Annotated in this window: 52 protein-coding genes and 2 pseudogenes (1 of these 54 cut by a window edge); 25 read left to right on the top strand and 29 right to left on the bottom strand. The window is 62.9% G+C overall.

The genetic code is table 11. The features are described from left to right. Positions 1-125: 125 nt before the first annotated feature. The 10 genes from PspCFBP13509_RS28140 to PspCFBP13509_RS28185 form a co-directional block, all read right to left on the bottom strand. Positions 126-1,925, bottom strand: a complete 1,800-nt coding sequence (locus PspCFBP13509_RS28140) for a glycoside hydrolase family 28 protein (protein ID WP_137212986.1) — start codon at positions 1,923-1,925, stop codon at positions 126-128. Positions 1,926-1,966: 41 nt separating this feature from the next. Beyond that, a complete protein-coding gene (locus tag PspCFBP13509_RS28145; RefSeq protein ID WP_137212987.1) occupies positions 1,967-2,335 on the bottom strand; it encodes a 5-carboxymethyl-2-hydroxymuconate Delta-isomerase in 369 nt (122 codons plus the stop codon). Between the two features lie 62 nt (positions 2,336-2,397). Beyond that, the gene (gene kdgD, locus PspCFBP13509_RS28150) at positions 2,398-3,309 is read right to left on the bottom strand and encodes a 5-dehydro-4-deoxyglucarate dehydratase (RefSeq protein WP_065923974.1); all 912 of its coding nucleotides are present in this window, start codon (positions 3,307-3,309) and stop codon (positions 2,398-2,400) included. 198 nt (positions 3,310-3,507) lie between these two features. Further along, positions 3,508-4,284: an ABC transporter ATP-binding protein gene (locus PspCFBP13509_RS28155; RefSeq protein ID WP_065923973.1), complete on the bottom strand. Its 777-nt coding sequence runs from the start codon at positions 4,282-4,284 to the stop codon at positions 3,508-3,510. Positions 4,285-4,295: 11 nt separating this feature from the next. After that, a complete protein-coding gene (locus PspCFBP13509_RS28160; RefSeq protein ID WP_065923972.1) occupies positions 4,296-5,135 on the bottom strand; it encodes an ABC transporter ATP-binding protein in 840 nt (279 codons plus the stop codon). Positions 5,136-5,149: 14 nt separating this feature from the next. After that, the gene (locus tag PspCFBP13509_RS28165; RefSeq protein WP_027603510.1) at positions 5,150-6,067 is read right to left on the bottom strand and encodes an ABC transporter permease; all 918 of its coding nucleotides are present in this window, start codon (positions 6,065-6,067) and stop codon (positions 5,150-5,152) included. A gap of 42 nt (positions 6,068-6,109) precedes the next feature. Then, positions 6,110-7,720: an ABC transporter substrate-binding protein gene (locus PspCFBP13509_RS28170; RefSeq protein ID WP_137212988.1), complete on the bottom strand. Its 1,611-nt coding sequence runs from the start codon at positions 7,718-7,720 to the stop codon at positions 6,110-6,112. Between the two features lie 45 nt (positions 7,721-7,765). Continuing rightward, positions 7,766-8,803 (bottom strand): ABC transporter permease, encoded by a 1,038-nt coding sequence (locus tag PspCFBP13509_RS28175; RefSeq protein ID WP_065923970.1) that lies wholly within the window; start codon positions 8,801-8,803, stop codon positions 7,766-7,768. Between the two features lie 20 nt (positions 8,804-8,823). After that, positions 8,824-10,434 (bottom strand): ABC transporter substrate-binding protein, encoded by a 1,611-nt coding sequence (locus PspCFBP13509_RS28180; RefSeq protein ID WP_065947986.1) that lies wholly within the window; start codon positions 10,432-10,434, stop codon positions 8,824-8,826. Between the two features lie 85 nt (positions 10,435-10,519). Further along, a complete protein-coding gene (locus PspCFBP13509_RS28185) occupies positions 10,520-11,674 on the bottom strand; it encodes a mandelate racemase family protein (protein WP_065923968.1) in 1,155 nt (384 codons plus the stop codon). Positions 11,675-12,033: 359 nt separating this feature from the next. On the opposite strand from PspCFBP13509_RS28185, the gene PspCFBP13509_RS28190 reads away from it, so the two are divergent. Together PspCFBP13509_RS28190 and PspCFBP13509_RS28195 are read left to right on the top strand one after the other, a co-directional pair. Next, the gene (locus PspCFBP13509_RS28190) at positions 12,034-12,759 is read left to right on the top strand and encodes an oligogalacturonate-specific porin KdgM family protein (RefSeq protein ID WP_065923967.1); all 726 of its coding nucleotides are present in this window, start codon (positions 12,034-12,036) and stop codon (positions 12,757-12,759) included. Between the two features lie 81 nt (positions 12,760-12,840). Further along, a complete protein-coding gene (locus PspCFBP13509_RS28195; RefSeq protein ID WP_065948008.1) occupies positions 12,841-13,674 on the top strand; it encodes an NAD-dependent epimerase/dehydratase family protein in 834 nt (277 codons plus the stop codon). Here the strand turns inward: PspCFBP13509_RS28195 and PspCFBP13509_RS28200 are convergent. Next, a complete protein-coding gene (locus PspCFBP13509_RS28200; RefSeq protein ID WP_065923966.1) occupies positions 13,614-14,393 on the bottom strand; it encodes a FadR/GntR family transcriptional regulator in 780 nt (259 codons plus the stop codon). The genes PspCFBP13509_RS28195 and PspCFBP13509_RS28200 overlap by 61 nt on opposite strands. Positions 14,394-14,613: 220 nt before the next feature. Between PspCFBP13509_RS28200 and PspCFBP13509_RS28205 the strand changes: the two genes are divergently transcribed. Continuing rightward, entirely contained in the window at positions 14,614-15,477 is an 864-nt protein-coding gene (locus PspCFBP13509_RS28205) for a sensor domain-containing diguanylate cyclase (RefSeq protein ID WP_137213006.1), read from the top strand. Between the two features lie 62 nt (positions 15,478-15,539). Here the strand turns inward: PspCFBP13509_RS28205 and PspCFBP13509_RS28210 are convergent, their stop codons facing one another. The 6 genes from PspCFBP13509_RS28210 to hpaA form a co-directional block, all read right to left on the bottom strand. After that, on the bottom strand, positions 15,540-16,988 hold the full coding sequence (locus tag PspCFBP13509_RS28210) for an amidase (RefSeq protein ID WP_137212989.1): 1,449 nt from the start codon (positions 16,986-16,988) through the stop codon (positions 15,540-15,542). Between the two features lie 16 nt (positions 16,989-17,004). Continuing rightward, a complete protein-coding gene (locus PspCFBP13509_RS28215) occupies positions 17,005-18,237 on the bottom strand; it encodes an MFS transporter (RefSeq protein ID WP_137212990.1) in 1,233 nt (410 codons plus the stop codon). Positions 18,238-18,247: 10 nt separating this feature from the next. Next, a complete protein-coding gene (locus tag PspCFBP13509_RS28220; protein ID WP_065923963.1) occupies positions 18,248-19,180 on the bottom strand; it encodes a SphA family protein in 933 nt (310 codons plus the stop codon). Between the two features lie 68 nt (positions 19,181-19,248). Further along, positions 19,249-20,229, bottom strand: coding sequence for a helix-turn-helix domain-containing protein (locus tag PspCFBP13509_RS28225; RefSeq protein ID WP_065923962.1), 981 nt, complete (start codon positions 20,227-20,229; stop codon positions 19,249-19,251). Positions 20,230-20,397: 168 nt separating this feature from the next. After that, the gene (gene hpaR, locus PspCFBP13509_RS28230) at positions 20,398-20,820 is read right to left on the bottom strand and encodes a homoprotocatechuate degradation operon regulator HpaR (protein WP_092488322.1); all 423 of its coding nucleotides are present in this window, start codon (positions 20,818-20,820) and stop codon (positions 20,398-20,400) included. A gap of 173 nt (positions 20,821-20,993) precedes the next feature. Then, the gene (gene hpaA, locus PspCFBP13509_RS28235) at positions 20,994-21,899 is read right to left on the bottom strand and encodes a 4-hydroxyphenylacetate catabolism regulatory protein HpaA (protein WP_027603496.1); all 906 of its coding nucleotides are present in this window, start codon (positions 21,897-21,899) and stop codon (positions 20,994-20,996) included. A 161-nt stretch (positions 21,900-22,060) separates the two neighbouring features. Between hpaA and PspCFBP13509_RS28240 the strand changes: the two genes are divergently transcribed. The 8 genes from PspCFBP13509_RS28240 (at position 22,061) to hpaI (ending at position 29,449) form a co-directional block, all read left to right on the top strand. Beyond that, positions 22,061-22,729 (top strand): fumarylacetoacetate hydrolase family protein, encoded by a 669-nt coding sequence (locus PspCFBP13509_RS28240; protein WP_065923961.1) that lies wholly within the window; start codon positions 22,061-22,063, stop codon positions 22,727-22,729. Beyond that, a complete protein-coding gene (locus tag PspCFBP13509_RS28245) occupies positions 22,726-23,496 on the top strand; it encodes a fumarylacetoacetate hydrolase family protein (RefSeq protein WP_065947990.1) in 771 nt (256 codons plus the stop codon). The genes PspCFBP13509_RS28240 and PspCFBP13509_RS28245 overlap by 4 nt, the downstream gene beginning before the upstream one ends. A 5-nt stretch (positions 23,497-23,501) precedes the next feature. Then, a complete protein-coding gene (gene hpaE / locus PspCFBP13509_RS28250; protein ID WP_065947991.1) occupies positions 23,502-24,962 on the top strand; it encodes a 5-carboxymethyl-2-hydroxymuconate semialdehyde dehydrogenase in 1,461 nt (486 codons plus the stop codon). Positions 24,963-25,110: 148 nt separating this feature from the next. Beyond that, entirely contained in the window at positions 25,111-25,968 is an 858-nt protein-coding gene (hpaD, locus tag PspCFBP13509_RS28260; protein ID WP_074845900.1) for a 3,4-dihydroxyphenylacetate 2,3-dioxygenase, read from the top strand. A 99-nt stretch (positions 25,969-26,067) separates the two neighbouring features. Further along, positions 26,068-26,460: a 5-carboxymethyl-2-hydroxymuconate Delta-isomerase gene (locus tag PspCFBP13509_RS28265; RefSeq protein WP_065923958.1), complete on the top strand. Its 393-nt coding sequence runs from the start codon at positions 26,068-26,070 to the stop codon at positions 26,458-26,460. Between the two features lie 51 nt (positions 26,461-26,511). After that, entirely contained in the window at positions 26,512-27,816 is a 1,305-nt protein-coding gene (locus PspCFBP13509_RS28270) for an MFS transporter (RefSeq protein ID WP_137212992.1), read from the top strand. A 12-nt stretch (positions 27,817-27,828) separates the two neighbouring features. Then, positions 27,829-28,632 carry a 2-oxo-hept-4-ene-1,7-dioate hydratase gene (gene hpaH, locus PspCFBP13509_RS28275; RefSeq protein WP_065923956.1) on the top strand — a complete coding sequence of 268 codons (804 nt, stop codon included), beginning with the start codon at positions 27,829-27,831 and terminating at the stop codon, positions 28,630-28,632. Positions 28,633-28,645: 13 nt separating this feature from the next. Beyond that, the gene (gene hpaI, locus PspCFBP13509_RS28280) at positions 28,646-29,449 is read left to right on the top strand and encodes a 4-hydroxy-2-oxoheptanedioate aldolase (RefSeq protein ID WP_137212993.1); all 804 of its coding nucleotides are present in this window, start codon (positions 28,646-28,648) and stop codon (positions 29,447-29,449) included. Positions 29,450-29,872: 423 nt separating this feature from the next. On the opposite strand, the gene hpaR (PspCFBP13509_RS28285) is transcribed toward hpaI, so the two are convergent. Further along, a complete protein-coding gene (hpaR, locus tag PspCFBP13509_RS28285; RefSeq protein ID WP_027603487.1) occupies positions 29,873-30,295 on the bottom strand; it encodes a homoprotocatechuate degradation operon regulator HpaR in 423 nt (140 codons plus the stop codon). A gap of 239 nt (positions 30,296-30,534) precedes the next feature. Between hpaR (PspCFBP13509_RS28285) and PspCFBP13509_RS28290 the strand changes: the two genes are divergently transcribed. From PspCFBP13509_RS28290 to PspCFBP13509_RS28315, 6 genes are all read left to right on the top strand, one after another. Continuing rightward, positions 30,535-31,833, top strand: a complete 1,299-nt coding sequence (locus PspCFBP13509_RS28290) for an NAD(P)/FAD-dependent oxidoreductase (protein ID WP_131698848.1) — start codon at positions 30,535-30,537, stop codon at positions 31,831-31,833. A gap of 31 nt (positions 31,834-31,864) precedes the next feature. Then, on the top strand, positions 31,865-32,230 hold the full coding sequence (locus PspCFBP13509_RS28295; RefSeq protein ID WP_065923953.1) for a cupin domain-containing protein: 366 nt from the start codon (positions 31,865-31,867) through the stop codon (positions 32,228-32,230). A 57-nt stretch (positions 32,231-32,287) separates the two neighbouring features. Continuing rightward, a complete protein-coding gene (locus PspCFBP13509_RS28300; protein ID WP_065923952.1) occupies positions 32,288-32,947 on the top strand; it encodes a response regulator transcription factor in 660 nt (219 codons plus the stop codon). Between the two features lie 85 nt (positions 32,948-33,032). Further along, positions 33,033-33,854, top strand: a complete 822-nt coding sequence (locus PspCFBP13509_RS28305; protein WP_065923951.1) for a molybdenum cofactor biosynthesis F family protein — start codon at positions 33,033-33,035, stop codon at positions 33,852-33,854. Then, positions 33,847-34,647 (top strand): SDR family NAD(P)-dependent oxidoreductase, encoded by an 801-nt coding sequence (locus PspCFBP13509_RS28310; RefSeq protein ID WP_137212994.1) that lies wholly within the window; start codon positions 33,847-33,849, stop codon positions 34,645-34,647. The genes PspCFBP13509_RS28305 and PspCFBP13509_RS28310 overlap by 8 nt, the downstream gene beginning before the upstream one ends. Continuing rightward, positions 34,640-35,410: an SDR family oxidoreductase gene (locus tag PspCFBP13509_RS28315; protein WP_065947997.1), complete on the top strand. Its 771-nt coding sequence runs from the start codon at positions 34,640-34,642 to the stop codon at positions 35,408-35,410. Before PspCFBP13509_RS28310 ends, PspCFBP13509_RS28315 begins: the two co-directional genes overlap by 8 nt. Positions 35,411-35,433: 23 nt before the next feature. Here the strand turns inward: PspCFBP13509_RS28315 and PspCFBP13509_RS28320 are convergent, their stop codons facing one another. From PspCFBP13509_RS28320 to PspCFBP13509_RS28335, 4 genes are all read right to left on the bottom strand, one after another. After that, positions 35,434-36,063 (bottom strand): TetR/AcrR family transcriptional regulator, encoded by a 630-nt coding sequence (locus PspCFBP13509_RS28320; protein WP_065923948.1) that lies wholly within the window; start codon positions 36,061-36,063, stop codon positions 35,434-35,436. 15 nt (positions 36,064-36,078) lie between these two features. Further along, positions 36,079-37,041 (bottom strand): transcriptional regulator FeaR, encoded by a 963-nt coding sequence (gene feaR, locus PspCFBP13509_RS28325; protein WP_137212995.1) that lies wholly within the window; start codon positions 37,039-37,041, stop codon positions 36,079-36,081. A 117-nt stretch (positions 37,042-37,158) separates the two neighbouring features. Further along, complete coding sequence (locus PspCFBP13509_RS28330) at positions 37,159-37,779, bottom strand: DUF3156 family protein (protein ID WP_065923947.1); 621 nt, start codon at positions 37,777-37,779, stop codon at positions 37,159-37,161. Beyond that, the gene (locus PspCFBP13509_RS28335) at positions 37,724-39,223 is read right to left on the bottom strand and encodes an APC family permease (RefSeq protein ID WP_092359660.1); all 1,500 of its coding nucleotides are present in this window, start codon (positions 39,221-39,223) and stop codon (positions 37,724-37,726) included. The genes PspCFBP13509_RS28330 and PspCFBP13509_RS28335 overlap by 56 nt, the downstream gene beginning before the upstream one ends. A 291-nt stretch (positions 39,224-39,514) precedes the next feature. On the opposite strand from PspCFBP13509_RS28335, the gene PspCFBP13509_RS28340 reads away from it, so the two are divergent. After that, entirely contained in the window at positions 39,515-40,843 is a 1,329-nt protein-coding gene (locus tag PspCFBP13509_RS28340; RefSeq protein WP_065948000.1) for a hypothetical protein, read from the top strand. A 45-nt stretch (positions 40,844-40,888) separates the two neighbouring features. Here PspCFBP13509_RS28340 and PspCFBP13509_RS32310 read toward each other — a convergent pair. Then, a pseudogene (locus PspCFBP13509_RS32310) lies at positions 40,889-41,200 on the bottom strand (methyl-accepting chemotaxis protein); the annotation flags it as partial. Further along, positions 41,186-41,965: pseudogene (locus PspCFBP13509_RS32005) on the bottom strand (PAS domain-containing protein); the annotation flags it as partial. The pseudogenes PspCFBP13509_RS32310 and PspCFBP13509_RS32005, both read right to left, overlap by 15 nt. 147 nt (positions 41,966-42,112) lie before the next feature. Between PspCFBP13509_RS32005 and PspCFBP13509_RS28350 the strand changes: the two are divergent. The 4 genes from PspCFBP13509_RS28350 to PspCFBP13509_RS28365 all read left to right on the top strand — a co-directional run bounded on the left by PspCFBP13509_RS28350 (position 42,113) and on the right by PspCFBP13509_RS28365 (position 46,431). Further along, positions 42,113-43,090, top strand: a complete 978-nt coding sequence (locus PspCFBP13509_RS28350) for a helix-turn-helix transcriptional regulator (RefSeq protein ID WP_065923943.1) — start codon at positions 42,113-42,115, stop codon at positions 43,088-43,090. 132 nt (positions 43,091-43,222) lie between these two features. Next, positions 43,223-44,104 carry a transporter gene (locus tag PspCFBP13509_RS28355; RefSeq protein ID WP_137212996.1) on the top strand — a complete coding sequence of 294 codons (882 nt, stop codon included), beginning with the start codon at positions 43,223-43,225 and terminating at the stop codon, positions 44,102-44,104. A gap of 22 nt (positions 44,105-44,126) precedes the next feature. Beyond that, on the top strand, positions 44,127-45,290 hold the full coding sequence (locus PspCFBP13509_RS28360; protein ID WP_137212997.1) for an MFS transporter: 1,164 nt from the start codon (positions 44,127-44,129) through the stop codon (positions 45,288-45,290). A 34-nt stretch (positions 45,291-45,324) separates the two neighbouring features. After that, positions 45,325-46,431 carry a class II histone deacetylase gene (locus PspCFBP13509_RS28365; RefSeq protein ID WP_065948002.1) on the top strand — a complete coding sequence of 369 codons (1,107 nt, stop codon included), beginning with the start codon at positions 45,325-45,327 and terminating at the stop codon, positions 46,429-46,431. A 50-nt stretch (positions 46,432-46,481) separates the two neighbouring features. On the opposite strand, the gene PspCFBP13509_RS28370 is transcribed toward PspCFBP13509_RS28365, so the two are convergent. Then, on the bottom strand, positions 46,482-47,414 hold the full coding sequence (locus PspCFBP13509_RS28370) for a p-hydroxyphenylacetate 3-hydroxylase reductase component (protein WP_065923940.1): 933 nt from the start codon (positions 47,412-47,414) through the stop codon (positions 46,482-46,484). Between the two features lie 56 nt (positions 47,415-47,470). Next, entirely contained in the window at positions 47,471-48,640 is a 1,170-nt protein-coding gene (locus PspCFBP13509_RS28375; protein ID WP_137212998.1) for a p-hydroxyphenylacetate 3-hydroxylase oxygenase component, read from the bottom strand. Positions 48,641-48,903: 263 nt separating this feature from the next. Between PspCFBP13509_RS28375 and PspCFBP13509_RS28380 the strand changes: the two genes are divergently transcribed. The 3 genes from PspCFBP13509_RS28380 to PspCFBP13509_RS28390 all read left to right on the top strand — a co-directional run bounded on the left by PspCFBP13509_RS28380 (position 48,904) and on the right by PspCFBP13509_RS28390 (position 52,570). Beyond that, a complete protein-coding gene (locus tag PspCFBP13509_RS28380; RefSeq protein ID WP_137212999.1) occupies positions 48,904-50,391 on the top strand; it encodes an aldehyde dehydrogenase family protein in 1,488 nt (495 codons plus the stop codon). A gap of 137 nt (positions 50,392-50,528) precedes the next feature. Next, positions 50,529-51,590, top strand: coding sequence for an aromatic ring-hydroxylating oxygenase subunit alpha (locus tag PspCFBP13509_RS28385; protein WP_065948005.1), 1,062 nt, complete (start codon positions 50,529-50,531; stop codon positions 51,588-51,590). Between the two features lie 29 nt (positions 51,591-51,619). Next, positions 51,620-52,570, top strand: a complete 951-nt coding sequence (locus PspCFBP13509_RS28390; RefSeq protein ID WP_065923937.1) for a PDR/VanB family oxidoreductase — start codon at positions 51,620-51,622, stop codon at positions 52,568-52,570. Positions 52,571-52,576: 6 nt separating this feature from the next. Here PspCFBP13509_RS28390 and PspCFBP13509_RS28395 read toward each other — a convergent pair whose 3' ends face one another. From PspCFBP13509_RS28395 to PspCFBP13509_RS28405, 3 genes are all read right to left on the bottom strand, one after another. Beyond that, positions 52,577-53,290, bottom strand: coding sequence for a GntR family transcriptional regulator (locus tag PspCFBP13509_RS28395; protein WP_065939635.1), 714 nt, complete (start codon positions 53,288-53,290; stop codon positions 52,577-52,579). A 67-nt stretch (positions 53,291-53,357) separates the two neighbouring features. Then, positions 53,358-55,100, bottom strand: a complete 1,743-nt coding sequence (locus PspCFBP13509_RS28400) for an acyl-CoA dehydrogenase (RefSeq protein ID WP_137213000.1) — start codon at positions 55,098-55,100, stop codon at positions 53,358-53,360. 29 nt (positions 55,101-55,129) lie between these two features. After that, positions 55,130-55,978: the 3' portion of a thiolase family protein gene (locus PspCFBP13509_RS28405; protein WP_065923934.1), read on the bottom strand. Its footprint extends 393 nt past the window's final position; 849 of the gene's 1,242 nt are visible here — the last part of the coding sequence; its start codon lies off the right edge, out of view; the stop codon is at positions 55,130-55,132.

A 55,978-nucleotide genomic window follows, 5' to 3' on the forward strand; every position in this document is an offset into this window, starting at 1 on the left:
AGCAGCCCCAATAAGAACGCTGCAGTGTGCCAGACAGTTCCGGGGCTGTGTTTTGGGGCTGCTGCGCAGCCCAGCGCGGGGCAAGCCCGCTCACTACGAGGGTCCATTCGCCATAACGTTTGCGCTTACGGCGTCGGCTCCACCTCCTTGAACACGAGCCCTTGGCTATCGCTGACCTGCCATAGGTTGGCAGCGCCGGTCTGGCTGAAGACCACGCGGTCGAAGCGTGAGTCTTTCAGTCCATCGATACGCGCCTTGGCCGCGCCGCGAAAGCGCACGCGCTCGAACACCAGGCCCTGATGGTAGGCGTTGTGCGCTGCATCACCCTTGACCTCGATCGCCGCCCCCTGCGCATTCTCGACGCTCACGTCGCTCACCCGGATGTCCTTGAACTGCCCCGCGATGGTTGAGCGCTGATAGTCGAGCTTGGCGTTAGGGTCGTTGTAGTCGAGGGTAAAAATGAACGCCTGCTTGACGGTGTTGCGGATCGCCGAGTCGCGGAATGTGACGTTGCGCGCGCCGCCGCCCATGAAGTTGGTGCTCTTCATGCGCAACCCGGCATCGGTGCCGTCCGACACGTTGTCTTCGGCCAGGATGTTCTGGATCCAGGCGCCGGTGTGGCTGCCGGCGACCACCATGCCGTGGCCCTTGCGGAAGTAGTTGTTGAAGATCCACGCGTCTTCCTGCGGCGGCTGGTGCACGGCATCGGCACCGGTGCCGGCCGCAAAATTCACGCAGTCATCGCCGGTGTCGAAGAAGTTGTTGAACACCATCGCGCCCTTGCTGTTGGCGAACTCGATGCCGTCGCCGTTGTTGGCGTCGTAGGTCGTGTGGGTGGTGTTGGCCAGCACCACGTTTTCGGTCTCCAGGTTCATGATGCCGTGGAACGCCGGGTTCACCACGGTGAAGCCGCCGTAGAAGACGTTCTTCACATTGCGCAGGGTAATCAGCGAGGAACGCATCTGCCCGTAGGCATCCTTGACGTTCATGCCGCGTGCCACGGCCTGTTCCACCTGCGCCTTGGCGAGGATGCCGTCCTGGGCATAGCGGGTATTGTCACTGGGCAGGTAGAACGGCAGTGCCTGGCCACGCTCGTCGACGACATCGGCGTTGCGCTTCCAGCCATTGCCATCGAGGGTGCCCTTGCCGACGATGCGGATGTTTTCGAATGACTGATGCTGGCGTGGATCGCGGGGCAACGCGTTGATCAGCGAAGCCGGGCGCACGGTGGTGGAATACGGGTACTGGATATAGCCGGCCAGCGGGTAATCTTCGGCGCGCTCGGAGCCGAGCAGGGTCGCGCCTTCGGCGATCTCCAGGGTCATGTTGCTCTTGAGGTAGAGCGCGCCGCTTTTGTAGGTGCCTTCAGGCAGCAAGACTGTGCAACCGACGGTGCAGGCATCGATGGCGTTCTGGATCGCCTGGGTATCGAGGTGACTGCCGTCGCCTTTGGCGCCGTATTTTTTCACGTCAAATACCGCCGCAACCGGGGTGGTGCGTTGCAGCACCAGGGCGCTGTCGGCGGATTCCTTGCCGCTGCCGTCCACCGAACGCACGGTGAAACGGTACGCAGTGTCGGGCTTCAAGCCTTGGGCAGTGAAGCTGTGAATGCCGATGCGATGGTGGAAGTTGGCGGTGTCTTGCCGATAAAACTGGTCGATGTAGGGTTTGGCCGGTGACACCTGGTCATTATTGGCATTGGCGCTGCCCAGCAGCGTGCCATTGGCGTAGACCCGGTAATCCTTGATGCCGGCATGCTCGGCAGGTTTTTCCCACACCAGGATGATTTGCCGGTCATCAAAGGCCAGCGTCGGTACCTGCAGTTTTGACGGGGCTTGCAGCGCCCATGACAGCGGGCTGCATCCAAGCGCCACGAGGGCCAGCGCGCAACGCACCGGGTTTTTTTTCGAGGGTTGATACGGCATGTTGTTCTCCTTGTTTTTGCCGGTATTCACACCGAGGGGCGCTACCTCTGCCGCCCGGATTCTTCGAGGTATTGGCTGCGATTGACGAAGGTTTCGCGGGGCATTTCGCGCACGTCCATGGACAGCGCCTCGACCTGCGGCAGCAGTTCAATCAGGGCGCCCAGCGTCGCCGAAGCCAGGCTGCGCTGTTGTTCGGCAGTGCGCCCGGCGAACAGGTACAGGGCGACGTGCACGAAGTCATCTTGAGTGCTGCCACAGCGGTAATGGGTGAAGCCGTTGAGCCGCACCTTGATGTCGCCGGGCTTGAATACGCCGAAGCTGTCGAGGGCATCGTGTACGGTGGCCAGCAGGGTGTGTTCGCCGATGCGCTGGGCCAAGGCCGCCGGGCAATCGATGATGCAGTGGGGCATGGTCAAACCTCAGGTTGATGAAAGGACAGCGGCGCCACACAGGGCGCCGCAGACTGACAGTCTTACTGGGCGCCCAGCGCCTTGATCAGCACGTCCAACTGCTCCACTTCTTCAGGCAGCAAGTCGGTCAACGGCGCGCGCACGGGGCCGGCGTCGTGGCCGACCAGGCGTGCACCGGCCTTGACGATGCTCACGCCATAACCTTCACAGCGGTTGCGGATCGCCAGGTACGGCAGGAAGAAATCATCGATCAAGCGGCCCACGGTGGCGTGGTCGTCGGCGGCCACGGCGCGGTAGAAATCCATCGCGGTTTTCGGGATGAAGTTGAACACCGCCGAGGAATACACCGGCACGCCCAGGGCCTTGTAGGCCGCGGCATAGACTTCGGCGGTCGGCAGCCCGCCGAGGTAGGTCAGGCGATCGCCGAGGCGACGACGGATCGACACCATGGATTCGACTTCACCGATGCCATCCTTGAAGCCGATCAGGTTCGGGCAGCGCTCGGCCAACTGCTCGAGGCTGTCGGCATTGAGACGGCACAGGTTGCGGTTGTACACCACCACGCCGAAATCCACCGAATTGCACACCTGCTCAACGTGGGCCACCAGGCCTTTCTGGCTGGCTTCGGTGAGGTAGTGAGGCATCAGCAGAATACCGGCGGCACCGAGGCGCTCGGCCTCCTGGGCGTAGGCGATGGCCTGACGAGTCGGGCCCCCTGCCCCGGCGAGGATGGGCACCTGGCCCCTGCAGGTGTCCACCGCAGTCTTGATGATCTGCGTGTATTCCTTGGCTTCCAGGGAGAAGAATTCCCCGGTGCCCCCGGCCGCGAACAACGCGCTGGCGCCGTAGGGTGCCAGCCATTCCAGGCGGCGGGCATAGGTGTCGGCACGGAAGTCACCGGCCGCGTCAAAGTCGGTAACCGGGAACGAGAGCAAGCCGGAAGACAGGACTGTTTTTAGTTCTTGTGGCGTCATGTTCGCAAACCTCAAATCAAAAAATAAAGGGATACCTCGAGAGGTACGTCATCGTACAACTACAAATGATTGTTAGCTAGCCCTGAGTGCCTTAGTTCAGGGCCTTTATATTTTTTTCAATAAAAACAGCATATTAATCGCATTTCATAGGAATTGGCGCATTACCAATCAAGATTGGTCATACGATGACTATAGAAATCAGCCGACCCGCCGTCGCTCAGACTCCTGGCTGAAGTCACGGCTGGCCTGCACCAGCATGCGCGTGTAGTCGTGCACGGCCTGGTCCTGGCTCAAGGCCTGGCAGTCGAGCAACTCGACGATCCGGCCGTGCTGCATCACCGCCACCCGGTCGCACAAGTGAGTGACCACACCCAGGTCGTGGGTGACCAGCAGATAGGTGAGTTTCTCGCGCTGGCGCAGGTCCGCCAGCAAGTTGAGGATCTCGGCCTGGACCGACACATCCAGGGCCGAGGTCGGTTCATCCAGCAACAACACGCGGGGTTCAAGGATCAATGCGCGCGCAATCGCCACCCGTTGGCGCTGCCCACCGGACAGCTGATGCGGATAGCGAAAGCGGAAGCTGTCGTTCAGGCCGACCTTGAGCAGGATCTCGTGGATCCGATCGTCCTTGTCCCCTACCCCATGGATAATCAGCGGCTCGCGCAGGGCGGTGTCGATGGTGTGCCTGGGGTGCAGGGAGCCGTAGGGGTCCTGGAAGACCATCTGCACTTTGCGAAAGTGCTCCTTGGGAATCTTGTGCTGCAACGGCGCGCCGGCGATGCTCAGCTCCCCGTGCCAATGCCGGTATTGCCCGGCCAGGCAGCGCAGCACGGTGGTCTTGCCCGAACCGGACTCCCCCACCAGGCCGAACGATTCGCCGTCGGCGACACTCAGGCTCACATCGTGCAGCACCTGGTTGATGGCAGCGCCGGTGCCGAAACTCAGGTTCAAGGCGTGCGCTTGGATCATGGGCATGGTCAGGTTCCTTATTGAGTCAGCCAGAGTGGATCGCGCTTGAGCACCGGCAGGTGCACGCGACGGTTATCCATGCTCGGCAGCGCGGCCAGCAGGCCACGGGTGTAGGGATGCTCGGCGTATTGCAGGTCGCAGGCAGCCAGGGATTCGACCACGCGCCCGGCGTACATCACCAACACGCGGTCACAGTAGTTGCGCACCAGGTTGAGGTCGTGACTGACAAAAATCAGCCCCATCTGCTGCTGGTCCACCAGTTCTTCCAGCACGTTGAGCACTTGCTGGCGCACCGAGACATCCAGGGCCGAGGTGGGCTCGTCGGCAATGATCACTTCCGGGCGAGTGATGACCATCATCGCGATCATGATGCGCTGGCCCATACCGCCGGACACCTCGTGGGGGTACAGGTTGTAGACCCGCTTCGGATCGCGGATATGCACCTGCTCGAGCATCTGCATGACCCGTTCGCGCGCATCACTGCGACTGGCCTTGTGGTGGGCCAGGTAGGCTTCGGCAATCTGGTCGCCCACCTTGACCACCGGGTTCAGCGAGTACTTGGGGTCTTGCATGATCATCGAGATGCGCTGGCCGCGAATCTTCTGCATCGCCTTTTCACTGGCCGAGAGCAGGTCGACCTCGCCAAACGCCATGGCCTTGGCGGTGATTCTGGCGCTGGGCGGATGCAGCTTGAGCAAGCTGCGCCCGACGGTAGACTTGCCTGAGCCGGACTCACCGACAATCGCCAGTTTCTCCCGCCCCAAGGTAAAGGACACATCGCGCACGGCGTGGGTTTCTTTCTGGCCACTGACGAAGCGCACATTCAGCCCTTCGACATTCAGCTTGATGGCAGACATAAGGTGTTCTCCGATTATTCGCTGCGCGGATCAAGGATGTCCCGCAGGCCATCGCCCAACAGGTTGAAGGCCAGGCTGACCAACATGATCGCCGCCCCGGGAACCGCCACCAGCCACCAGCACTCGAGCATGTAGCGGCGCCCGGTGGAAATCATCGCGCCCCACTCCGGCAGCGGCGCCTGGGCACCCAGGCCGAGAAAGCCCAAAGCGGCGGCGGTGAGGATGATCCCGGCCATGTTCATGGTCAGGCGGATGATCACCGAGGACAGGCACATCGGCACGATATGGCGCAGGATAATCCGCGCCGGCGACGCGCCTTGCAGTTCCACGGCGACGACAAAGTCGGCGTTGCGCAGGGACAGGGTTTCAGCCCGCGCGAGCCGCGCAATCGGTGGCCATGAGGTCAAGGCAATCGCCACCACCGCATGCTCCAGGCCAGGGCCCAGGGCGGCGATAAAGGCCAGTGCCAGGACCAGGCTGGGGAAGGAAATAAAGATATCGGTCAGGCGCATGAACACGGTGTCGACCGCTCCGCCGAAGTAGCCCGAGACGGTGCCGATAAACAGCCCGATGGGACCGACGATCACGGTTACCAGGGCAATGATGTACAGCGTGATCCGCGAGCCATAGACCAGCCGACTGAAAATATCCCGACCGTATTCGTCGGTGCCGAACCAGTGCGCCGAGCCCGGCGCCTGCAAGGCTGTGGCGAGGTTTTGCGCGACCGGGTCATGGGTGGCGATCCATGGCGCAAAGGCCGCGACCACCACCAAGAGCAGCGCAACCAGCAGGCCCGCCAGGGTCATGGGGTTGCGCAACAGGTGACGCAGCACCCGCAGGCCGCTCTTGCAGAAGGCATCGAAGCTGGAGCCCGGCGAGCGATCCACCGGCCGCTTCGCCGCCGTGTCGATGGAAGACAGATTGGCATTCATAAGCATCTTCTCTGTGTGAATTCTGAAGGGCCGCAGCCCCACTCAACGCTGCTTGTAGACACCCAGGTAACGGGTGGCCTCGGCATCGTCACCACTGAAACCCTTGACGTCGGCAGCGCTGACCACGGTGTCGGTCATCTGCGAGATCATCAGGATCGGCCCCACCTGCTGGTCATAGAGCGTCTGCGCCTGGTGATACAGGCTGACCCGCTGTGCCGAATCGCGCGTCACGCCCGCCTGGTCGATCAGGCTGTTGAGCTGCGGATTGAAGAATGAAGCGCGCCAGCCCTGGAAGTTCGGCAAGCCGGCGTCATCGCTGTTGTTGGGGTTGTAGGCGAAGGTGCGCAGGCTGAAATACGGGTGCGGATAACGCTCGGCGCCGCGGGCCACGATGATCTCGAAATTGCGCGCGCGCATGGCGCCGTAGACCTGGTTGCCGGTGCCGGTGACGATGCTGGCCTTGATCCCGCCTTCGGCCAGGGTCGCCTGCAGGCGCGCGGCGATGTCGATAAACGGCGGCTCCGACAGCGTGCGAATGGTGGTGTTGAAACCGTCGGGGTAACCCGCCTCGGCGAGCAGCTTTTTCGCCTTGACCACATCCATGTGATAGCCCGGATCCGGCAAGCGCGCTTCCAGCCCCAACTGCATCGGCTGCTGATTGAGCTTGCCGTAATACGGCATCACCTGTTCATCCAGACCCTTGTAGTCGATCAGGTTGCGCACCGCTTCACGCACCTTAGGCTTGGCAAACTCGGGTTGCTTCATGCTCATCGCCACGTAGTACATGGTGCCGCGCGGCAATGATTGCACCTGAATCTTGTCCGAGCCGTCGATGGCGCGAATGTCCGGTGCCGCCATGCCGTAGGCCAGGTCGAGGTCGCCGCGCTCGAGCATCAGGCGCAAGGATTGGGATTCGGTCATGTGCCGCACCACCACGCGCTTGAGCTTGGCCGCGCCGCCCCAGTAGCCGTCGAAACGGGTCAGCAGCAGCGAATCGTTGGCGCTCCATTTGGTCAGCACGAAGGGGCCACTGCCGGCCTCGTTGGTCACCAGCCAGCCGGCGCCGAGGTCGCCGTTTTTCTCATGGGCCAGGGCGGTCTTGCGGTCCACTACCACAGCGCTCGGCGAGATCGCCAGGGAGTCCACCAGCAGCAGCGGGTCCATGGTCTGCGGCAGGTCGATGACCAGGGTGTGGGCGTCCGTGGCGCGGATCAGCGATTGGATATTCTCGACGCTGTAGCCATAGGCCTTCCAGGTGGTGGCCAGGCCGAAATTGAGCTTCATCACCCGGTACAGCGACCACGCCACGTCCTCGGCGGTCAGCGGGTTGCCCGAATGGAATTTCACATCCTGGCGCAGATGAAAGGTCACCTGCTTGCCGTCTTCGCTGATGTCCCAGCGTTCGGCCAATTGCGGCAGGTGTTTTTCCGGGTTGCCCTGGTCACGCTTGATCAGCGTGTCGTAGAGGTTGGCGTTGACGCCGGAGGCATCCAGGCCAGGCGCATTGGCCGGGTCGATGGAGAACAGGTTGACCATGCTCATGCCGACGATCAATTGATCGACGGGGGTCTTGGCGCTGGCCGTTGTCATCGGCCCAAGGGCGAGCATCGCCGTCAACAGGCCAAGGTGCAGTGTTGAAAATACCGTCTTCATGCAAAATTCCTTCTTTTTATAGTTTTATCGGTACGGCGCAGTGCGTTAACGGGTACGGGGGTCGAACACCTTGTACAAGGCGTCGCTGATCAGGTTGAGCGCGACGAAAATCAAGCCGATCACCAACACGCAGCCCATCACCGCGTTCATGTCGCCGAGCATCAGGCTGCTGGTCAGGTACTGGCCGAACCCCGGCCAGGCAAACACGGTTTCGATCAGCACCGCGCCCTCCAGCAACGAGCCGTAGGCCAACGCAACCACCGTCAGCAACTGCACGAGGATGTTGCGAAACGCATGCCCCCACACCACCTGGCGCCGGGAAAGGCCCTTGACCCGCGCGGTGATGATGTACTCCTGGGACAGCTGCTCGAGCATGAAGCTGCGGGTCATGCGGCTGATATACGCCACCGAGTTCAGACCCAGGATCAGCGCCGGCAACACGATGTGGCGCAGAGCGCTGGCGAAGGCCTCCCAGTCACGTGCCAGGGTCGAGTCGATCAGCAGCAGGCCGGTGACCTCGGGCACCATGCCGTCATAGGCCAGGTCGATGCGCCCCGCTCCACCGGCCCAGCCGAGCCAGGCGTAGAACACCAGCAGCCCCATCATGCCCAGCCAGAAAATCGGCGTGGAGTAGCCGAACAAGGTGATCACCCGCGCCACGTGATCGCCGAGGCGCCCCTGGTTGCTGGCGGCACAGACGCCCAGGGGCAAACCGATCAGCACGCCGAACAGGATCGCCAGGGTGGCCAGCTCAATCGTCGCGGGGAAGACGCGCAGGATGTCGTCGAGTACCGGGTGGCCGGTCAACAGCGCATTGCCGAAGTCACCGTGGAGCAGGTCGTTGAGGTAAAGACCGAATTGGGTCCAGATCGGCTTGTCCAGGCCCATCGACCGGTACACCTGATCGTAGGTTGAACTGTCGGCATCCGGCCCGACGACCGCCAGCACGGGGTCGAGCGGCATGACCCGGCCGATGATGAACGTCAGGGCCAGCAGGCCGAGCAAGGTCACCAGCACCGTACCGGCACGCCGGGCTGTGTTGGACGCGCGAGCGCCCATGACAGAGGCAGTCATAACAAACATAGTGAGCTCCTGATAATCGGTCAGCGCTTCTTGTAGACGTCTTTGTAGCGCGTGGTCGCGGCGGTATGGCCCTGGAAGTCGGCCACGTCTTCGTACACCACCACGGTGTCGGTCATTTGCGAGACCGGCAAAATGGCCCCGACCTGCCGGTCGACCTGCTCCTGGATGTCGCGGTACTGGGCCAGTTGCTTGCCTGTGTCAGGCTCGACTTCCGCGCGCTCGATCAGCTGGTTCAGCTCAGGGCTGTAGAAGGATGTGCGCCAGCCCTGGAAGTTGGTGAGCTTGGCCTCATCGCGGTTATCCGGGTTGTACACCAGCGTACGCAGGCTGGAGTGCGGATGCCGTTCCGCCCCGCCACCGCCGCGGCCGACGATGATGTCGAAGCTGCGCTCACGCATCGCGCCGTAGATCTGGTTGCCCGTGCCGGTGATGATGCTGGCGTCGATACCGGCCTGGGCCAGGGTCGACTGCAGGTTGGAGGCAATGTTGATAAACGGCGGTTCGGCGAGCACGCGAATGGTGGTCTTGAAACCGTTCGGGTAACCGGCCTCGGCCAGCCAGGCCTTGGCCTGTTCGACGTTGAGCGTGTAACCCGGATCCGGCAGGCGCGCGGCCAGGCCCAGCGGCAGCGGCCGTTGGTTGATCACGCCGTAATGGGGCATGACGGTCTGGTTGATGCCCTGGTAATCGATCAGCGCACGCACGGCCTTGCGCACGCGCGCATCGGCAAACATCGGTTGCTTCACGCTCAGGGCGACGTAGTACAGGGTGCCGCGCTGCAAGGTCTGGGTGCGGACCTTGGCGCTTTTCTGCAGGGCTTCGATGTCCGGCGCAGACATGCCTTTGGCGATGTCCAGGTCGCCGCGCTCGATCATCAGGCGCAACGACTGCGACTCGGTCATGTTGCGCATGACGATGCGCTTGAGCTTGGCCGGGCCGCCCCAGTACCCGTCGAAACGGCTCATCAGGATCACGTCGTTGGCGCGCCAGTCATTGAGCACGAACGCACCGCTGCCGGCGGCGTGAGTCACCAGCCAGGCGGCGCCCATGTCGTTGTTCTTCTGGTGTTCGAGGACTTTTTTGCGATCGAGGACAAACGCACTCGGCGAGGTCGCCAGGGTGTTGAGCACCAGCAGCGGGTCGGTGGGACGCGGCAGCTCGATCACGAAGGTCGTGGCATCCGTGGCACGCATGTAGCGCTCGACGTTCTCGGCGGTAAAGCCGTAGGCCTTCCAGGTGGAAGCCAGCGCCAGGTTGAGCTTGAGCACGCGCTGCAACGACCAGGCAACGTCTTCGGCACTCAGGTCATTGCCGGACTGGAATTTCACGCCGGTGCGCAGGTTGAAGGTCAGGGTCTTGCGGTCGTCACTGACCTGCCAGCGCTCGGCCAGCGCCGGCACCAGGCGATCCGGCTGGGCAACGTCCTGCACCAGCAACATGTCATAGAGGTTGGCGTTGATCTCCGACACATCCAGGCCGGTGGCCGCCGCCGGGTCGAGGGACAGCAGGTTGATCATGCTCATGCCGACGATCAATTGATCGGCCGGGGTTTTTGCGAAACTTGCAGGTACAGCGGTGACAGCCAGCGCGGCGACGAACACCCGCGCCCACAGCGAAGGGAAAATGCTCATAACAAGAGTGCCTTTTTTATATTTATTCTTGTATTGGTAGGTGCTCTTGATCAGCCCGACTCATGCCGGACTGACCGTGTGCACGTCAGAAGCTTTTAAGCGTATTGGTCTCGATGAAGTTGAAATCGATGTCTTCACCCAAGCCCGGCAAGTCGGACAGGTGCACAAAACCGTCGCTGTCCATCGGGTCTACCAGACGCTTGAGGTAGGCCGGCACTTCGTCGTAATCCAGGTACGGGTGCAACAGGCCACGCTCATACCAGGTGCAGTTCTTGATCGCGCCGACGACAGCCAGGTTGGCCGCACCGTTGCCATGAATCTCGCAATCCATGCCGAAGGATTCAGCCAGGTGCGCAACCTTCAGGCACGGCGCAATGCCGCCGACGCCCGCCACACCGGCGCGCAAGATATCGCACACATCGTGCTTGACCCAACTGGCGCGGCTCAGGTGTTTGCCGGACAGGGTTTCCGGACCCAGCACCGGAATGTCCAACTGCCCCGCCAGCCAGGCATAGGACTCGGCGGACTCTTCCATCATCGGCTCTTCGAACCAGGCGAAGTCGAGCTTCTCCAGCTCACGCCCGATGTACAGCGCTTCGGTGCGGCTGTACCAGTGATAACCATCGAGCATCAGGGCGATGTCCGGGCCGACCGCTTCGCGTACCGCCGCACAAGCCTGCACGTCGATGCGCGGGCTCGGGGCGAAGGACACCGGCGGCATCCAGGTGTGCAGCTTGATGGCCTTGTAGCCGCGCTGCACCAGGGTCTCGGCAAAACGCCCGTAGTCTTCCGGGGTCGCCAGGCCACCGGGCAGTTCGTCGCCACACATGGTGGAGCCGTAGGCCGGCACCTTGTCGCGGAAACCGCCAATCAACTTGTGCACCGGCACACCCAGTTTGCGCCCGGCCCAATCCCACAGGGCCTGCTCCACCAGCGCCAGGGCGCGGTCGGTCAACTGGCTGGCACTGCCGCGCTGCCAGTGCGCGAGGTCGTGCCAGATTTTTTCGCGATCGAAAGCGTTCTGCCCCACCAGCACTTTGCGCACGAAACCATCCAGTACATACGGGCGGATCAGCTCCGGGGCGCCGAAGGCATAACCCTCCTGGCCGTCTTCGGTCTGGATGCGCAGCAAAGCCATCTGCGCCTGGGTGACATCACCCGGGTGCGCATGGCCGGCGCTGTCCACTGCGCGGCGGGTCGGGTAGGAAAATACCTGGACGTTGACTGCTGTGATTCTCATGGACGTCGTAAGCCTTCTTATTGGATTTGTGACGGAAGTGTCGTCTGTTGCGACCGATCATAGGTCATCGTACAACACTTGAAAAGACCCAATAACCCGCCCCTCACCTGCATACATTTTCAGTAAATCTCGACAAAACCCTTATTTTTAAAGACAACCAAGGAATAACCCGGATTGCTGTAAAGCCCTATTCAGTGGGCACATATATTTCAAGATGTTTCAAAACCACCGATAACCCATAGACGAGTCATCTTGTCGTACGATAACGTATATCGGCACCTTAGATGAGAGCCATCCGCAACAATCCACTGCCGTAGCAACCGTCAAACGACCCTAACAAAAACAAAAAAGAAGACCGTATGAACACCACCCTACGCACGCTCGTTACTGCCCTGACCCTCGGCCTGCCGCTGTATGTCAGCGCTGACTCTGCCAGCATCAACTACCGCCACCAGTTCACCGAGGAGGACAGCGCCCACGCTGACCGAATCAAGCTCAACTACCGCCTGGACAGTGGCCTGGGATTTGAAGCGGAAATGAAATACCGCACCGCCGGCGACCGTGAAGACGTCGCCTACGACAACATGGTCAACAACGGGCACGAGTTCACCGTGAGCTACAACTACAAACTCAGCGCGCAATCGACGTTGACCCCGGCGTTCCAGATGGACAGCTCGAAAGACTCGACCACCTACAAGTTCGGCCTCAAGTACAACTACAAGATCAACGACGCCTTCTACGCCGCCACGCGCTATCGCCTGGATGCCAAGAAGCTGGACCGCGACCAGGTCAACGAGGACTTGCCCGACCACATCAAGGATGACCAGACCACCCATCGTTTCGAGGGCTGGCTCGGCTACACGCCGGCCAGTAAGTGGGCGTATGAATATCAGTTCATCTACTTCAAGACTGACTACATCCGCTACGACAACAAGAAGAGCGATTACGAACAGAACCTGATCGTCAAATACAAGCTCACCAAGGAATGGGCCCCGTTCATGGAGATTGGTGATGTGAAGGTCAACGCCACGTCCGAAGACCGCCAGGCGCGGTGGCGCCTGGGCATCCAGTACAACTTCATGTAAAGCCCCCACGACTTGCCTGGCGAGTGCGCATCGCTCGACAGGCAAGCCACCTGCATTCAGCGTTCAATGGAAGACCTGACCATGACCACACCACCCAAACCCTTCACGCGCATCTTGCTCACCGGCGCCGCCGGCGGCCTGGGGCAAATCCTGCGGAACACCTTGCACGCCCATGCCGACATCGTCCGCGCCTCGGACATCAGCCCCATGGCCCCCAGCCGTGGTGAGCACGACGAGGTGATCACCTGCAACCTGGCCGACAAGGCCGCCGTTGCGGCGTTGGTCACCGGCGTCGACGCCATCGTTCACCTGGGCGGGATTTCCGTGGAGCGGCCGTTCGAGGAGATTCTCGACGCCAATATTCGCGGCACATTCCACATTTATGAGGCGGCGCGACAACAGGGGGTCAAGCGGATTGTGTTTGCCAGTTCCAACCACGTCACCGGTTTCTATCCCCAGGACGTTGAACTGGACGTGCACTCACCGCGCCGTCCGGATGGCTACTACGCCCTCTCCAAGGCCTACGGCGAAGACCTGGCGGCGTTCTACTTTCACCGCTATGGGATTGAAACCGTGAGCCTGCGCATCGGCTCGTCGTTCCCCGAGCCGCGCAACCGGCGGATGCTGTCGACCTGGCTGAGCTACACCGACCTGGACCGTCTGGTGGCGCGCGCCCTGCTGGCCAAGGAGGTTGGGCACAGTGTGGTGTATGGCGTCTCGGACAATCGCGATCGCTGGTGGAGTACTCGGCACACGGAACACCTGGGCTTTGCACCCAAGGACAGCTCGGAAGCGTTTCGCGCCAAGGTCGAGCAGCAACCGCCGGCGGCGGCTGATGAACCGGGCAGCGGGCTTCAGGGCGGCGCGTTCACTGCGGCAGGGCCGTTCGACAACTCGGCGGCGGCGGCTTCATAGGCCCGGCGCATACGCTCGCGACTGTTGGACAGATGCAGGCGCATCGCCGCCCGAGCCGCATCGGCGTCACGGCGCAGGATGGCTTTGTAGATGTCCTCATGCTCACGACTCAGGCGCTCCAGGAAGGGCTCCTTGTTGTCGTTGGCCAAGCGTTTTGAGTGCAGGCGTGTACGCGGCAGGATGTTGACCCCCAGGTGCAACATGATGTCGGTGAAGTAGCGATTGCCCGTGGCCAACGCGATCTGCTGGTGAAACTGAAAGTCTGCCGACACCGCGTAGTCGGCACTCACCGCCCGCGAGTTCAGCGCATCCAGCGAGTCGCGCATCACCTGCAATTGCTCGTCGGTCCGCCCCACGCACGCGAGGCCGGCGGCCTCCACCTCCAGACTGATGCGCAACTCCAGCACAGCCAGCACATCCTGCAGGGTCACGATGCTGTCCGGGTCGATGCGAAACCCGCTGGGGCTCGGGATATCCTTCACAAAGGTACCGACGCCGTGCCGGGTTTCCACCAGGCCCGAGGCCTGCAGGCGCGAAATGGCCTCGCGCACCACCGTGCGGCTCACCCCATGTTCGGCCATCACTTCGGATTCGGTGGGCAGCTTGGTGGCACGCGGCAGCTCACCGGAACAGATGCGCCGGGAAAGCTCGGTGACCAGTTCTTCGGCCAGGCTGCGGTGCCGGCGGCGAACGGTGGGCTGGACGTTCGGGTTGTCCATCAAGAACGGGTATCTCGGTTGGCGGAGGAACGCGCATCATAGCGCATTCGGTTGTACGACAACCCTCCCTGTGGCTCGCAGCGCCGCCCCCTACGCGAAAAGCCTCTGCCAGGCCGCTCTCAGCGACTGCCGAGCGGACTAAAAATGTGCAGGATTGCTCGACGCCCCTGCTCATGATCGGGCTATGATCGGCCCATATGAACCGGACGCCCGATACCCCATGCCCGTTGACCTGCAAGCGCTGTACCCCAAACTGATCCACCTGATGCTGGATACGGTATTTGTCGTCGACGGCGACAGCCAGATTGTCTTCGTCAGCGATGCCTGCGAGGCCCTGCTCGGCTACCGAGCCGACGAACTGGTCGGCACCCTGATCACTCACTACATGCACCCCGAAGACCTGGCGCGCACTCGAGCCTCGATTGTGCGGGTCATGAATGGCCACTCCCATGTCGACTTCCGCAACCGCTATCTACGCAAGGATGGCAGTGTCGTGCACATCCTGTGGGCGGCCTTCTGGTCCAAAGAGGTAGGCGCGCGAATCGGTGTCGCACGGGACGTGACGGCGCTCACCCAGGCCGAAGAAGAACTGCGCTTCCTTGCCCATCATGATCCGCTGACGGGCCTGACCAACCGCTCACTGTTCAATGATCGGCTGGACCAGGCCCTGCACAGTGCGCAGTCCCACAACCGCGGCCTGGCGTTGCTGTTCCTGGACATCAATGATTTCAAGGGCATCAACGATGTGCATGGCCACGCCATGGGCGATCGCGTGCTGTGTGCGATTGCCCGACGCCTGGAACGCTGCGTACTCGACAGCGACCTGGTGGCGAGGATGGGCGGTGATGAGTTCACGGTGCTGTTGACGGACATCCCGTCGCGGGAGGCTATTTCTGCCAGGGTGGTGCAGATACTCGCGGTCATGGCCGAGCCGCTGGGGCCCGAGTTTGGTGGGGTGAAGATGCCGTCCTGCAGCATCGGCGTGGCGGTTTATCCCCAGGACGGAGAGGATGCCGACACCCTGCTCAGCCATGCGGACGGTGATATGTATCGAATAAAAAGGCAGCGATTCGCGGCTGAATGACCAGAAGGCGGTTTGCATCAGGCAGGTCGGCCCACCCGCCCGATGCAGAAGCCCTCAGAGGCTCACAACCGACAGGCATTGACCGGCGGAACCCGGCCGCGCCAGGGCTGGGCCCGCTCCAACTGCCCCGCAAGGGCCAGCAGGGTACTTTCTTCGCCAAAGCGAGCGGCGAAGTGGGCGCCCATCGGCAGGCCGGCAGCGCTCCAGTGCAACGGCACCGACATTGCCGGTTGCCCGCTGGCATTGAACAGCGCCGTGAACGGTGAGTAGCTGTGGAACCGTTCGATCAATTCCTCCAGGCTCAAGCGGTCGTCTTGCAGGTCCAGCTCCCCGATCGGCACCGGCTCGCGGGCCAGGGTCGGCGTGAGGATCAGGTCGTAATCCTGCATGAACACCGCCAACTGCCGACCCAAGGCATGAATCCACTCCACGGCCCCCGCGTACTGCGCACCACTGACATCGCCCTTGCTGCGCAAAATGATGCGGGTGCGGGCTTCCAGCTCCTCGGGCTGCACGGCGGAACCGCGCATCTGCCCCAACACATCGACATAATGGCGCGTGCTTGCACCGATGATGGTGAAGACCTGATCGAGAAACGCCGGCAGCGCCACCGGCAAGCTGACCGGTTCAACGCGGTGGCCCAGGGATTCGCACAACCTGGCGGCCTGGCGCACGGCTTGCACACTTTCGCCGGAGGTCGGCCAAGGCCCGAGCTGCTCGACCAGGGCGATCCGCAGCGGCCGAGGGTCCTGCTGCAGCGCGCTGACATAGGGCTGTGCCTGCAGCGGCGCGGCATAGGGTGCGCCCAGGTCGATCCCGGCCGTGGCATCCAGCAGCGCGGCGCTGTCACGCACCGACAAGGTAATCGCATGGGGGGTGCCCATGCCGGCCCAGCCCTCGCCGACCATCGGCCCGGACGGCAACAGCCCACGGCTGGGCTTGAGGCCGAACACCCCACAGCAGGACGCCGGCACACGCAAGGAACCGCCGCCATCGTTGCCATGGGCAAACGGTACGACGCGCGCCGCCACCAAGGCTGCCGCACCGCCACTGGAGCCGCCGGCACTGTGGGCGATGTTCCAGGGGTTGCGCGTGGCGCCAAAGCGGTTGGACTCGGTGGAATAGGAGGTGCCGAACTCGGGTGAGGTGCTGGTACCGACAATCACACACCCGGCCCGGCGGATACGGCTTACGTGTTCGGCTTCAAAGTCAGCGCGAGCGCCTCCCAACGCCTGCGAGCCATTGGTCATCGCCGCGCCGTTGACCGGCGAAAACAGATCCTTGATCAGAGTCGGTACCCCGGCAAACACACCGGGGCCGGGGCGCGACGCGCGTACCGACTGGCGGGCCGAATCGTAAAGCCGCTCGGCCACCGCATTCAGCTGCGGTTCGACCCGTTCGATACGCTCGATCACCGCTTCCAGCAGCTCGCCGGGCTGCACCTCACCGCGCCTGACCCATTCGGCCAAACCGGTGGCGTCCTCGCTGTCCAGCAGGTTGTGGATGTCCATGTTCGTCTCCTATTGATTATGAATGACTTGATCCGAATGCCTGGGTCAGCGCTTTGCGCCGTGCTTGCAGGCCTGCCAGTGCCCAGGCCAGGGCCGAGGCAAAACTGGCGCAGGCCAGCCACAGGATTGAACGACGTACGTCACCCGAGTAAACGCTGAGCACGGCCACCACCAGCGGGCTGACAAATTGACCGAAATACAGAAACGCCGTGAACCCACCCAAGCCGCGCCCGCGGGTTTTCGCGCTCAGGGCATTCATCACCGGCGCCATCGCGTTGGGCACCAGCAGCCCGGCGCCCAGGCCATGGATCAGCACGGCCACCAACACCATGGTGTAGCTCGGTGCGCGCATCAGCAGCCACAACCCCAGGCCCAGCAGGCTCAGCAACAGCGCATTGCAACCGGGGATACCGATGCGTCGGCGCAGCAGCGGCCAGGCTAACGAACCGCCCAGGGTCGCCAGCAGACTGCCCCCCGCCGACAGCCCGATCATCGTGCTTGAAGTGATGCCGAGGCTGACGAGTAAAACCGGCGCCTGGATCGGCACGATAAAACTCAGCACCATCCCACTGAGGATCAGCAGATAACCGAGCACCAACGGCAGCACGGCCACCCTGCCCTGTTCAGCCACCTCGACGGGCTGGCGAGCGGCCGCGGGTTCCCACAGCACCTTGATCATCATCGGCATCAACAGCAGTGGCAGCAGGTACAGCAGGAATGGCAGGCGCCAGGAGTGTTCGCCCAACGCGCCGCCCACGACATAGAACAGCGAGCCGACCAAACCGATGGTGACCACTTGCCGATTGATGTAGCGCAGCCGTTCCTCGCCGTGCCAATAGTCGGCAATCAGCGTGGCGCAACAGGTCATCACCGCCGCCTCCGCCGCGCCGAACAGCAGGCGTACACCGACGATGGCGGGCAAGTTATCCAGCAGCGCCGGGATGGCCCCGAGCACGGCATACAACAGCGTGGCGATCACCAGCAACGCCTTGCGCCCGACCCGGTCGGCCAACCAGCCGGCCAGGGGGGCGCACAGCGCAATCGCGAGTGCCGGCCCGGTGACCGCCAAGGGCACCAGCAGGTCGGCGCGCGGTTCCAGCGCACCGAACTCGGCGCCCAGCTTGGGCAGGATCGGCGCCACCATGGCCGCGCCCATGATGGTCAGGCTGCTGCCCAGCATCAGCACCAGCCCTTCACGGCGCCCGGTGGCTTGCCGTGGCGATGGGGAATCGGAATGTGATGAGTTCATGGCCAGCCCCTTAGAAACTTTGAGAAATGCGCAGTGCCACGGTGTAACCCTCGGCACGGTTGCGGGCATCGGTTTCCTTGTAGGCGTGCAGCCAAATGGGCGGCAGGCCGGGCTTGAAGTAACTCACGGCCGGCCCGACCGCCAGCACCCGCGCCCGGTTGCCCGATTGCAGCCCTGGCGCGTCGTCATCGCTGAACTGACGGTAGTAGTAACCACCCAGGCCCAGGGTCCACGGCCCTACATGCTGGCCCACGGCAAATTCGTGGCGGTATTCGACACCGTTCTTGTAGTCGGTCGCGGGGTTGCGGGTATTGACGTCAACCTCAAAGCTGGAAGAAACCTCGAAACCACTGTCGGTGATGTAGGTGGCGTTGACGATCGGCGAGAACGTCCAGTGATTGAGCCCTGGGGAGATCAAACGATTCTTGTCGTAGTCACCGGTGGGCGCCTGGATCTGCAGTTGCGTGTTGATAAACAGGTTCGGCGACAGATTCCATTGCAGGATCACCGGCAGAAACTGCATGTCGGCCATTCGAAACGGATCGGCTTCCAGGCTCAGCGGACCCACCGGTGTGGGCACCTTGACGGAAGCGTCCATCTTGAAAAAAGGTACCACCACGCCGAAACCATAGTTGGCGCCCAGCACCGTGTGATCGGTCATGCGCATGTAGGCGACGCCGATGGACAGCACATCCAGTGAGAAGTGGTTGTCGACGGAGCGACCGTTACGGTCCTTCTGCACATTGGCCGAGTAAAACGCCGTGCGCAGCCCCACGGTCCCGAACGGCGTGGCCGGCGGCATCATCCCCGCGCCGAAATCGTACACGCCGACGGCGGTGGTCGGCGCACCGTTCTCGGTGGCCTGGACACTGGCGCAGCAACCCAGCAGCCCCAGGGTGAACAGCGTCATGCGTGTGGCGCTTGCATTATTGTGGTGAATCATCGAATGCCCCTCCCATCAAGTGGTGTGGGCCATCCTAGTAACGCGCAGAGTGCGGCGGTTATCCGTTTTCAGCAGAGTTGCGTGCGACGCAGGGTCTGGGAAGGGCTTTCGCCGAACATGGTGCGGTAATCGCTTGCAAACCGGCTCAAATGCCAGAAGCCCCAGCGCGCCGCCACTTCCTGTACGCCGTGGGCTTGGGTGCTGGTTCGCAGTTCGCGGCGCACCGCATTGAGGCGCAGTGCCCGCAGATAGGCCACCGGGTTGATGCCCAGGGTCTCCTGAAAACAGTACTGGAGTTTGCGCCGACTGGCGCCGATGTGGTTGCACAGGTCGAGGATCGACAGCGGCTCGTCCAGGTGACTCAATGCATATTCGCGGGCGCGATCGACCATCCTTTTGCGCGCCGTGGGGTTGAGGGGTGGCGCCTGGTCCGGGGCGATCAACTCCAGCATATGCAGCATCACCGCATCGCGGATGCCGCGGCGGATCGAGTCATGCCCGAGCACGGCATCACAGCCCGCCAGCTCATCGAACAACGCCGCGAGGTCACGTTGCACGGATGAATCACCCAAGCGGTAACACCTGGGAAGATCGGTAATTCGAAATTGAATGCCCTGGCACTCCAGCACATGTTCCAGGGCGTGCTCTTCGATGGCCACGCCGAGCAGGTCCAAGTGCTGTGGAGTGTGCAGCTCGGGCAGGTTTTCACCGTGGGCCACCAACAGGCTGGGCTCGTGGATCGGATGCCCCGAGCAATACACCGGGCCGTCGGCACTCAAGGGAATGCTGAAGGTGATCGCACCTTTCCAGGCCACACCACTCTTGACCATGGCCTGATTAGAGCGGTCGCGCACCAGTTGCATCCAGTCCGAGCGGAACTCCAGCAACTCACCGGCAAAGGAGCCGGGTGACAACTGATCGTAGCGAACCTGCCAGCCGCCCATATTGCGAGCGTGCTCATCGATGTCGCTGGTCAGGAAACGCTGGAGGGGTAACGCCGGTGGAAGCACCACCGAGGCCGCAGGCATCAGTACATTATTATTGTTCATTGACCCAACCTTTTTCAGTTGCAAGGCTTACAGGTCGTATCGCACGCAAGTTCCATTCCGAACCCGGGGCAGCTCGTGCATGTGTGCCGAAAATGGATAGTGAGGATGTGCGCCCGCGATGCCCTCTACGGGCAAAGATGTTCACCTATTAATGAAATATTGGCGCGTTCAAGGCTTGATGTTTTTCAGCTCATTGAGCAAGCCCAGCAACTGCTCCATCTTCTCGGCGCCAAACTGCTCTTCGATCTTCTGGTAGTTGCTTTCCATGCCTTCGCTCATGGAGACGAAACACTGCTGGCCGCGCTCGGTGAGGCCCACGAACACCCGGCGCTGATCCTGGCTGGACTTCTGCCGGCGCACCAGGCCGTCGCGCTCCAGGCGGGTCAACACTCCGGTCATGCTCGGTTTCAGGATGCAGGCCTGCTGGGCGAGCTGGTGGCTTTCGAGTTCGCCCTGCTGGCGCAGGATCCGAATGACCCGCCACTGTTGCTCGGTCAGTGCATGCTTGTTCAGCGCCGGGCGGAAGAACGCCATTGCGGCTTCACGGGCTTGCAGCAGGGTCAGGGTCAGCGAAGGTCTGGGGTTGGCCATATCGGCACCAATTGGATGGGCGAGTCGGCAGCTTAGTGTCGCCGGCCAACTGCTGCAAGCGGCCTGGGGGCTGTGAAAAGTACAATCGGTTCGGCGTAAAAGCCATTCTGTTGCACCGCAGCGATGCTCATGATGATCCGCACAAGATCAACAAGACCTACCTTATGCCTGGCTCAACGCAACCCCGATTGGCGCTGGCGGTACTCCCCCGGAGTGAGCTGGGCGTAACGCTGGAAAAAACGACTGAAATAGGCCGGGTCCTTGAACCCCAGCTGATAGCAGATCTCGTTGGCCGAGCTGCCGGTAAACAGCAGCAGGCGCTTGGCTTCCTGCATCAGGCGCTCCAGGATCAGGCGCTTGGACGGCAAGTCGGCAATGCGTCGGCACACATCATTGAGCCGTGCTTCTGTCACCCCAATGCCCTGGGCATACCGCGACAACGGCCAGTGTTGCTGGTAGTGCGCTTCGATCAGCTCGTTGAAGCGGTGGAAGATTTTCAAGTCTTCGTGGCGGGCGGGCGTGGCTTTCAACGAGTTCGAACACAGCCGCAACAGGCTGATCATGATCAACCGCGTCAGGCTATCCAGGGCTGCGCTGCGCCCGGAACGCTGGGCTTTTACCTCTTCGCGCAGTTCCTCGAACAGATAATCCAGGCGGCGGATATCGCCCGCGTATTGCGGCGCCAACTGCGTCAGGGCGACACACGCGGCCGGCAATTGCACACCGGCCGGCGCCAGGCTGGCGTCGGCTTCGATCAGTTGCCACACCAATTGCTGACGCACCGTCAGCACATGCCCGTCACTGTCGGCCTCGGTCACAAACGAGTGCGGCACCGTGGGTGGCGTGAGGAAGAACATCGGCCCGGACTCGACGTATTGCTGGTCGTCCAGGTACACGCGCACGGTGCCGCTTTTTACGTAGTGAACCTGGAAGAACCGGTCATGCCGGTGAACGGGCATGTTGCGCCCGAAAAAATCCGCCAGGTTGGCCAGCTTGTCGTAATGGACTTCGGCGTCGCTGTAGCGCTGGTCGTACACCTGGCCAATGTTGATGTTCGGGATGGGTTGACGGTCGCTCATCGCACGCTACTCGTTTTTATTGTGATTGCCCTGATGCAGCGGTGCTCACCCTGCAAGCACCCCGTGGACAGTCTACACCCTTGACGATAGTTAACATCTTAATTATAACTGTTAACACATTAACTAAATGCAAGGCCGCCATGGCCCTGCCAGGAGAACCCATGAGCCGTGCCTTGCATGACATCGCGACCGGCACCCTTTTCGGTGTCGCGCTGAACTACCAGGGGTTGCTCAAGCAGCGCCTCGCCGAATTCGAACAGCCGCCGTACCAGAAACCGCCGGTCAAGCCGGTGCTGTTCATCAAGACGCCCAACACCCGCAACCAGCACGGCGCCGAGGTGGTGCATCCCGGCCAGGGCGAACGCCTGCAACCTGGGCCGGCGTTGGGGGTGGTGATGGGCAAGAGCGCCAGCCGCGTCAGCGTAGATGAAGCCCTCGACTACGTGGCCGGCTACACCCTCGTCAATGAGTTCAGCCTGCCGGAAGACAGCTACTACCGCCCCGCCGTCAAAGCCAAATGCCGCGATGGGTTCTGCGCCATCGGGCCCGAGCTGATACCCACAGGGCAGGTGTCGAACCCGCACAATCTTGCGATCACCCTGTACGTCAACGGCGAGGTTCGCCAGCACAACACCACGGCCAACTTCGTGCGCAATATTCCATTGCTGATCGCCGAGATCAGCGAATTCATGACCCTGCACGCGGGCGATGTGCTGATCACCGGCACGCCCGAAGGCCGGGTGGATGTGCAGCCCGGCGACACCGTGGAGGTCGAGATCAGCGGCCTCGGCCGCCTGGTCAACCACATCAAGGCAGAGGAGCTCTCATGAAACACGCCCGTATTCGCTTTGAAGGTGAAGTCCATTCGGTACAGGTCGAAGCTGAAAACGCCGTGCGCCTGGCCGACGGTCGCCTGCTGGCCGAAGACCAGGTGCAATGGCTGCCACCGGCGACCGGCAGCATGTTCGCCCTGGGCCTGAACTATGCCGACCACGCCGCTGAACTGGCGTTCAAGCCGCCGACCGAACCCCTGGCCTTCATCAAGTCCGTGGGCACCTACACCGGCCACAACCAGGTGACTTGGCGCCCGGATAACGTCGCCTACATGCACTACGAGTGCGAGCTGGTGGCCGTCATCGGCAAGCCGGCGCGCAACGTCAAGCGCGAAGACGCCCTGGATTACCTGGCGGGCTACACCGTGTGCAACGACTACGCCATTCGCGACTACCTGGAAAACTACTACCGACCCAACCTGCGCGTGAAAAACCGCGACGCCACCACGCCCGTCGGCCCGTGGATCGTCGATGTGGCCGATGTGCCGGACCCGAGCAACCTGAAACTGCGCACCTGGATCAACGGCGAGCTGCGCCAGGAAGGCAGCACCCAGGACATGATTTTCGACATTCCCTACCTGATCGAATACCTGTCCAGCTTTATGACCTTGCAACCCGGCGACATGATCGCCACCGGCACGCCCGAAGGCCTGGCCGACGTCGTGCCTGGCGATGAAGTGATTGTGGAAGTCGAAGGCGTAGGCCGCCTGGTTAACCGAATTGTCAGCGAAGCGGCGTTCTTCAGCGCCCGTAAAGAGGCTTGAGCAGCATGATCAAACATTGGATCAACGGCCGTGAGGTCGAAAGCAAAGACGTGTTCGTCAACTACAACCCGGCCACCGGCGAAGCCATCGGTGAAGTCGCCAGCGGCGGCGCCGAGGAAGTCGCGCAAGCCGTGGCGGCGGCCAAGGAAGCCTTCCCGAAATGGGCCGGCACCCCGGCCAAGGAACGGGCGCGCTTGATGCGCAAGCTCGGCGAACTGATCGAACAGAACGTGCCGCACCTGGCCGAACTGGAAACCCTCGACACCGGCCTGCCGATTCACCAGACCAAAAACGTATTGATTCCCCGCGCCTCGCACAACTTCGATTTTTTCGCCGAAGTCTGCACGCGCATGGACGGCCACAGCTACCCGGTCGATGACCAGATGCTCAACTACACCCTGTACCAGCCGGTGGGTGTCTGCGCGCTGGTGTCGCCGTGGAACGTGCCGTTCATGACCGCCACCTGGAAAACCGCGCCGTGCCTGGCCCTGGGCAATACCGCGGTGCTGAAAATGTCCGAGCTGTCGCCGCTGACCGCCAACGAACTGGGGCGCCTGGCGGTGGAAGCCGGGATTCCAAAAGGCGTGCTCAATGTGATCCAGGGTTACGGCGCCACCGCTGGCGATGCCCTGGTGCGTCACCCCGATGTACGCGCGATTTCCTTCACCGGCGGCACCGCCACCGGCAAGAAAATCATGCAGACCGCCGGGCTGAAAAAGTACTCCATGGAACTGGGCGGCAAGTCGCCAGTGCTGATCTTCGAAGATGCCGACCTGGAGCGCGCCCTCGACGCTGCGTTGTTCACCATCTTCTCGTTGAACGGTGAGCGCTGCACCGCCGGCAGCCGGATATTTATCCAGGAAAGCGTGTACCCGCAGTTCGTCGCCGAGTTCGCCGCGCGCGCCAAACGCCTGATCGTCGGCGACCCCCAGGACCCGAAAACCCAGGTCGGCTCGATGATCACCCAGGCGCACTACGACAAGGTCACCGGTTACATCAAGATCGGCCTTGAAGAAGGCGCCACCCTCCTCGCCGGTGGCCTGGAGCGTCCGGCCAACCTGGCGGCGCACCTGAGCAAAGGCCAGTTCATCCAGCCCACGGTGTTCGCTGACGTGGACAACTCCATGCGTATCGCCCAGGAAGAGATCTTCGGCCCGGTGGTGTGCCTGATTCCGTTCAAGGACGAAGCCGAAGCCTTGCAACTGGCCAACGATACCGAATATGGCCTGGCGTCTTACATCTGGACCCAGGACATCGGCAAGGCGCATCGTCTGGCCTATGGCATCGAAGCGGGCATGGTGTTCATCAACAGCCAGAACGTGCGCGACCTGCGCCAACCGTTCGGCGGCGTGAAGGGCTCCGGCACCGGCCGTGAAGGCGGCCAGTACAGCTTCGAAGTGTTCGCCGAGATCAAGAACGTGTGCATCTCGATGGGCAGCCATCACATTCCACGCTGGGGCGTGTAACCCGGACACAACAACGCGTCCTGTAGGAGCGAGCTTGCTCGCGAAGAATCCGCAGGCGCCGCCGGCTAACAGAAGTGCTGCGTTATCGTTGATGTTTTTCGCGAGCAAGCTCGCTCCTACAAAAGAATAAATACTCAGGAGAATGATCATGGGCGAAGTAGTTCTGGCAGCAAAGATCTGCCACGTACCCTCGATGTATTTGTCGGAGCTGCCTGGCAAGCACCACGGCTGCCGCGAAGCGGCGATTGCCGGGCACAAGGAAATCGGTCGGCGCGCCCGCGAGCTGGGCGCCGATACCGCCGTGGTGTTCGACGTGCACTGGCTGGTCAACAGCGCCTATCACGTCAACAGCGGCGAGCACTTCAAGGGCATCTACACCAGTAACGAACTGCCGCACTTCATCAAGAACATGGCGTACGAATACCCCGGCTGCCCGGAGCTGGGCGAGCTGATCGCCGCCGAGGCCAATGCCGCCGACGTGCGTACCCTGGCCCACAACATCCCGAGCCTGGAGCTGGAATACGGCACCCTGGTACCGATGCGCTACATGCACATGGGCGTACCGGACGAGCAGACCTTCAACGTCGTTTCGATTGCCGCCTGGTGTGCCTGGCATCGCCTGCAAGACAGCTTCACCTTCGGCGCCGCCGTGCGCCGGGCCATCGAGAAGAGCGACCGCAAAGTCGTGGTGCTGGCCTCGGGTTCGCTGTCGCACCGCTTCTCCGACGACCGCAATGCCGAAGCCAATATCCATAACTGGACCCGTGAATTCGACAAGCAGGTCGACCTGCATGTGGTGGAACTGTGGCGCCAGGGCCGCTGGAAAGAGTTCTGCGCCATGCTCCCGGACTACGCCGAGCATTGCTTTGGCGAAGGCAAGATGCACGACACCGCCATGCTTCTCGGTTTGCTCGGCGGGCCGGACTACGACAAGCCGGCCGAGATCATCACCGAACCCTTCGGCAGCTCGGGCACCGGGCAGATCAACGCCATTTTCCCGGTTTGAATAAGAACAGCTACAAGCTTCAAGCCGCAAGCTACAAGCCGATCACGCTCACTTGCCGCTTGAAGCTTGCCGCTAAAAGCTACCGACGCAGGAGGTTCCATGCCCCACTTCATCGCTGAATACACCGACAACATCGAACAGCAGGCCGACCTGCCGGGCCTGTTTGAAAAAGTCCACGCCAGCCTGGGCGCCAGCGGCGTGTTTCCCCTGGGCGGCATCCGCAGCCGTGGCGTGCGCCTGGACACCTGGCGCATGGCCGACGGCAAGCATGACTACGCCTTCGTGCACATGACGTTGAAGGTCGGCCATGGCCGCGACCTGGCGACACGGCAGCACGTCGCCGAGCGCCTGTTCGAGGTCATCACCCAGCACTTCGCCGCGCTTCAGGCCCAGCGCCTGCTGGCCTTGTCGTTTGAAATGCTCGAACTGCACGAGCAGCTCAATTTCAAGCAGAACAACGTGCATGCGTTCCTCAAGGCGCAGGTCGGCTAAAGCACCCTGCCCGTTCACACCCTCGGCCTCTCAGACAAAAAGTATAAAACCATGAGCACAGCCCATACCGCCGCCCCCCTCGGCCAGGTCGCACGCGACCGTACCCACAGCACCATCACCTGGCGGCTGATGCCGTTGTTGCTGATCTGCTACCTCTTCGCCCATCTCGACCGCATCAACATCGGCTTCGCCAAGATGCAGATGAGCGCGGACTTGAACTTCAGCGACACCGTCTATGGCTTCGGCGCCGGCCTGTTCTTCGTGGCCTATGCGTTGTTTGGCGTCCCCAGCAACATGGCCCTGGACCGTGTCGGCCCCAGGCGGTGGATTGCCACGCTGATGGTGGTGTGGGGCGTGCTGTCGACCTGCATGTTCCTGATCGACGGCGCCATGGGCTTCTATGTGCTGCGCTTTTTACTGGGGGTGGCCGAGGCCGGTTTCTTCCCGGGCATCCTGGTGTTTCTGAACCGCTGGTACCCGGCCGGGCGTCGCGCGCAAGTCACCGCCCTGTTTGCCATCGCAGTACCGATGGCCGGGGTGATCGGCGGCCCGCTTTCCGGCGGCATCCTTGAACACTTCCACGACCTGGGCGGCCTGCGCGGCTGGCAATGGATGTTCGTCATCGAAGGCGCCCCCGTGATTCTGCTCGGGCTGGTGGTGCTCAAGTGCCTGCCGGACAGCTTCGAGACGGTCAAGTGGCTGGCGCCGGAACAGAAGCAACACCTGCGCGAGCAACTGCACCAGGAAGAACACCGCAAATCCATCACCTCGTTCTCCGCGATTCTTCGCAACCCACAGGTGTGGCTGCTGGTGGCGGTGTACTTCGCGGTGATGCTGGCGGTCAACACCCTGGCGTTCTGGATGCCGACGCTGATCCACGGTGCCGGCATCGGCAGCGACGGCAAGGTCGGCCTGCTCAGTGCGGTGCCGTACCTGGCCGGGTGTTTTTTCATGATTGGCTGCGGGCGCTCATCCGACCGCCAGCGTGAACGCCGCTGGCACCTGTGTGTGCCCTTGCTGATGTCGGCCGTGGGCATTGCCATCGCCGGGCTCGCCCCCGCCAACCCGGCCGTGGTGCTGGGCGGCCTGATCGTCGCCGGCATGGGCGCCAGCGCGGCGTTGCCGATGTTCTGGCAACTGCCTCCCGCGTTCCTCTCCAATAACACCCAGGCCGCCGGGATCGCCCTGATCAGCTCGTTCGGCAGCATCGCGTCATTCTTCGCGCCCTACCTGATCGGCTGGATGCGCGACACCACCCAGAGCGCCAGCCTGGCCCTGTACGTCCTGGCGCTGCTGATTGCTCTCGGTGGCCTGCTGGTGCTGCGCACCCGGGCAGCCATCGTCAACCCTCAATAAGAGACTCTTGCCATGCTTGATCAATCGCTCATTTTGCAAGCCGCCGCGCGCCTCGACCAGGCCGAACGTTCACGCGAACAGGTGCGTCAGTTTTCCCTCGATCACCCGGCGATCACCCTCGAAGACGCCTACGCCATCCAGCGCGCCTGGGTGGAACAGAAAATCAGGGACGGGCGCAAGCTGGTCGGCCACAAGATCGGCCTGACCTCCCGGGCCATGCAGGTCTCGTCCAATATCACCGAGCCGGATTTCGGTGCGCTGCTGGACGACATGTTCTTCGATGAAGGCACCGACATCCCCTTCGAGCGCTTTATCGTGCCGCGCGTCGAGGTGGAGCTGGCGTTTATCCTGGGCAAACCGCTGAAAGGCCCGAACGTGACGGTGTTCGACGTGCTCGACGCCACCGAATGGGTGATCCCGGCACTGGAGATCATCGATGCACGCATCCAGCAGGTCGACCCGCACACGAAGGCGACCCGCAAGGTCTTCGACACCATCTCCGACAATGCCGCCAACGCCGGCGTGGTCATGGGCGGGCGGGCCGTGCGCCCCACCGAGATCGACTTGCGCAAGGTACCCGCGGTGCTCTACCGCAATGGCGTGATCGAAGAGTCCGGCGTCTCCGCCGCCGTGCTCAATCACCCGGCCAAGGGCGTGGCCTGGCTCGCGAATAAACTGGCCGCCTATGACGTCACCCTGCAACCCGGACAAATCATCCTGGGTGGCTCCTTCACCCGTCCGGTGGCGGCCAACCCTGGAGATACCTTCCATGTCGACTACGACATGCTGGGTTCGATTGCCTGCCGATTCGTTTAACCGGAGAGTGCTCATGGACATGCCTGTCAACACCTTCAAACATCGCCTGCGCAGCGGGGAAGCCCAGATCGGCCTGTGGCTGGGCCTGGCCGATGCCTATTGCGCGGAACTGGCCGCCAACGCCGGTTTCGATTGGCTGCTGATCGACGGCGAACATGCGCCCAACGACCTGCGCGGCATGCTCGGCCAGCTCCAGGCCGTGGCGCCCTACCCCAGCCAGCCGGTGATTCGCCCGGTGATCGGCGACACCGCGTTGATCAAGCAAGTGCTCGACATTGGCGTACAGACCTTGCTGGTGCCCATGGTGGAGAGCGCAGAACAGGCGCGTACGCTGGTGAAAGCCATCCATTATCCGCCCAAGGGCGTGCGCGGCGTCGGCAGTGCGCTGGCCAGGGCTTCACGCTGGAACAGCATTGCCGGTTACCTCGACCACGCCGATGAGCAGATGTGCCTGCTGGTGCAGATCGAAAACCGCGAGGGCCTGGCCAACCTGGAGGCGATTGCGGCGGTGGAAGGCGTAGACGGGGTGTTTATCGGGCCGGCGGACCTGAGCGCGTCGATGGGCCATCGCGGCAACCCCGGCCACCCCGAGGTGCAGGCGGCAATCGAAGACGCCATCGCGCGCATCCGCAGCGCCGGCAAAGCCGCCGGCATTCTCAGCGCCGACCAGGCACTGGCGCGGCGCTACATCGAACTGGGCGCGGCGTTCGTGGCGGTGGGCGTCGACACCACGGTGCTGATGCGCGGGCTGCAAAGCCTGGCGGCGGCCTTCAAGGATTCACCGGCGCCTGACAGCGCGGCCGGCGGCGTCTACTAACGTAGCAGCTGCCGAGCCCCGGCGAGGCTGCGTAGAGCGCGACTCGATCTTGAATCGGCAGCGCGGCCTACGCAGCCTCGCTTGCGCTCGGCAGCTGCTACGGGGGGAGACCGTGGCATTCGTAGCAGCTGTCGAGCCTCGGCGAGGCTGCGTCGGCCGCGACTCGAGCCTGAATCGGCAGCGCGGCCTACGCAGCCTCGCTTGCGCTCGGCAGCTGCTACGGGGGGAGACCGTGGCATTCGTAGCAGCTGTCGAGCCTCGGCGAGGCTGCGTCGGCCGCGACTCGAGCTTGAATCGGCAGCGCGCCTGACGCAGCCTCGCTTGCGCTCGGCAGCTGCTACGGGGGGAGACCTTGGTGGGGGGTTGGCATTCGTAGGATTTGCGCGGTGTTGGATAAGACGGTATCCACGGGGGGTAGTTTAACTAGCGCTTGAGAGTTTTCAGTTCGTTGAGCAAGGTCAGCAACGTCTGCAACTTCTCCTCGCCAAACCCCGCCTGCAAGCGCTGGTAATTGGCTTCCATGCTCTGGCTCATTGAGTCGAAACAGGCTTGCCCCTTCTCGGCCAGCCGCACCAGCACGCGGCGTTGGTCCTGTTGCGCCTTGCGCCGCTCCACCATGCCTGCCGCTTCCATGCGCACCAGCACCCCGGTCATGCTCGGCTTGAGAATGCACGCCAGCTCGGCCAGGCGGTTGATCTCAAGCTCCTCATGCTGGCTGAGGATCCGAATGACCCGCCATTGCTGCTCGGTCAGCCCGTGTTGATTGAGCGAAGGGCGAAAAAACCCCATGGCGGCTTCACGCGCATGGAGCAAAGTGAGGGTCAGGGATTGGCGCGGTTTGGACATGGATGGCGGCGTCGCAATTGGTTAACAGATTAACAACATTCTAGCATTGGCGATTGTTGCCCGTGTGCGGCTTTACCGCGCGGCCGGATTCAGGGTTGATGATTGGCAGCCACGGTCAAGAGCGGCGGCACACAGAATCAAGACACCTACCGCTCGGAAGGCACTTAATACACCCCAACAGGCACAGAGCTTCGTGTCGGCTCTGCAGTGCGTTTCCCTTCACTTTTCCAGGCTGCGCCATGATCAATATCGAAACGCCGACCTACTACTCGGCAACCAAGAAATACAACCTCAGCTTCCCCACCCTCGAACAGGACGTGGAAGCCGATGTGGTGGTGATTGGCGGCGGTTTCTCCGGCATCAACACCGCACTGGAACTCGCCGAAAAAGGCATCACCAACATTGTGGTGCTCGAAGCGCGCTACCTGGGTTTCGGCGGCACGGGCCGCAATGGCGGGCAGATCATGGCGGGGATCGGCCATGACCTGGAGAAGATCAAGCAACAAGTCGGCGACGAAGGCCTGCGCCAGATCTTTGAAATCAGCGAGCTGGGCGCCGGCATCATCAAGGATCGCATCGCCAAGTACGCGATCGACGCCGATTTCTGCCACGGCTACGGCTACATGGGCTTCAACGCCCGCCAGGAAAAAACCCTGCGCGCCTGGGAGAAGGACTTCAAGTCGATCAACACCCAGGACGAAATCCGCTTTATGGCGGGGTCCGAGGTCAAGCAGATCATCGGTTCCGACGCCTATACCAGCGCGCTGCTGCACATGGGCGGCGGGCACGTGCACTCACTGAACCTGCTGCTGGGCGAAGCCAAGGCCCTGGCGGGCCACGGTGTGCGCATCTTTGAGCACAGCCCGGCGCTGGAAGTCAGTTATGGCGAACGCATCACCGTGCGCACCGGCCGCGGCTCGGTCAAAGCCTCCAAGTTGCTGTGGGCCTGCGACAGTTTCCTCAACAAGCTGGAACCGGAACTGCACAAGACCACCGTCAATACCTATGCCTTCCAGTTGATGACCGAGCCGTTGTCGGACGAGATGATCAACCGCATCAGCCCGATACGCGGCGCCTACAGCGATATTCGCCCGGTGATCGACTACTACCGGGTCACCAACGAAAACCGCTTGCTGTTCGGTGCCGCCACGCCTTTCGTCGAGCACATCCCGCTGGACCTCAAAGCCTGGAACCGCAACCTGATGTTGAAGATTTTCCCCTACCTCAAGGACGTGAAGATCGACCTGGCGTGGGGCGGGCCGATGGCGACCGGGGCCAACCTGTTCCCGCAGATCGGCACGCTCAGCGGGCGCCCGAATGCCTTTTATGTGCAGGGCTACGCCGGCTTCGGGGTCACGCCCAGCCACATCATCTGCAAGGTCTTGGCCGAGGGCATGAGCGAAGGCTCGTCGCGCTACGACCTGATCAGCGCGGTCAAGCATGCGCAGATCCTGGGCAAGGACCATATCCGCCCGCTGCTGCTCACGGCCGGCAAAAGCCTTCATCAACTTTCGGGCTATTTCAACGGTCGCCGTTGAGCCCCGCTGTTTCATTCACAGGAGAACTGCCATGCCCGTTACCACCCTGAAGAAAGACATCCAATTATCGGACCTCGATGCCTGGGGCACCGTTGCCGACCTCGGCTCCGAGATCCTCGAAGGCGAAGTCAAAGCCTTTGGCAAAATGACCTTCGGCGCCCCGACCGACGCCGTCAGCAGCGCCTATTTCGGCACCACCCAAGGCAAGTTCCGCATGGTCTACCCGTTCGCCGAACAAGCCACGGTGGTCACCGGTGAAGTGGTGCTGACCGACGAAAGTACTGGCCAGAGTACCCGCTACAAAGCCGGCGACAGCTGGTTCGTGACCAAGGGCACGCCGGTGCTGTGGGAGGTGGTAAGCGAGAGTTTTGTGAAGCACTATTTCGCGGTAGTCTGATCGCTCCCCTCTGCCGGCTTCGGCCGGCAGCGTTTTTTACGGCGCAGGTGACTGACCATGCACGCCATCCCCGCTCAGGAAGTCGCAGGCCATTGCCTGCAGGCTTTCACTCAACTGGTGCCCGCCAGCCAGGCAGCGTTCTATTGCGTGGACCGCCAGTTGCAGGCCCGTGATTTCAGGCTGCAAGGCATGAGCGGTGAGATGCACCGCGACTACCTGGACAACTACCGCCAATTCGACCCGTTGCAACCGCGCAATTGCCTGTCCAGCGGGCTGGCGGTGGTGCCGCTGGGGTTCGCCATGGCCCGCCAGCCCCTGCGTGACAGCCGCCGCTATCAAGACTTCCTGCAACGCTACGGTGTGGTCGATGTGGTGGAGATCGTGGCCCATCGCGCGGACCAGCCCCAGGCGGCCATCTCCTTGCTGCGCACGGCGGAGCAAGGGGTGTTTACCCCCGACCAACTGGCTCAGCTCAATGCCTTGCAGGCATTGCTGCAAATGGCGGTGGCCAATATGCAGCCCTGCGACGATGCATTGGCCGGTCTCACGCCCAAGGAACGCCAGATTGCCTGGTTATTGCGTCAGGGTGCGAGCAACAAGCAACTGGCCCTGGAGCTGGATGTCGGCCTGCCGACCATCAAGACCCACTTGATCCACCTGTTTCGCAAAACGGGTGTGAGCAGTCGTACCGAACTGGTCGCCGCGCTGTTTCTTTAAGCCGCCTCAACCCTTTGGTTGATAGGCGCGCCAGGTTGCCAACCGCATGATCCGGGGTGTCCATTCCCTCAACCGGAGCCATGCAATGACCACTTCATCCGACTGGATCACCGTAGGCGCCCTCGCCGATGGTTTTGCCCCCGACGCGTTTATCCTGCCCAACCTTGCCGACCTCAACGGCAAGGCCTTCACCCTGCACTTCGCCAACGGCTGGCAGATCGAGCATCGCTTCGACACCGAGCAGTTGCACTGGCACGCCGCCGACGGTCACTCCAGCGGTTCGGCCGCCTACCGCGCCACCTCGGTCCGCCCGGGCCTGTACCTGGTCGACTTCATCAAGCATGAAGCCGGCCAGGCCTGGTCCATCAGCCTGGTGCTGGACACCACCACATCGTCGTTCACCGCCGTGATCGGGCGCATGCCGGACCGCGAACAAACCGAGCAAGGCCTCTACAGCCGCGCCCTGGCCGGCAAGGCCCTGACCTCGGTGGACGTGGACTTCCTGCACGGCAGCCTGGATCAACCCTGGCAGCCGGGCCAATGCCCCCACGCGCCCACCCAGGAACTGACCGGCCTGCGCAATCTGTATCGCTACAGCCCCAGCGAAGTCTACGAGCACATCTACCTGAACGATCAGTTCTATGCCTGGCAATGCCTCAAGGGCGTGGAGCAAGGCCTGTGCGATACCGATCGCTGCCACTACTACAAGATCGCCGATCAGCTGTACCTGTTCGTCTGGCGCGAAAAGATCATCCCGACCCTCGGCCTGGTGCTGATCGACCTGCAACAGCACCGCAGCGACGGCAAGATCTTCGGCTATGCCGGTGCGTCGTTCGATGAGCTGTCGAACTTTCCAGTCAGCTCCTACTGCCAAGTGCTCAACCGCACGGAGTATCCCGATGCCTGATCCACGCACCGTTGTCATCACCGGTGCCGGCACGGGCATCGGTGCCGCCTGCGCGCGCTTGTACGCCGCCGAAGGGGCCAACCTGGTGCTCATCGGCCGTCGCCGCGAGCCCCTGGAGCAAGTTGCGCAGGACACCGGCGGCCTGGTGTTGGTCGGCGATGCGGCCTGCCCGGCCACCTGGGAGGGTTTCGTTGCGCAGATTGGTCAGCGCTACGGCCGCCTCGATGTGCTGCTGGCCTGCGCCGGCGGGCATGGCGTGGGCAGCGCCACCCAGACCAGCCCACACACCTGGGAGGCGGCCTTGCGCAGCAATCTGGACAGCGCGTTCTACAGCGCCCGCGCCTGCCTGCCGCTGCTGATCGAAAGCGCCGGCAATATCGTGCTGCTCGGCTCCATCGCCTCCCTGGCCGCCGGACCCGAAGTATGCGGCTACACCACCGCCAAGCATGCGCTGCTCGGGCTCAATCGCTCCCTGGCGCGGGACTACGGCCCACGCGGTGTGCGGGTGAACGCGGTGTGTCCCGGCTGGGTTACCACGCCCATGGCCGACGAGGAAATGCAGCCGTTGATGAGCTTCCACGGCGACACCCTGCCGCAAGCCTATGCCCGCGTATGCGCCGACGTGCCGTTGCGGCGCCCCGCCAGCGCCGAGGAAATCGCCAAGGTGTGCCGCTTCCTGGCCAGCCCGGATGCCGCGATCATCACCGGGGCCAGCGTGGTCGCCGATGGCGGTTCGAGCATCGTCGATGTGCCCACACTGGCTTACGTCCATATGGAGCGTGCACATGCCTGAAGACTTGGATTTCAGCGGCAAGACCGTGCTGGTCACCGGCGGCGCCCAGGGTATCGGCCAGGCCATCGTCGAGGCGTTCGCCTGGCGTGGCGCCCGCGTCATGATCGCCGACCTGCGCCTGGCACAAGCCCAGGCATTGGCCGAGGGCTTGCGTGCGCGCGGCTGCCGGGTCGAGGCCATCGCGCTGGACCTGGCCGAGGCGACGGCGGTGTTCGAAGGCATCAAGGCTATAGAACAGGACTGGGGCCGCCTGGATATCTTGGTGCACAACGCCGGCTACTTTCCGTTGACAGCGTTCGCGCAGATCACCCCGGCCGTTCTTGAACGCACGCTGGCGGTCAACCTCTCGGCCCTGTTCTGGCTGACCCAGGCCGCCTTGCCGATGTTTCAACGCCAGGGCGGTGGCTGCGTGCTGGTCACCTCATCGGTCACCGGGCCACGGGTTGCCTATGCGGGGCTCAGCCACTACGCGGCGTCCAAGGCCGGGGTCAACGGTTTTATCCGCAATGCCGCGCTGGAGCTGGCGACTTACCAGGTACGCGTCAACGGCGTCGAGCCAGGGATGATTGCCACGCCGGCCATGGATAACCTGGGCGACAGCCAGGTCAATGCCGACATCGCCAGCCGCGTGCCCCTGGGACGCCTCGGTGCCGCTCAGGATATTGCCGGGGCCATGCTGTTCCTGGCCTCCGACCTGGCGACCTACATCACCGGGCAGACCATCGTGGTGGACGGCGGCTCGACGTTGCCAGAGGTGAAGTGACCTCTGTCGGGATGTAAACCGGATCAAATCTGGGAGGGGCGGTGTATCCGTTGAATAGCGCTCGCCCCTTCAAGCAGCGACAGTGAATCACTGAACACCCGCGACAACGCCGCAAGCCGCTTGACGTAACCCTGGGGCGTCGAATAGATCAGCTCCACATGCAGGCTGTCGACGATACCCAGGTAAGCGTCACAAAACACCTCGAGCGCCTCGGGCCGTACCATCCTGTACCGCCCTTGCGCGGCACGCTGGAAATCCTCGCGAATGCTCGCCAGGTACCCCTCAAATCCTGCCGTAATCACGCTGCGAATATCCGCCGGCGGAAAGTAGGCCGTGCGCAACAGGAAGCGCAGGTGCGCCGACCCCGCATAGCGCCCGCGCAACCGCTCAAGGTGCAATTGCCCAGGCACGCCAGGGTGCCCGGCCTCTTCCTTGAAGCACTGCGCGATGTACTGATGTTCATGGGCCAGGGCAATCTCGAAGACCGTCTGAAACAGCGCGTCCTTGCTGACAAAGTGCGCGTACAGCGAGGCCTTGCGCATGCCCGCCCCGACCGCGATTTCGTTCAGCGATGAAGCGTCGTAGCCGTAAGCGGCAAAGTGTTCGACCGCGACTGCGCAAATGTTATGGGCCGACAGGGTGAGCGGTTTCATGGATCGATGGATACCCTACGCCGCCCCGGCCGCTTGCTGCAGATGAGTGGAACGAAAATCCTTGGGCGACAGCTCGAATTGCTTCTTGAACGAGCGGCTGAAGTGCGCGGAATCGGTGAAGCCCCACTTGTAGGCAATCGAGGTGATCGACTCGCTCTTGAGGAACGGGTTGGTCAGATCGTCCGCGCTGCGTTTGAGCCGCGCACGCTGGATGTAGCGGCAGACGCTGTCGTCCTGTTCTTCAAACAAGCGGTACAAATGCCGCACCGAGATGTTCAGGCGGCTGGCCAGGCCTACCGGGCTCAGGCCGGGTTGGGTCAGGGACTCGTCGATGACTTTCTGCACATAACTGCGCAGGTTGCTGCCCTGCAAGGACACGCCGCTGTCGCCTGGGGCGTCATGCAGTTCAAAGGCTGAACCGAGCAGGGAGACAAACGCCGCTTGCAGCGCCTCGGCCTCTTCAATCGAATCCTGACCCTCCAGGCCCTCGCGGCACAGCTGGTCCATCAACACGTGGAGCATGCGCCCGCAGGCCTTGCTCGAAGAGATCTTGCCGAAGGTTTTCGAGGCGCTGCCCAGCTGCTTGCACACTTCATTGCGCGAGAGTGACAGCGAGGCATGTTCGATAAGGCCAAACGGGCTGATCTCGATCGAACCCGTGGAGTCCATCAGCAGCATATCGCCGGGGGCCAATTGAATGACCTGGCCGTTCTGGGTGATCTGGCAATAGCCACTGCGCTGGCTGACCAGGAAGCAATGCTGGTCCATATCGTGATCGGCATTGGGCCGCTCGCGTTTGATCAGGCCGGCGTTGGTGCGCAGGTTGGCCAGTGACAGGCCGCCCCGGGAGTGCTTGGACACCTCACCGATGAACAGTGAGCGGTTGAAGGCCAGTTCCGTGTCGAAATGGCCGCAGGCCGCTCGCAGATCCCGAGTCCAGGTTTCCAACCCATAGTGCGCAGACTGATAGGTGCTCATGGCATCTCCACAATGGTTTTCTTGTTTTTGTCGGCCAATAGTTAACATGTTATCTATATAGGCGCAACAAGTACGTGATACCGACTGTAGAAGCACTAATGATGCCAATTGCTCGACTCAGAGCGCGCCCAATACCCGCTGCAAACCCGCCAGTACCGTGAGCAGCCCGGCCCGCTGCGCGCCGCTCAAGGGGATGTAGCGCCGGAACGCCGGCATGCGGTTGACCACCTCGCTGCCGCCCATGTGTTCAAGCCGTACGTGCCATTGCTGCCCGCTCAAATCGAGGTGCAGGCGCTTGAAGTCCAGCCCCATCAACGCTTGATGCAGGTCGGGGTCATCGTTCAAGGCCGCCTGGAGCCTGGCCAGCAAATCCGGCGCTCCCGCCCGTTGCCGGCAGGCCAGCCCCGTGCGCCGGATCGACCCGCTGTGGTGCAGTTCAAAGCGCGCACTGCCCTGCTCTGAGGCGGGCACCGTGAACCTGAATTCGGTCATCACCAGGTGCATCAGCAATTGCGCTTCGGTGCGCTCGGCCACGTCCACCTGAAGGCCGATGTCGTCCAGGCAAAACCTTGCCTGGGCTGGCCCCGTCGAGGTGAAACTCGCCAGCCCGAGGTTGCGCCGCACGTACTCAAGCGTGACCCCAGGCCGGTAACCGGACGGGGCCCGTTGGGCGCTGAACAGCTCAGACAGCTTTTGCAGCCTGCTCGAGATAAGGGTTGTGAGGGTTGCCAGGCTCATGGGAAAACTCCTTGGCCAGCACTTCTTCTACCGAAGCCGGCTTGAATGGATTGACCTTCTGTACCACCAGTGTCCAGAACAGCGCGTATGAAGCCGTGATCCCGAGCATCACCCCGAACGGCACATAAATGTCCGCAGGGTTCATGCCCGGCGGGGTAATGAACCACATGCCCAGCAAGATGCCGACGCTGGAAAGAATCTGTGGCAACGGAAAGAACGGCGAGCGATAGGCCCGTGGCAGGTCCGGACGGCGAATGCGCAGGATCACCACCGACAGCGTCACCAGCAGATAAGAGAAACTCCACGCACACACCGCCGCCAGCACCAGGTGCATGATGTTATCGGTGTTGCCGCCCAGCCACAGGGCATACAGGCACGGAATCAGCATCGCCACCAGGATGCACAGCAGCGGCGTCTTGAAGCGCGGGTGCAAATAAGTGAAGACCTTGGGCAACGCGCCGTCCACCGCCATGCCGTAGAGAATCCTCGGCACGCCCGCCATCAGCGTATTGATGGTGGCGGCACCGGCGAACAGGAAACCGATCCCCAGCCACAACGGGCCAATATCGCCCATGACCTGCTGGGCAAAGCGTGGGATCGCCATGGGCGTGTCGAGCAGGTGCACGCCGGTGGCGGCATCCAGCACCACGTTTTCCACCTGGCGCTTCATCGCCGCGCCATAGATGAACATGCAGGTCGCCACGCTCAACAAGCCGAAAATCATGGCCTTGGGCATGACCTTGGCCGAGTTGCGCAGGTCCGGGGCCAACGGCGTGACGAACTCGCAACCGACGAACATGAACATGGCCATGCCCACCAGCGACAGAATGGTGACCAGGTCGGTACCCACCAGCGATACGCCGAACCAGCCCTCCAGCTGCACCGCCGGGGCCGCGATCAGGCCGAGCACGCCGAACACCATCAGGGTGGTCCACATGCCGAAAGTCAGGATGATCTCGGCCCTGCCGAAGGCGCTGACGCCAAAGGCATTGAGAACACCGAACACCACGACAAACCCCACTCCCAGCAACCAGGAGCCGCCGGCGGACTCCGCCAGGGTGTTGAGGTGTTCGAAGTTCACCAGGGCCATGACCCCGGACAGAATCGTCTCGGCGGTGCCGGCGAACACGTGCACGATCAGGTACGCCGACAGGGTGCCGGTGATCGCAAAGAAACGGCCCATGCCGCAATTGATGTAGTCGTAGACCGAGCCGGTGGTCGGCAGGATCGAGGCGGCCTCGGCAAAGGTGGTTGCCTGGGCCAGCATCATCACCACCGCAATCAGCATGGCCACCGCGAAGGCGCTGCCGCCGATACCGAAGCCCATGGTCGCGGTGAGAATCACCGGGCTGGCCATGATCAGGCCAATGGTGCTGGCCAGCGCGGTCGGAAACCCGACGCTGCCGCGTTTCAAATGCTGTGTAAGTCGGTCATTGATCGACATGGTGCGGATCCTCGAAAGCGGATTTCTGAGTGGATGCATCGAGCCGTTCAAGGAGCCGGCGATAAAGCCCTCCCCAGCCAGTCCCTGATCGAAACGGCATCGTGCGCAAAATCACTGTGCACTTCCCGAGCACCGAGCGTCTTGCCCATGTCTGCCGTGGCTTTTGTTGCTGCCTGCCAAGGCATACGGCTTGGCGGGCAGGATCAATTGCGTGGCACGCAGGTGAAAGACTTCCTCCGCCTGGGGTCATCTTAATGCGCCCTCGACCTAACCATGCTGGGGACTATAACAATGGAGCACACCTTGAAAATACGCACGCAATCCTTGGCCGTCGGCCTGGGTATCGCGCTGTTGATCGGCCATTCACCGGCCCAGGCCTATGAGCTATACGCCGACGAGGACACCCACCTGAATGCGGACTTCCTGGCGGTCTACGGCCTGTTCAACAGCCGTCACAACTACGACGGCACAGCGGGCGGCTCGACCTGGCGCGAGGGTTTCATCAAGTACGGGGTGAGCGGCGACCAGGGCCTGGCCGGGCACGGCACCGCGTATGGCGCGCTCAATTGGGTCAGCTCCGGCACCTGGGGCGACGGCGATGCGGCGGGCAACACCGATGGCAGCGAACGCACCACCAAAATCGAAGACGCCTACCTGGGATGGCGCTCCGCCGACCTGTTTCCGGCGCTGGGCAAGGACGGTGTGGATTTTTCCATCGGGCGCCAGGTGGTCAAGATCGGCCGGGGGTTCCTGATCAACGACGACGGCCCCAACCTCGGCAAAGGCCCGGCTGACGGTGCGCTGAACCGTGGCGGCGCCTATTACCTCGCGGCACGCCACGCCTTCGACCGCACGGCGGTGCTGCGCCTGGGCGGGCAAGAGGGCCTGCACGGCTCGGTGCTGTGGCTCAAGTCGGACAACCGCGCCCAGGCCGAAACCGAACTGGCGGCGGGCACCCTCGACTACACGGCCGCCGCCGGCACGCTGGGGCTGACCTGGGTCCACGGCATGAACGTCACCGACCAGTGGGCCAGCGACTTCCAGAAACAGCGCGAGGGCCTGGACACTTACAGCGTGCGCGGCGAAGGCAGCGCCGGTATCGACAACGCCAGCTTCGCCTTCGAATACGCCTGGCAAGACAAGGACGCGGGGCCGGAAAAAGCCTGGTACGCCGAGGCCGGCTACACCTTCGCCGATGTCGGTTGGTCGCCAAAAGTGACCTACCGCTACACGCGCTACTCGCAAAAATGGGACCCGCTGTTCACCGGGCTCAGCACCGGCTATGGCACCTGGTTCCAGGGTGAAGTCGCCTCCAACTATGCCGGCCCGTTCAACAGCAATACCGGCATCCATCACGTCGGCCTCAAGGCGACGCCCCTGGAGAACCTGACGGTCGGCGCGCTGTACTTCGACTTCAATACCCTGCGCAAACACGACGCGCTGAACCTCGACGCCCGGGAGCTGGACCTGTACGCCGAATGGGCGGTCAACAGCCACCTGATCATCAGCCCGCTGGTGGGCATCTACCAACCCAAAAAGGATGCCGACTCCGGCGGTAACCAAGTGGGTGGCAACGGCACCAACCTCTACAGCCAGTTGACGGTGGCCGTGCCCTTCTGACCGGCCTCAGGAGCTGCGCAACGCAGCTCCCTCCTAGCGTTCGTGCTGATGCAGCATCGTCTGGATCTGATGGGTCGCCTGACGGGTGTTTTCCGCCAGCTTGCGCACCTCATCGGCCACCACCGAGAACCCGCGCCCGACCTCGCCGGCCCTGGCCGCTTCAATGGCGGCGTTCAAGGCCAGCAGGTTGGTCTGGTCGGCAATGCCCTTGATCACACTCACCACCGTGGCGATCTGGCCGTAGGTGGCCTGATTGTGTGCGAGCAGCTGTTGATGGGTGGTCTTCGCCGACTGCTCGTCGCTGATATCGCGTACCGCGCCGATCACCCGCGTCAAACGCCCCTGGGCATCGCGCACCGCTCGCCCACGCTCGCGGCACCAGATGTAGCCACGGGTCTTGTGGCGCATCCGGTATTCAAACACGTACTCACCGCTGCCCTGGGGCGCAAGGATTTCCCGATCGAAGATCGCCATGATCTTCGGCAGGTCATCGGGGTGGGTGATGCTGACCTGCGCGTCCCAGCCATCGGGCAGCTCATGGGGCGCGTAGCCCAGGAGCAGACGGAACTGATTGAAAATCCGCATGCGACTGGCGGGATCCTGCACGTCACCGTTGACCACGGTGATGTCCCAGCAGCCTTCGGTCATGGTGCAGAGCAGCAGCTCCCAGATCTGCGTCTCGTGTTGATGCGCAAGGGCGCGCTGCGCATGCTCACGCAACTCGGCTTCCAGCGCCTGTTCACGCTGCCCGGCCTGCTCCAGTTGCCGGCGAAGCACGGCAAGTGCCTGTTCGCTGCGCGCCCCTTCGGCAGCCTGATCGCGGGCTGATTCCTCGAGCAACAGCAACTGCCGCGCAGCCCGCGCACGTTGTGTGGCGAGTTGCTCCAGGTCGGCCTGCACCGACGGATAAGCGTGCAGTGCCTGGGTTCCCAACACCTCTCCCGCCAGCAGTTGCTTGAGGACGGCGGCAAGGTCCTGCATCGGCTGTTTTTTCTTGAAGAACATCGGCCTGGCCCTTTCTGATCGAGTCGAAACCCCGGATCTGATCGCAAACCGAGCGTGATTGCTTGTACGAGCCTGCAAGGCCTTTGCGCGTGGCTGCCATCCAAAAAAAACCTGCATCGGGCGCTATCGTGCATCTGTAGGATGGTGATCGGCTTTCAACCCGTCGATACTTGTCTCCAGGCCCTGCCCACGTCAAAACGACGTTCCGGCCCTTAATGACTTCGTGACGAAAACAATAAGAATGTCGCACAGAGGTACATACGAATGAGCCGTCATGATCATGGTCACGCCAGCCTGCTGGAGGCATTCAGCGCGATGACACTGGAGCTCCAACGCCTGGCGCAGGACAAAGACATAGAACACTTCCACGAAGCGGCGCTGAGCTGCATCCGCCAACTACTGCCCTTCGACAGCGCCTGGTGGGGCCGGGCTGCGCTGATTGACGGCCTGCCGGAAGAACACAGCTCCTATCTCTACAACCTGCCCCGTAGCTACCTGGCCGATTGGCAATCGATTCGTCATATCGATGTGACCATCGCCAGGGTCAACGACGTGCCGGGGCAGGCGGTCATCGTCGACATGCGCAACCCCGCCAACGGCCCGGGGCTCAACTGGCTCGGCTCGTGCTACGCGATCGGTGAATTGCTGTGCGTCGTGTACATCGACCCGCAAACCCACCTCAGCGATCACCTCACGCTCTACCGGGCGCCCGACGCCCCACGCTTTACCGAGCAGGACTGCCTGCTGCTGAACAACCTCATGCGGCACCTGGTGGCGGCGGTCTCGGCCAATCAGATTCGTACCTTGGTCGCCATGCGCGAAGCCCTCACCCACCCGCGCAATCTCGCACTTGCCGTGTGCGACCAGCGCGGCACCCTGCACTGTACGGAACGTGGCTTCGTCGACTTGCTGCTGAGCGAATGGCCGGACTGGACCGGCCCTTGCCTGCCGGTCGCGATGGACGCCGGGGGCTATGACGGCAAGCACCTGCAGGTCGAGGCCTCGACGGTCGGCGACCTGCTCCTGCTGGCCGCCCGCAGCCGTACGGTGCTGATGCAACTGAGCCCTCGGGAGAATGCGGTGGCCCAGGGTTTCGGCGAAGGCAAGACCTACAAGGAAGTCGCCCGCGACCTGGGCATGTCGCCCAATACCGTGCGCCATCACATCCGCGCCATCTACAGCAAACTCGGGGTCAAGGACAAAGCCCGAATCGCCCATCTGCTGCACGCCCCGCCTGATTGATCTGCACCACTGACCCGCGCTGACTTTTTCGCTGTCGTTTTGACGGCCACGGGACACCTTTGCGCTTTTTTTGTCCCCTCTGCCACCCACGGGCGAGCCGTTCGCCACACAACACCTCAAAGAAGAGATGCCATGCCCATGATCCACACCTTCACCCGCACCACCACACTGGCCCTGCTCGGCGGCCTGTCGAGCCTGCACGCCAGTGCGGCCGACCTCAACGCCCGGGACTTTTTCGGCGCCCCCTCGGGTACCAGCCTGGGCGTGCTGTACCTGCCGGCAAGCCGCGCCAGTGACTTCCACGGCCCGGCCGACAGCACCGGCAAGGCCGACCTGAAGGTCAACGCCGTGGCGTACCGCCAAGTATTCTTCACCGACCTCTGCGGCACCCTCTGTACCCCACAGTTCATCGTGCCTTTCGCCGACATCAACGCCCGCCTGCCGGGTGCCGGCCAACGCAGCGCAGAAAGCGGTTTCGGTGATCCCCAGGTCGGCGGCACGGTGTTTTTCATCAACGATCCGGCCTCGCGCACCTACAGCGGCCTACTGACCCTGATTACCCTGCCTGTGGGCGAATACCACGGTAACAATCCCGATGTGTCGCCCGGTGCCAATCGCTGGGGTACCACCTTCGTTTACAACTACACCCAGGGCATCGGTGAAAAATGGGTGCTGGAAGCCAACCTCGAAGCCCAACTCTATGGCAAGAACGACGACTACTTCGGCAGCGACCTGAAACAGGACCCGCTGTACCGCCTGCAAGCCTTCGCCTCCTACGACTTCACACCCGGCACCTACGGCGCACTGCGACTGATCCACGCCGATGGTGGCGAATTGCGGATCAATGACCAGCGCATCGACAACACCCACAAGCGCTACACCCAGGTGGGCTTCGAGGTTGGTCACTGGCTGGATAAACAGAACCAGTTGATGTTCGGCCTCTCGCAGAACGTCGCCACCGACAACGGCTATCACGGTACCGACGCGCTGCTGCGCCTGGTCCATGTGTTCTGAACCCCCTCATCGGAGCTTGCCCATGAACACCCAGACCCAACCGCTGACCGATGAACGTTCGCGCGCCTCATCCCCATTGGCATTGCTGGCCGCCATTGTGCTGTTCGCTGCCATCACCCCGACCATTCTGATGACCGCACCGGCCGTGGCGGCGCAACTGGCGACGCAATGGCAGTTGAGCCCGTCGCAGATCGGTGACCTGTTCTCCACCGAACTCGGCGCCATGAGCCTGGCCACCCTGCCCGCACTGTGGTGGCTCAAGCGTGTCGACTGGCGCCGCGCCGCCTTGCTGGCCGGGTTGCTGTTCATCGCCGCCAACCTGCTTTCAATGCTGGCCCACGACTACCCGATACTCCTGGCACTGCGCTTTTGCAGCGCCCTGGCCGGTGGCTCGTTGATGATCATCTGCCTGTCCAGCGCGGCCTCCACGGCCAATCCCGGGCGTGTCTACGGGTTATGGGTGATGGGGCAACTGGTGGTCGGGGCAATCGGTCTGAGCATCCTGCCCCGGCTGTTCGAGCACTACGGGCTGTCAGCCTGCTACCTGATCCTCGCCGCCTTGATGACGCTCTTTCTGCCCCTGGCACGGCACTTTCCCCAGGGCAGCCCGGCGCCTGAAAAAGCCGCCGAGCGCATCGCCCTCGCCTCCCGGTGGAAAGCCGCACTGGGCATTCTGGGCCTGCTGAGTTTCTACGTCAGCCTGAGCGGTGTCTGGACCTTTATCGGTTCCATCAGCAGCCATGCCGGCCTCTCTGCCGAGGCCAGTGGCGAGATTCTGGCGCTCGCCACGGTGATGGGCATCGTCGGGGCCGGTTGTACCTCGCTGATCGGCGACCGTCTGCCACGCCTGTTGCTGTTACTGCTGGGGTACGCGTTGATGGCAGGCGCCGTGCTGTTGCTGCTGGGCCAGCCCGACATGCTGCGTTTTGCCTTGGCGGCGCTGCTTTTCAAGTTCACCTGGACCTTCATCCTGCCGCTGGTCCTGGCCTGCCTGGCCGACCTCGACCGCTCCGGAAAATTGATGAACACCTCCAACCTGGTGATCGGTGGCGGCCTGGCCATCGGCCCGACCGTGGCTGGCCGGATGATCGAAGCCAGCGGCGGCTTCCAATCACTGCTGATCGCAGGGGCGTGCATCACCGTGCTGTCCCTGGTGTTGATGCTGAGCAGCCGCCCGAATGCCTGACGGGCCCTTTTACCCCAACGAAAATGGAAAGACGATGAGCCGAAAAAGTGCATTTTTCTTCGACGAACTCAGCCTCTGGCACAGCGCCGGGTTGCACGCCTTGACCTTACCGGTGGGCGGGTGGGTGCAGCCGCCTGCCGCCGCCGGCCACGCCGAGTCACCGGAAACCAAGCGTCGCTTGAAGAGCCTGCTGGACGTTTCCGGTCTGACCCGCCACTTACAGGTGCGCAGTGCCAACGCGGCCACCGATGAAGACCTGCTGCGGGTGCACACGCCCAACTACCTGCAACGCTTCAAGGCGATGAGCGATGCCGGGGGCGGCGAATTGGGCCCCCACGCGCCCATCGGGCCAGGCAGTTATGAAATAGCCAGGCTCTCCGCCGGGCTGGCCATGGCAGCAGTGGATGCGGTGCTGTCCGGCGAAGTCGACAATGCCTATTCTCTGTCACGCCCACCCGGTCACCACTGCCTCGCCGACAACGCCATGGGCTTCTGCTTCCTGGCCAACATCGCCATCGCCATCGAAGCCGCAAAAGCCCGGCGTGGCCTGGGCAACGTCGCCGTGATCGACTGGGACGTGCACCACGGCAACGGCACCCAATCGATCTTCGAAGAACGCGGCGACGTGCTGACGATTTCCCTGCATCAGGACGGCTGTTTCCCGGCAGGTTACAGCGGTGAAGCCGATCGCGGGCGCGGCGCGGGGCTGGGTGCGAACATCAATATCCCGCTGCCTCCCGGCAGCGGTCATGAGGCGTATCTGCACGCGATGGAGCGTATCGTGATTCCGGCGCTGGAGCGCTTCGAGCCGGAATTGATCATCGTCGCCTGCGGCTACGACGCCAACGCGGTCGACCCACTGGCGCGAATGCTGTTGCACAGTGACTCGTTCCGGCACATGACCCGTCTTGTACGCCAAGCAGCCGAACGCCTGTGCCAGGGCCGCCTGGTGCTGGTGCACGAAGGCGGCTACTCCGAAGCCTATGTACCGTTTTGCGGGCTGGCGACCATTGAGGAATTGGTGGGCGTCAGGACACAGGTCGGCGACCCGATGCTTGAGTTTGTGCAGTTGCAGCAACCGAACGCGGCGCTGGCGGCGTTTCAGTTGCGCTTAGTCGATGAGTTGGCCGAAGCCCGCTGAGCGTGACGCAAAAAAATCCGATGCCGTTGCCGGCATCGGATTTTGGCCAGTCAGCAGTGGCTGATCAGTCCCTTCAACACCGTCTTGAAGGTGTCGATCTGGTCCTGACTGAACTCGGCGAACACCTTGTCCTGCTGTTCCCGTGCGATGGCCCAGAGGTCTTCGGTCTGTTCAATGCCCGCAGCGGTCAGGCGTACGCCGTGTTCATCATCGTCGACCAGCCCCTTGCGCTTGAGGTTGGCCACGGCGTCGTCGATTTCCCGCACCGGCATCGCCACTTCCCGCAGCAGGTCGCCAGCGCTCAGGCGGGCATCGTTCTCCAGCACCATCAGCATCCGCGCCTCGCTGGTGCGCAGGCCGGTGGACAGTTGCCGGGGCTGGTAGCTGGACTGGTAGGCGCGTACCGCCTGGGTCATCAGGTAATACAGGTTATGGTTCAGGCGCCCCTGGAAGTGGCTGCTCGGCGGTTGGCTTTCGTCGCGCCTGGTCATGCGCGTATGGGGCAGGACCATGGAGTAGGCGCCCTGGTGGTAGAGCAGCGGCGAGCGCCCGAAATCGTCGAAGGCCACCACCTTGCCGATCATGATCCAGTGATCGCCGCCATCCACCTGCTGGTATTTCTCGCAGTGAAAACGTGCCGCACAATCGGCGAACACCGGCGCCCCGCCCTCCCCCGGTTCATAGGCGATCTCGGCGAAGCGGTCGTCCTTGGGCCGGGCAAAATTGTTCGACAGGTCGATCTGGTCCGCCGCCAGCACGTTGACCGCGAAGTGGCTGGCCTCCTCGAATACCCCGTGGCTGCTGGAGCGTTTGTCGATGCTCCACAGCACCAGTGGTGGGTCCAGGGACACCGAGTTGAAGCTATTGGCGGTAACGCCCACCTTGCGGCCGGAGGCGTCGGCGGCGGTGACCACAGTCACGCCCGTGGCAAAGTTGCCCAGGGCCCGGCGAAAAGCGCGTGGGTCGAAGGTCGATTCAGACATGCAAGACTCCCGGGCTGCGTCAGGCGCAGCCCTGATTGTTGTTTTCAAAAGCAGCTTCAGATCATGCTCGGATCGGGCTCCAGGCCCATCAACTCGCGGCCGAGGATCTGTGCACAGACGTCGTAGTCGGTGTAGGCATGGGCGCCGGTCATGTGTGAGTCGCGGAACAGGCGCTGCATCTCGTTGTGCTCGAACCAGGCGTTGCCGCCGGCGGCTTCGAACAGACGGTCCACTGCCTGGATGCACATCTTGGTCGCGTAGGCCTGGTTGGTGCGCCAGAACGCCAGGGTCTCGCGGCTGGGGTAGCGCTGCTGCTCACTGTGTTCGGCGTGTTCGTCCCAGGTTTTTTCGAGGAAGGCGCGCGCGGCGGCCACCTGGTGCGTCGACTCGGCCAGGCGCATCAGCGCCGGGGTCGCGGCACCGACTGCCGCGCCGGTGTAGGCGCGCACGCGGGTCCTGGTCTTTTCGCGGAACACCTCCAGCATTCGCTCGGCGACGCCCAGGCTGACGGTGGAAAAGCCACTGGCAAAATAAGGCCGGTACGGTGAGTAGAAAATCTTGCTGTCGGGGTACAGCCCAAAGCCGGCGGACTTGCCTTCCATCATGTCCTTGGCTTTCTGGATGCGGTGTTCCGGCACCCAGGCCTTGTCGATGATCAAGGTCTTGGTGCCGCTACCTTTCATGCCGGCGGCAAACCAGTCATCGCGGATCTGGTAGTCACTGCGCGGCAGCACCGCGAAGCAGTAATCCTGGGTGCCCTGGGCGTTGTTGCGGCGGAAACCCACGATCGCCCAATCGGCGTGATCACAGCCGCTGCTCCAGCCCATTTCTCCGCTGAACAGCACGCCGCCCTCGACTTCCTCGGTGCGCCCGAACGGCGCGATGCTGCTGCTCGCAGTGGCATCCGGGTCAGCGCCCCAGACCTCCTGCTGCAGTTGGGCCGAGAACAGTGCCAATTGATGGCTGTGGGTACACAACAGGCTCATGGCCCAGGCCGTGCTGGCGCATGCCCCGGCGAGCAACGCGATGCAGTCGGCAAACTGCGGCAGCGACAACTCCATGCCGCCGAACACTTTCGGCTGAAACACACGGTGCATGCCGATGCTCTTGAGCAGCGCAATATTCTCGGCGGGCACCTTGCGGTCCTGCTCGGCCACCAAGGCATTGGCGGCGATGGTCGGCAGGATGGACTTGAGGTCTTCGAGGAGCGGGTTTGGCTTTTTCATGGATGGCCCTGCTTATTATTGGATGTCCGGGCACCGCCAGAAATCGCAGCGTGGCGCCGGATGCAGGGCCAGTATGGAGCGCGCCTTCCTGGCAGGACATGCACCTTCCAGAGTCAAGATTGTACTTTTCAAAGGCTCAGGCTGATCCGTCGCGCACAGGCGTTGGCAGCCACAGACATGCCACTGGGCAGCCACAGTCAAGCCCGTTCCGGCCACTGCGATTAACCTCGGGCTTTTCAATCTCTGCCACCAGGAAAAACCCCATGAGCGATATTCCACTGCTGCCCCAGGTTGAAGCCTTCCTCCGTCGAAACCATGGGTTGTTCATTGACGGTGGCTACGTCGAGAGCCATTCCAGCCAGCGGTTGGAGGTGATCAACCCGGCCACCGGCCAGGTCATCGCCGATGTCGCCGACGCCGACCCGGCCGACATTGACGCGGCTGTGGCGTCGGCGAGCCGAGGCTTCAAGCAGTGGTCGCAGGTCGCACCGGCAGTGCGCGGCAACGTGCTGTTCAAACTGGCCGATCTGCTGGAGCAACACCGCGAAGAACTGGCACAGATCGAAACCTGCCAGTCGGGCAAGATCATCCAGATTTCCCGCGCCTTCGAAGTCGACCAGGCCGCGCACTTCCTGCGTTACTACGCCGGCTGGGCCACCAAGATCAGCGGCCAGACCATCACTCCGTCGCTGCCCTCCTTCGCCGGCGAGCGCTACACCGCGTTCACCCTGCGCGAGCCGGTCGGAGTGGTGGTCGGCATCGTGCCGTGGAATTTCTCGACCATGATCGCCATCTGGAAACTCGCCTCGGCGCTGGTGACCGGTTGCAGCATCATCATCAAGCCCAGCGAGTTCACCCCGCTGACCATCCTGCGCATCGCCGAGCTGGCGATTGACGCCGGCCTTCCCGCCGGCGCGCTGAACGTATTGACCGGCGGCGGCAGCGTCGGCAAAGGCCTGATCGAACACCCCGGCACCGACAAAGTGTCGTTCACCGGCTCCGTGCCGACCGGAATTGCGGTGGGCCAGAGTGCCATGGGCGCCGGGCTGACCCGGGCCACCCTTGAGCTGGGCGGCAAGAACTCGGCCGGGTTCCTGCCCGATGTGGACCTGGACAAGGCCGTCAACGGCATCATCGAAGCAGGCTTTTTGCACTCCGGGCAAATCTGCGCCGCCGCCGAACGCTTCTTTGTGCATCGTTCGCAGATCGAAGCGGTCATGGGCAAACTGGCCCAGCGCCTGGGCGCGCTGAACATCGGCTCGCCCCTGGATGAGCGCACCGAATTCGGCCCGGTCACCAACCGCCAGCACCAACTCAAACTCGGCGAGTTCTTCGCCAAGGCCCGCGCCGAAAACAACCGCATCATTCACGGTGGCAACCTGATCGACCGTCCTGGCTGTTACGTCGAGCCGACGATCATCCTCGCCAACAGCGTCAACGACACCCTGCTCAACGAGGAGACCTTCGGCCCCATTGCCACATTCTTGCCGTACGACAGCGAAGAGGAACTGCTGGCCTTGATGAACAACACCCCCTACGGCTTGAGCGCCAGCCTGTGGACCAACGACCTCAGCAAAGCCTTGCGCATGGTGCCCGCCATCGAGGCCGGCACGGTGTGGGTGAACATGCACACGATGCTGGACCCGGCGGTGCCGTTTGGCGGCAACAAATCCTCGGGGGTAGGCCGGGAGTTCGGCAGTGCGTTCATCGATGACTACACCGAGCTGAAGTCGGTGATGATTCGCTACTGAACCCAATCAGTGGATCCACTGACATATAATAGTCCGATAATCGCCCAATAAAACAACCATACAAGATTGACTCTCCATCATGCCGGTCATTTAATGGATCCATTAAATAAAAACAATCCGCCGCCTGGAGAGTCATCATGTACCCGAAGAACACATGGTATGTCGCCTGCACCCCCGATGAAATCGCGCACAAGCCACTCGGTCGACAGATCTGTGGCGAAAAGATGGTGTTTTATCGTGGCCAGGAAGGCGCCGTGGTGGCGGTCGAGGACTTCTGCCCCCATCGCGGCGCGCCGCTTTCACTGGGGTATGTCGAGAACGGCAACCTGGTCTGCGGCTACCACGGCCTGGTCATGGGCGGCGACGGCAAGACCGTGGAAATGCCCGGCCAGCGGGTACGTGGTTTTCCCTGCAACAAGACCTTTGCCGCCGTTGAACGCTACGGCTTCATCTGGGTATGGCCCGGCGATCAGAGCCAGGCCGACCCGGCGCTGATCCATCATCTGGAATGGGCCGTGAGTGACCAGTGGGCCTATGGCGGCGGGCTGTTCGATATCCAGTGCGACTACCGCCTGATGATCGACAACCTGATGGACCTGACCCACGAAACCTATGTGCATGCCTCCAGCATCGGCCAGAAGGAAATCGACGAAGCCCCGCCCGTGACCACGGTGGACGGCGATGAAGTGGTCACCGCCCGGCACATGGAAAACATCATGGCCCCGCCGTTCTGGCGCATGGCCCTGCGCGGCAATAACCTTGCCGATGACGTGCCGGTGGACCGCTGGCAGATCTGCCGCTTCACCCCGCCCAGCCATGTGCTCATCGAAGTCGGCGTGGCCCACGCCGGCAAAGGTGGCTATAACGCCGCCCCCGAACACAAGGCCGCGAGCATCGTGGTCGACTTCATCACCCCGCAAACCGACACTTCGATCTGGTACTTCTGGGGCATGGCGCGCAACTTCAACCCCCACGATGAGGCACTGACCGCAAGCATTCGCGAGGGCCAGGGCAAGATTTTCAGCGAGGACCTGGAGATGCTCGAACGCCAGCAACAGAACCTGCTGGCCCATCCGCAGCGCAACCTGCTCAAGTTGAATATCGACGCGGGTGGCGTGCAATCGCGCAAGATCCTGGAGCGACTGATTGCCAAGGAACGCGCCCTCGAACCGCAACTGATCGCCACCACCACCGCCTGAACAGCGCGACAACTTTGCGAGGACTGAACATGATCGATGTGGTGGTGGTATCCCGTAACAACGAAGCCCAGGACATTTGCAGCTATGAACTGGCCAGTGTCGATGGCCAGCCGCTGCCGGCCTTCAGTGCCGGCGCGCATATTGACCTGCACCTGCCCGATGGGGTGATCCGGCAATATTCCCTGTGCAATCACCCCGAGGAACGTCATCGCTACCTGATCGGCGTGCTCAAGGACCCGGCCTCCCGGGGCGGCTCGCGCAGCCTGCACGAGCAGGTCCACGAGGGCACCCGCCTGACCATCAGCGAGCCACGCAACCTGTTTCCCCTGGTCCACGACGCGCGTCGCAGCCTGCTGTTTGCCGGTGGCATCGGCATCACCCCGATCCTGTGCATGGCTGAGCGCCTGGCCCATGCGGGAGCCGACTTCGAACTGCATTACTGCGCCCGCGCCAGTGAGCGCGCGGCATTTGTGCAGCGGCTCAAGGCGTCGCCGTTTGCCGAGCGGGTGTTCCTGCATTTCGATGAGCAGCCGCACACCGCGTTGAACATCGCCGAAGTGCTGGCGGCGCCTGCCGATGACGTGCACCTGTATGTCTGCGGTCCTGGCGGGTTCATGCAGCATGTACTCGACAGCGCACGCGCACAGGGCTGGCAGGAAGACTGCCTGCACCGCGAATACTTCAGCGCGGCACCGGTGGACAGCAGCCTCGACGGCGGCTTTTCGGTAAAGCTCGGCAGCAGCGGCCAGGTCTTCGAAATCCCCGCCGACAAGACCGTGGTCCAGGTCTTGGAAAGCCATGGCATCGAGATTGCCGTGTCCTGCGAACAAGGGATTTGCGGCACCTGCCTGACCCGTGTGCTGGAGGGCATACCGGAGCACCGCGACCTGTTCCTCACCGAACAGGAACAGGCCCTGAATGACCAGTTCACCCCCTGCTGCTCGCGCTCGAAAACCCCGCTGCTGGTACTCGATATCTGACAGGGTTCACGACGCGGGCAAAATCACCTTCATGCGCGCAGCGGCGGTGGCTGAACTGAAGATCTCGGCATAGCGCAACGTCGCATTGGCGTGCTCGCGCATGATGGCTTCGGCCCGCGCGCCCTGGCGATTGACCAGGGCATCGAAAACCGAATGATGCTGCATGTGGGCATAGTTGAAGCGTCGGTACTCGCGGGCCATGTCCTCGCGATCCACCGCCAGCGCCGTCACCGAGGCGAACGGCAGGTGATCATTGCGGGCCAGCGCGTCGGCGATCGCCGGGTTGTGGCTGCCTTCGACGATGACCTGGTGAAAGCGCATGTTCAGGTCGTGATAGACCTCAAGGTCATCCTCGGTCACATAGCCCTTTTCGAACAGTTGATCGCCTTCCACCAGGCAGCGCTCCAGCGCCGCACGCGCCGCGTCGGATAAACCAAGCTCGGCGGTCTGACGCGCTGCCAGGCCCTCAAGCACGCCGCGCACTTCGACGGCGCCGGCAATGTCGCTGGGGCTGACCGAACGCACCTGATAGCCGCGCCCGCCAAACGGCACCAGCAGTCCTTCCTGTTCGAGGGTACGAAAGGCCATGCGCACGGGCATGCGCGACACGCCGAACAGCTGCGCCGTGGGAATCTCCATCAGCCGCTCGCCCGCCGCCAACTCCCCGCTGGCAATCATCTTGCGCAGTGCAACCAGCACCAATTGACCGGGTTTACTCATCCAGGCAACTTCCAGAAAACGTGAGCCGCCATGGTACCGCAAGTAGTACCGCAAGCACCTGGCCGCGTCAGATGAACGCCAGCGCTGCCCGTGCCCCGTCTATGGCGCCCAGGTGCTGGGCCAGCCGCGACGGCAGGTAATCGAAAAAGAACCCGGCGCTTTGCAGCTTGGCGGCACGCAGCGGATCGTCTTCGCGCAGGGCCCTGGAGACCCGCGCGGCCCGCGCCCAGGCAAAGGCCAGCAACGCGACGCCACAGAGCTGGAGGAAATCCGGCGCCGCCCGATAGGGGTATTCACTGTCCTCGTGGGTGCGTTCACGAATGGCGTGCACCACACTGGCCAACGCGTCGCACAGGCTGGCCAACGCAGCGGAAAAGCCTGCGCATTCCTCATACTGCGCGCCCTGCCCGGCCTCGGCGCGCAACTCGGCCAGCAGCAGGCCAAAGGCTCGCCCCTCATCCCCCAGCACCTTGCGCAGCAACAGGTCATTGGCCTGGATCTCGTTACTGCCCTCGTAGATCATCGCGATGCGACTGTCGCGCAGGGTTTGCTCGATGGCGAACTCGGTGACGTAGCCGTAACCGCCGAACACCTGCAGCCCATGGCTGGCCTGGCGAAAGCCCTGTTCGGTGAAAAACGCCTTGATGATGGGCGTCAGCAGCGGCGCCAAGCGGGCGGCCGACGAGTCCTGGTCATGCTCGGCCTGATCAAGCAGGTGCGCCGCCCAATAGCCGATGGCGCGCATGCCCTCGCTGGTCGTGCGCAGCTCCAGCAACACGCGGCGCATGGCCGGGTGATAACGGATCGGGTCAGCCGCCTGGGCGACCACCTCTTCCGGCCGGCATGGCGCACGCATCTGCAAGCGCTCGGCGGCGTACTGGCGGGCGTTCTGCCAGGCCGCCTCGACATGCCCCAGGCCTTGCAGGCCCACATGCAGGCGCGCCGAATTCATCATCACGAACATCGCAGCCAGGCCGCGATGGGCCTCGCCGATCAGCCAGCCCTGGGCGGCGTCGAACACCAGGGAACAGGTGGCGCTGCCCTTGATGCCCATCTTGTGTTCGATGCCGTCGCAGTGCACGCCATTGGCCTGGCCATCGTCCAGTTGCTTGGGCACCAGGAACAGTGAAATACCACGGCTGCCCGGCGGCGCATCGGGCAGGCGCGCCAGCACCAGGTGCAGGATATTCGCCGTGAGGTCATGCTCGCCGCCGGAGATAAACAGCTTGCTGCCGCTGAGGCGATAACTGCCATCCGCCTGGGGCTGCGCGCGACAGCGCAGCAAGCCGACATCGCTGCCGGCCTGGGACTCGGTCAGGCACATGGTAGGCAAGGCCTGGCCACTGACAATGTCGGGCAGGTAGCGCGCCTGCAACCAAGGAGCGGCGTGGGTCTTGAGGCACAGGTAGGCGCCGTGGGCGATCCCGGTGTACATGGCCCAGGCGTGGTTGCTGGCATAGAGCATCTCTTGCAGCGCCGCATCGAGCAGTTGCGGCAAGCCCTGGCCGCCGTGTACCTCGGCACACGCCAGCGCCGGCCAGCCCCCTTCGACATAGGCGCGATAGGCCTCGACGAAGCCGTCCGGGGTGCTGACCCGGCCCGCCTGCCAGCGGCAGCCCTGGCGATCACCGCTGCTATTCAACGGCGCCAGCACGCCCTGACTGAAGCGTGCCGCCTCCTCCAGCACCTGTACCGCCAGCGGCAGGTCCAGGGCCGCGAATGCCGGGTGGCGCTGCCAGGTATCGGGCGCCTGCAGCCAGTGCTCCAGGACAAATTGCATATCGCCCAGGGGCGCCTCATAGCTCCACATCGGGACACCTCATCGACTAAGAAAAACCATCAAGCGCGGTAAGCAGGGTTCTCGATCAGCAACGCCATGCCCTGCCCGCCGCCCACGCACGCTGCGGCAATCCCGTAGCGCAGGTTGTGCTGGCGCAGTTGCCGGGCCAGGGTCATCACCAGGCGCAGGCCGGTAGCGGCCAGGGGATGCCCCAGGGCAAGCGAGCCGCCCTGGACGTTGAGGCGGGTGCTGTCCAGGTCCAGTTCATGGGCCACCGCCAGTACCTGGGCGGCCTGGGCTTCGTTGATCTCGAAGCGGCCGATGTCACTCAGGTTCAAGCCGCTGCGTTGCAGCAGCAGGCGGATCGCCGGTGCCGGGCCGATGCCCATGAACTCGGGGGCCACGCCGACCACCGCGCTGGCCAGCAGCCGCGCCAGGGCCGGACGTGTGCAGGCCGAGGCACGCCCCACCAAAGCCGCCGCCGCGCCATCGACCACCGCGCAACTGTTGCCGGCGGTTTGCACGCCGCCTGGATGCACGGCGCGCAAGCGTGCCAGGGCATCAAGGTCGGTGGGACGTGGGTGGCTGTCGGCGCTGACGGCACTCGCCCGACGCGCCAGGCTGATGCCCCTGGGCTGGTACCCCTCAAGCTCGAACACCTGGTTATCGACCGTGACGATTTCTTCCGCCCACGCGCCGTCACATTGCGCTTGCAAGGCGCGCTGATGGCTGTCGCAGGCGTGGCGGTCCACGGCCTTGCGGCTCAGGCCATAACGGCGCGCCAGGTTGTCGGCGGTGGCGATCATGTCCAGGCCGGGGGCCGGGTCGTACAGGGCCTCCCAGAGAAAATCCTTGAATTGCACTTCGCCGCCGAGTCGAAATCCATCCCGATGGGTGTAGGCCGCAAT

Source organism: Pseudomonas sp. CFBP13509, from assembly GCF_005233485.1.
In the GTDB taxonomy this organism is placed as follows: domain Bacteria; phylum Pseudomonadota; class Gammaproteobacteria; order Pseudomonadales; family Pseudomonadaceae; genus Aquipseudomonas; species Aquipseudomonas marginalis.

Excerpts from the sequence above, each read along its gene's own strand:
- PspCFBP13509_RS28140 (WP_137212986.1), bottom strand. The coding sequence starts at position 1,925 with ATGCCGTATCAACCCTCGAAAAAAAACCCGGTGCGTTGCGCGCTGGCC.
- PspCFBP13509_RS28145 (WP_137212987.1), bottom strand. The coding sequence starts at position 2,335 with ATGCCCCACTGCATCATCGATTGCCCGGCGGCCTTGGCCCAGCGCATC.
- kdgD (WP_065923974.1), bottom strand. The coding sequence starts at position 3,309 with ATGACGCCACAAGAACTAAAAACAGTCCTGTCTTCCGGCTTGCTCTCG.
- PspCFBP13509_RS28155 (WP_065923973.1), bottom strand. The coding sequence starts at position 4,284 with ATGCCCATGATCCAAGCGCACGCCTTGAACCTGAGTTTCGGCACCGGC.
- PspCFBP13509_RS28160 (WP_065923972.1), bottom strand. The coding sequence starts at position 5,135 with ATGTCTGCCATCAAGCTGAATGTCGAAGGGCTGAATGTGCGCTTCGTC.
- PspCFBP13509_RS28165 (WP_027603510.1), bottom strand. The coding sequence starts at position 6,067 with ATGAATGCCAATCTGTCTTCCATCGACACGGCGGCGAAGCGGCCGGTG.
- PspCFBP13509_RS28170 (WP_137212988.1), bottom strand. The coding sequence starts at position 7,720 with ATGAAGACGGTATTTTCAACACTGCACCTTGGCCTGTTGACGGCGATG.
- PspCFBP13509_RS28175 (WP_065923970.1), bottom strand. The coding sequence starts at position 8,803 with ATGTTTGTTATGACTGCCTCTGTCATGGGCGCTCGCGCGTCCAACACA.
- PspCFBP13509_RS28180 (WP_065947986.1), bottom strand. The coding sequence starts at position 10,434 with ATGAGCATTTTCCCTTCGCTGTGGGCGCGGGTGTTCGTCGCCGCGCTG.
- PspCFBP13509_RS28185 (WP_065923968.1), bottom strand. The coding sequence starts at position 11,674 with ATGAGAATCACAGCAGTCAACGTCCAGGTATTTTCCTACCCGACCCGC.
- PspCFBP13509_RS28190 (WP_065923967.1), top strand. The coding sequence starts at position 12,034 with ATGAACACCACCCTACGCACGCTCGTTACTGCCCTGACCCTCGGCCTG.
- PspCFBP13509_RS28195 (WP_065948008.1), top strand. The coding sequence starts at position 12,841 with ATGACCACACCACCCAAACCCTTCACGCGCATCTTGCTCACCGGCGCC.
- PspCFBP13509_RS28200 (WP_065923966.1), bottom strand. The coding sequence starts at position 14,393 with ATGGACAACCCGAACGTCCAGCCCACCGTTCGCCGCCGGCACCGCAGC.
- PspCFBP13509_RS28205 (WP_137213006.1), top strand. The coding sequence starts at position 14,614 with ATGCCCGTTGACCTGCAAGCGCTGTACCCCAAACTGATCCACCTGATG.
- PspCFBP13509_RS28210 (WP_137212989.1), bottom strand. The coding sequence starts at position 16,988 with ATGGACATCCACAACCTGCTGGACAGCGAGGACGCCACCGGTTTGGCC.
- PspCFBP13509_RS28215 (WP_137212990.1), bottom strand. The coding sequence starts at position 18,237 with ATGAACTCATCACATTCCGATTCCCCATCGCCACGGCAAGCCACCGGG.
- PspCFBP13509_RS28220 (WP_065923963.1), bottom strand. The coding sequence starts at position 19,180 with ATGATTCACCACAATAATGCAAGCGCCACACGCATGACGCTGTTCACC.
- PspCFBP13509_RS28225 (WP_065923962.1), bottom strand. The coding sequence starts at position 20,229 with ATGAACAATAATAATGTACTGATGCCTGCGGCCTCGGTGGTGCTTCCA.
- hpaR (WP_092488322.1), bottom strand. The coding sequence starts at position 20,820 with ATGGCCAACCCCAGACCTTCGCTGACCCTGACCCTGCTGCAAGCCCGT.
- hpaA (WP_027603496.1), bottom strand. The coding sequence starts at position 21,899 with ATGAGCGACCGTCAACCCATCCCGAACATCAACATTGGCCAGGTGTAC.
- PspCFBP13509_RS28240 (WP_065923961.1), top strand. The coding sequence starts at position 22,061 with ATGAGCCGTGCCTTGCATGACATCGCGACCGGCACCCTTTTCGGTGTC.
- PspCFBP13509_RS28245 (WP_065947990.1), top strand. The coding sequence starts at position 22,726 with ATGAAACACGCCCGTATTCGCTTTGAAGGTGAAGTCCATTCGGTACAG.
- hpaE (WP_065947991.1), top strand. The coding sequence starts at position 23,502 with ATGATCAAACATTGGATCAACGGCCGTGAGGTCGAAAGCAAAGACGTG.
- hpaD (WP_074845900.1), top strand. The coding sequence starts at position 25,111 with ATGGGCGAAGTAGTTCTGGCAGCAAAGATCTGCCACGTACCCTCGATG.
- PspCFBP13509_RS28265 (WP_065923958.1), top strand. The coding sequence starts at position 26,068 with ATGCCCCACTTCATCGCTGAATACACCGACAACATCGAACAGCAGGCC.
- PspCFBP13509_RS28270 (WP_137212992.1), top strand. The coding sequence starts at position 26,512 with ATGAGCACAGCCCATACCGCCGCCCCCCTCGGCCAGGTCGCACGCGAC.
- hpaH (WP_065923956.1), top strand. The coding sequence starts at position 27,829 with ATGCTTGATCAATCGCTCATTTTGCAAGCCGCCGCGCGCCTCGACCAG.
- hpaI (WP_137212993.1), top strand. The coding sequence starts at position 28,646 with ATGGACATGCCTGTCAACACCTTCAAACATCGCCTGCGCAGCGGGGAA.
- hpaR (WP_027603487.1), bottom strand. The coding sequence starts at position 30,295 with ATGTCCAAACCGCGCCAATCCCTGACCCTCACTTTGCTCCATGCGCGT.
- PspCFBP13509_RS28290 (WP_131698848.1), top strand. The coding sequence starts at position 30,535 with ATGATCAATATCGAAACGCCGACCTACTACTCGGCAACCAAGAAATAC.
- PspCFBP13509_RS28295 (WP_065923953.1), top strand. The coding sequence starts at position 31,865 with ATGCCCGTTACCACCCTGAAGAAAGACATCCAATTATCGGACCTCGAT.
- PspCFBP13509_RS28300 (WP_065923952.1), top strand. The coding sequence starts at position 32,288 with ATGCACGCCATCCCCGCTCAGGAAGTCGCAGGCCATTGCCTGCAGGCT.
- PspCFBP13509_RS28305 (WP_065923951.1), top strand. The coding sequence starts at position 33,033 with ATGACCACTTCATCCGACTGGATCACCGTAGGCGCCCTCGCCGATGGT.
- PspCFBP13509_RS28310 (WP_137212994.1), top strand. The coding sequence starts at position 33,847 with ATGCCTGATCCACGCACCGTTGTCATCACCGGTGCCGGCACGGGCATC.
- PspCFBP13509_RS28315 (WP_065947997.1), top strand. The coding sequence starts at position 34,640 with ATGCCTGAAGACTTGGATTTCAGCGGCAAGACCGTGCTGGTCACCGGC.
- PspCFBP13509_RS28320 (WP_065923948.1), bottom strand. The coding sequence starts at position 36,063 with ATGAAACCGCTCACCCTGTCGGCCCATAACATTTGCGCAGTCGCGGTC.
- feaR (WP_137212995.1), bottom strand. The coding sequence starts at position 37,041 with ATGAGCACCTATCAGTCTGCGCACTATGGGTTGGAAACCTGGACTCGG.
- PspCFBP13509_RS28330 (WP_065923947.1), bottom strand. The coding sequence starts at position 37,779 with ATGAGCCTGGCAACCCTCACAACCCTTATCTCGAGCAGGCTGCAAAAG.
- PspCFBP13509_RS28335 (WP_092359660.1), bottom strand. The coding sequence starts at position 39,223 with ATGTCGATCAATGACCGACTTACACAGCATTTGAAACGCGGCAGCGTC.
- PspCFBP13509_RS28340 (WP_065948000.1), top strand. The coding sequence starts at position 39,515 with ATGGAGCACACCTTGAAAATACGCACGCAATCCTTGGCCGTCGGCCTG.
- PspCFBP13509_RS28350 (WP_065923943.1), top strand. The coding sequence starts at position 42,113 with ATGAGCCGTCATGATCATGGTCACGCCAGCCTGCTGGAGGCATTCAGC.
- PspCFBP13509_RS28355 (WP_137212996.1), top strand. The coding sequence starts at position 43,223 with ATGCCCATGATCCACACCTTCACCCGCACCACCACACTGGCCCTGCTC.
- PspCFBP13509_RS28360 (WP_137212997.1), top strand. The coding sequence starts at position 44,127 with ATGAACACCCAGACCCAACCGCTGACCGATGAACGTTCGCGCGCCTCA.
- PspCFBP13509_RS28365 (WP_065948002.1), top strand. The coding sequence starts at position 45,325 with ATGAGCCGAAAAAGTGCATTTTTCTTCGACGAACTCAGCCTCTGGCAC.
- PspCFBP13509_RS28370 (WP_065923940.1), bottom strand. The coding sequence starts at position 47,414 with ATGTCTGAATCGACCTTCGACCCACGCGCTTTTCGCCGGGCCCTGGGC.
- PspCFBP13509_RS28375 (WP_137212998.1), bottom strand. The coding sequence starts at position 48,640 with ATGAAAAAGCCAAACCCGCTCCTCGAAGACCTCAAGTCCATCCTGCCG.
- PspCFBP13509_RS28380 (WP_137212999.1), top strand. The coding sequence starts at position 48,904 with ATGAGCGATATTCCACTGCTGCCCCAGGTTGAAGCCTTCCTCCGTCGA.
- PspCFBP13509_RS28385 (WP_065948005.1), top strand. The coding sequence starts at position 50,529 with ATGTACCCGAAGAACACATGGTATGTCGCCTGCACCCCCGATGAAATC.
- PspCFBP13509_RS28390 (WP_065923937.1), top strand. The coding sequence starts at position 51,620 with ATGATCGATGTGGTGGTGGTATCCCGTAACAACGAAGCCCAGGACATT.
- PspCFBP13509_RS28395 (WP_065939635.1), bottom strand. The coding sequence starts at position 53,290 with ATGAGTAAACCCGGTCAATTGGTGCTGGTTGCACTGCGCAAGATGATT.
- PspCFBP13509_RS28400 (WP_137213000.1), bottom strand. The coding sequence starts at position 55,100 with ATGTGGAGCTATGAGGCGCCCCTGGGCGATATGCAATTTGTCCTGGAG.